Below are 55,324 nucleotides of genomic sequence, written 5' to 3'. Positions count from 1 at the left end.
GATGTCGCTCTCCAGCACGTAGCCCATGCCGCCGTGGAGCTGCATGCAGTCGTAGGCCACCCGCTGGGCCAGCTCGCAGGCGAACAGCTTCGCCATCGAGATCTCGCGCACCGCCGGCTCGCCCCGCGCCAGCAGGTCGGCCGCCCGGTAGGTGAGCCAGCGCGCCGCCTCGACCGCGGTGAGGTGATCCGCGAGCCGGTGCCGCCAGGCCTGGAACTTCGCGACGGGCCGGCCGAACGCGCTGCGCTCGCCGCCGTAGCGCATCGCGTCCTCCAGCATGAGCTGCATCCCGGCGACGGCCTGGACGGCCGCCACCAGCCGCTCGCCCTGGAAGTTCGCCATGACGTGGTAGAAGCCCTGATCCTGCTCGCCGAGCAGGTTCGCCGCCGGCACCCGGCACTCCTCGAAGAACAGCACCGCGGTGTCCGACGACGGCAGCCCCACCTTCTCCAGCGTGCGCGAGACCTGGAAGCCCTTCACGTCGGTGGGGAACAGCAGCAGCGAGAGCCCGCCGTGGCCGGCCTCGCCGGTGCGCACGGCCAGGGTGAGGAAGTCGGCCCGGGCGCCGTTCGTGATCCACATCTTCGAGCCGTTCACCACCAGGTCGGCGCCGTCGCGCCGGGCGGTGGTGCGGATGGCCGCCACGTCCGAGCCGGCGTCCGGCTCGGAGATCGCGAGCGCCGCCACCCGCTCGCCCCGGACGGCGGGCGCCAGGAACTCGCGGCGCTGCGCCTCGGTGCCGAGCTCCCCGATCACCGGGATGGCCATCTCCCCGTGCACCAGCATGGAGACGGCCAGGCCGGCGTTGCGGCAGCGCGCCAGCTCCTCGGCGTAGGCGACGACGTACCACCAGTCGAGCCCCGAGCCGCCCACCTCCGGCGGCTGCCGGATGCCGAACAGGCCCAGCTCGCCGAAGCGGCGGAACAGCGCGCGCGGGAAGCTCCCCGCCTCGTCCCACTCGCGCCCGTGTGGCGCGAGCTCCTGCTCCACGAACGCGCGGACCGTCCGGCGGAACGCCTGGTGGTCCTCGGTGAACGGCTCGAACGCGACCGCCGGCGCGCCCATGGCCGCCCCCGCTACTTCCCGAGCATGCGGCGCTTCAGGTCGTCGTCGGCCGGCTTCCGGCCGAGCCAGTTGCGGAAGAGCGCGTCGGCGAACGCCTTGCCCTCGACCGTGGCGGTGCCCTTCGGCCCGGTGACCACCGCCCCGGTGCCCGGCAGGTAGGTCACCGTGATCTCGCCGCCCTTCTTCACGTCGCCGATGGCCGGCGCGATCCGGTCGAGCTGCGGCACGAGCGCCGCCGCCTCGGCCCCGGAGTTCGCCTCGAAGCCGTCGCGGAACGCGCCCATGATCGACTTCTGGTCCACGTCGCGCCGGAAGACCATGCGCACGCGCCTCGGCTCGTCCGCCGCGAGGATGGCGTTCGCGTCCGAGGACGGCGTCGCGAGGTAGAGCGCGCCCACGTAGACCTCGATCCAGAGCTTCTTCCGGATGCCCGCCCCGTTCAGGCGGAGCTCCTTGCCCTCGACGGTCACGCTGTCGGGGAGCTCCACGCCCGCGACCTTGCGGGCCGCGGCGCCGAGCGGGAGGGCGAGGAGGAGGGCGGCGACGGCGGCGGCGGCCTTGCGCATGCTTGACTCCTGGTGATCGAGAGGTCTCGCCAATCTACCGCGCGCCGCGCGGCAAGGCAGCCGCCCGGCGCTGGCCCCGGGTGGGCCGCTGCCAGCCGACCGTCCGGGCGGGCCCCTCCCTGCGCAGGAGGCCGCCGGCGTGCGGTGCGAGGGCCTCGCGCCGGCGCGCGAGCGGGCGAGCGATCGCGGTCCCCTTCCGTGCGCGGCCGTGCGACGTCGGAATACACCGCCGGCGGCCCTCGTTTGCACCGCCGGAGGAATCCCAGCCCGCATGCTGCGCACCATCCGCTCCCGCCTGCTCCTGCTGGTGGGGCTCGCCTCGCTCGCGTTCGTCGCGCTCGGCGCGCTCGTCTCGGTCCGCTCGTTCCGCGCGCGCGCCGAGGCCGAGCAGCTCTCGAACCTGGAGGTGGCGCGGACCGCCGCGGCCGCGCTGCGCGCCCAGATCGACGGGGTGGCCCGCGCCAGCGCGGTGCTCGGGCACGCGCTCGACGGCGGCCGGATCCTGGGCGAGGACGCGGCGCACCTGCTCTCGGTGGCCGTGCAGGACTCCGGCGTGGTCCGCGATCTCTCCTGGGTGGCGCCGGACGGCCGGGTGGTCGCGTCCAGCGACGCGCGGCTGCACGAGGTGTCGTTCGCCGACCGCGCCGAGCTGCGCCGCCTGCTCGCCGGCGACGCGGTGGCGGTGGGGGACCTGGTGCGCAACCCGGCCGACGGCGCACCGGTGGTGGCGGTCGCGACCGCGGTGCGCGACGGCGCGGGGCGGCTCTCGGGCGCGCTCCTGGCCGCGGTCGATCCGGAGCGGCTGGCCGCCCGCGTCCTGCCGGCCCGCGAGGGCGAGGGCAGCGTGGGCATCGTGGATCGCGCGGGCCGGCTGGTCGCGCGCGTGCCGGCCATCCCGCTCGCCTGGGACGACCGCCTGGTGGCGGGGGCGCAGGACCTGGTGCGGGCGGCGCTGGCGGGCGCCGAGGCGACCGGCCCGATGCGCTCCGAGGGCGGCGGCCCGGCGCGGCTCGCCGCGGCGGTGCCGGTGCCGGAGCTGGCGTGGGCGGTGCGCGCGACGCAGCCGCGCGCGGCCATGCTCGCGCCCATGCGCCGCGAGCTGGCGATCGGCCTCCTCGGCGCGGGCCTGGTGGCGCTGGTCGCGCTGGGCGCGAGCTGGGCCGTGGGCGCGCACACCTCGCGCGCGCTGCGCCGGCTGGAGCGCCACGCCGCCGCGCTGGGGCGGGGCGAGGCGCCGGAGCCGCTCACCGGGCCGGACGAGGTGGTCCGCCTGGGCGCCGCGTACGCGCAGATGGCCCGGCACCTCGACGCGGTCCGCCGCCGCTTCGAGGCGGCGTTCGCCGAGGCGCCGGTCGGCGTGCTGATCCTGGATCCCGCCGAGCTGCGGGCGCGCTGGGCCAACCCGGCGTACCTCGCGTTCCTCGACGCGCCGTTCCGCAGCGAGGGCGTGCAGGGGCTGCGGCTGGAGGAGTTCCTGCCGCGCGCGCAGGAGGCCGGCCTGGTCGCGCTCCTGCGCGAGGTGGCGGCCGGCGACGTCGCGCACGAGGAGCAGGAGTACCGGTACGACGGGTTCGCCCGGGGCCCGACCTGGTGGCGCTGGTCGGTGCGCGCGGTCGAGTCCGGCGGCGGCCGGCGCGACCTCGTGGTCATGGTCTCCGAGGTGACCGAGCAGGTCCGCGGCCGCGAGCAGGTCGAGGCCGACCGGCGCCGGCTGGAGGCGGTGCTGCGCGTGCTGCCGGTGGGCGTGCTCATCGCCGACGCCGGCGGGCAGGTGGTCCAGGCGAACGACGCGGCCCGGCGGATCTGGGGCTCGCGCGCGCCGCTCCGTCCGGGCGCGCTCTACCGCGAGCAGCGCGCGCGCCGGGCCGACTCCGGCGCGCCGCTCGCCGCCGGCGACTGGGCGCTGCAGCGCGCGCTCCGCTCCGGCGAGGCGGTCGGCGGCGAGCTGGTCGAGATCGACCGCTTCGACGGGACGCAGGCGGTCGTCCTGAACGGCGCCGCGCCCATCCGCGACGGCGAGGGGCGCGTGGTCGGCGCCGTCACCACGCTGCTCGACGTGACCGAGCTGCGGCGCGCGGTGCGCAACCGCGACGAGGTCCTGCAGGTGGTCTCGCACGACCTGCGCACGCCGCTGTCCGCCGTGACGCTGGGCGCCGCCGCGCTGACCCGGCTGCCCGACGGCCCGGAGGCGGCCGCGCAGGCCCGGCGCGCCGCCGCGCGGCTCGCCGCCGCCGGCCGCCGCATGAACCGGCTCATCGACGACCTGCTCGACCTCGAGACGCTGGAGGAGGGCCGCCTGTCGATGCGGCCGGAGCCGTGCGACCCGGCCGATCTGCTCGGCGAGGCGGCCGACCAGCTCCGCGAGGCCGCGCGGGCGAAGGGGCTCGACCTGTGCCTGTCCGCCGCGCCCGGCCTGCCACCGGTCGCGTGCGATCGCGACCGCGTGCTGCAGGTGCTCGGGAACGTCGCGTCGAACGCGGTGAAGGCCACCGAGGAGGGCGCGGTCTGCCTCGCCGCCGAGGCGCAGGCGGACGGCGCGGTGATCTTCCGCGTCCGCGACACCGGCCCCGGCATCGCCGACGCGGACCTGCCGCACGTGTTCGACCGCTTCCAGCGCGGCAGCGCCGCGCGCTGGCGCGGCTCGGGCCTGGGGCTCGCCATCGCGCGCGGCCTGGTGGAGGCGCACGGCGGCCGGATCTGGGCGGAGAGCGCGCCCGGGGCCGGCACCACCGTGAGCTTCACCCTGCCCCCCGCGGCCGCGCCGGACGAGGCCGCCCACGCGGCGACCGCCTGATCAGGCGCCGCGCGCGCGGGGCCGGTGCCCGAGCACCGTGCCGTAGGCCACCCCGGCCACGCCCACCAGCATCCCCGCCATGCCCGCGGCGCTCACCCGCTCGCCGAGCAGGAGCGCCGCCAGCCCGTACTGCGCGAGCGGCGTGAGCTGCAGCCACACCGCGGCCTCGCCGATGGAGAGCGCGCCGTACGCCTCGGTCATCAGCACCTGGGCGGCGTAGGCGGCGAGCCCCATCCCCGCGGCGAGCGCCCAGGCGGTGAGGTCGGTCGGCCAGGCGCCGAGCGCGAACGGGAGCGCCACCGGCAGCCCGCCCAGGCAGAAGTAGAAGAAGATCGTCGGCGCGTTGTCGGTGGCCCGCATGGCGCGGATGACCACCGACGAGAACGCGGCGAACACCGCGGCCCCGACCGCGAGCGCCTCGCCCAGCCCCACGCCGAGCGCGAGCGACCCGTTCCCGAGCACCAGCACCACGCCGCCGGTAGCGACCAGCAGCGCCAGCACCAGGTGCACGGTGGGGCGCTCGCCGAACGCGCGGATGCTGAGGGCGGTCGCGATGACCGGGAACAGGTTGTAGAGCATGCCGGCCTCGCCGGCCGGGATGCGCGCGAGCGCGAGGAAGTACAGCACCACCACGATCCCGCCCGACACGCCGCGGGTCCACAGCAGGCGGAGGTCGTGCGGCCGGTACAGCCCGGGGCGGACGCGGAACGCGACCAGCGACACCGCCGCGCCCACCACGAACCGGATCACGGTGAGCTGGCCGGCCGAGAACGCCGCGCCGCCGCGCGAGAGCCGCCGCGCCAGCACCGCCATGAGCCCGAAGGAGAGCGCCGCCCCGAGCAGCTCGAGGCGCGCGAGCCAGCGCGGCTGGGGCCGCGGGGCCCCGGCGCTGCGCGCGGGGGCGGCGGGCACGGCGGCGGGCTGGGGCGTCACGGCTCCTCCGCCGGCAGGCCCTCGGCCATCCGCGCCTCGCGCGAGCGGGCCTCGCGCGGCGCGTGGCCGAGCAGGCTGCCGTACAGGATGCCGCCCAGGCCCAGCAGCACGCCGAGCACGGTCGCGAGCGAGAGCCGCTCGCCCAGCGAGAGCGCCCACAGGTAGCTGGCGATGGGCGTGAGCTGCTGCCAGAGCGCCGCCTCGGGCACCGAGAGCGCCCCGTAGGCCTCGGTCATGGAGAGCTGCGCCAGGAACGCGACCGCCCCGACCCCCAGCGCCGCCAGGTAGGCCCCCGGCGCCGACGGCCAGGCCTGGAGCGCGAACGGCAGCGACACGAGCAGGCCGCCCACCGAGAACGAGAAGAAGATGGTCGGGGCGTTGTCGGTGGGGCGGAGCGCGCGGATGGCGGTCACGGCCGCGCCGCCCAGCACGCCGGACACGATGCCGAGCCCCTCGCCCCAGCCCAGCCCGAGGCGGACGCTCCCGCCGCCCAGCACCAGCCACACCCCCGCGCTCGCCACCGCGAGCGCGATCCACAGGTGCACCGTGGGGCGCTCGTTCAGCACGAACAGCGAGAGCAGCACCGCCCAGATGGGGAAGGTGTTGTTGAGCAGCGTGGCCTCGCCCGCCGGGATGCGCTCGATGGCGAGGAAGTAGAGCAGCGCCGCCACCCCGCCGAAGAGGCCCCGCGCGAAGAGGAGGTCCTTGCGGTGCGGCCGGAACGTGCCGGGGCGCGCCCGGAACAGCGCCAGCACCGCGGCGAGCCCGATCGCGAACCGGACCAGCGTGGCCTGCCCTCCGGACATGCCCTGCCGCGCCGCCAGCTTCGCGAGCGCCGCCGAGGCCCCGAACAGCACCGCCGAGGCGAACAGGAGCGCGCGGGCCCGCCGGCGCAGCCGCCCGCGATCGGGCGAGCGCCCGCCGGCCACCCCACCCGCCGCCCGGGCGGGCGTCGCGTCGCGCGTCGCGAGCGCGCCGGCATGGATCTCGGGAGGGGCCATGGGCCAGTCGGTGCTATCACCTTCGCGGGAATCGCGGAAGGCGCGCCGCCGGCCGGCCAGCGGCGCTGGCCAATGTCGGAATCCTCCGTTAAGTAGACCGCTTCATGAGCGAGCCCGAGTTCATCACCGTCAAGGGGGCGCGCGAGCACAACCTGAAGTCGGTCACGTTCGAGATCCCCAAGAAGAAGCTGGTGGTCTTCACGGGCGTCTCCGGATCCGGCAAGTCCTCGCTCGCCTTCGACACCCTCTACGCGGAGGGTCAGCGCCGCTACGTCGAGTCGCTCTCCTCCTACGCCCGGCAGTTCCTCGGGCAGATGGAGAAGCCGAAGTACGACACCCTCCGCGGCCTCTCGCCGACCATCTCGATCGAGCAGAAGGCGGCCTCGAACAACCCGCGGTCCACCGTCGGCACCATCACCGAGGTGCACGACTACCTGCGCGTGCTCTACGCCTCCATCGGCGTGCAGCACTGCCCGGGCTGCGGCCGCGCGGTCGGCAAGCAGACCGCGCAGCAGATCGTGGACACGGTGCTGGGGATGCCGGAGGGCGCGCGCATCCTGGTGCTCGCGCCGCTGGTGCAGAACCGCAAGGGCGAGTACCGCGACCTGTTCGCCGATCTCGCCAAGCGCGGGTTCTCGCGCGTCCGCGTGGACGGGATGATCCACCAGCTCACCGACCGGCTCACGCTCGACAAGAAGCTGAAGCACGACATCGAGCTGGTGGTGGATCGCCTGGTGGTGAAGGACGGCATCCGCCCGCGCCTCACCGACTCGGTGGAGACCGCGCTCCGCGAGGGCAAGGGCACGCTGGTGGTGGCCGACGCCGACAAGGAGCAGAAGGTCGGGCCCGGCGATCCGGAGGAGTACAAGCGGCACGACCGCTTCTTCTCCGAGCTGAACGCCTGCCACGCCTGCGGCCTCAGCTTCGGCGAGCTCACGCCCCCCGGCTTCTCCTTCAACTCCCCGCTCGGCTTCTGCCCGGACTGCCAGGGCCTGGGCACGCGCCCGGAGATGGACCCGGACCTCATCGTCCCCGACCCGTCGCTCACCATCCGCGAAGGCGCGGTGGAGCCGTGGGCGAGCGGGATGGAGCGCGGCGAGGGCTGGACGTTCGAGTTCGTCGAGCACCTGTCCCGCGCGCTCAAGCTGGACCTCGACACGCCCTGGTCCAAGCTGCCGAAGAAGGACCGCGACGTCATCATGCTCGGGACCGAGGCCGCCGGGAACGGCCGCTACCGGCTCGAGTGGGAGGGCGTCGTCAACCAGCTCTACCGGCGCTTCAAGGCCACCGGCTCGGAGGCGATGCGGCGCTGGTACATGCGCTTCTTCTCCGACAAGCCGTGCCCGACCTGCAACGGCGAGCGGCTGAAGCCGGAGAGCCGCGCGGTGCGCATCCGCGGCCGCGGCATCGTGGAGCTGTCGCACCTCACCATCGCCGAGGCGCACGCGTGGCTCTCCGCGCTCGACCTCGGCGGCAACGAGGCGCGCATCGCCGACGAGCTGCTGAAGGAGATCCGCAACCGGCTCAAGTTCCTGCTCGACGTGGGGCTCGGCTACCTCACGCTCGACCGGCCCGGCCCGTCGCTCTCCGGCGGCGAGAGCCAGCGCATCCGGCTGGCCTCGCAGATGGGCTCCGAGCTCACCGGCGTCATCTACATCCTCGACGAGCCGTCCATCGGCCTGCACCAGCGCGACAACGGCAAGCTCCTCGCCACGCTCAAGCGGCTCCGCGACGTGGGCAACTCCGTCATCGTGGTGGAGCACGACGAGGAGACGATGGAGGAGGCCGACTGGATCGTGGACTTCGGGCCCGGCGCCGGCGCGCACGGCGGCGAGGTGGTGGCCGAGGGCACGCCCGAGCAGGTGAAGCGCAACCCGCGCTCGCTCACCGGCGCCTACCTGTCCGGCCGGGCGGAGATCCCGCTCCCCGAGCGGCGCCGCGCCGGCGACCACGGCGCCATCACCATCTTCGGCGCGCGCGAGCACAACCTGAAGGACGTGACCGCCACCTTCCCGCTGGGCCGCTTCGTGGCCGTGACCGGCGTGTCCGGCGCGGGCAAGTCCACCCTCGTCAACCGCATCCTGCGCCCCGCGCTCATGCGCCACCACTACGGCACGCGCGAGGCGCCCGGCGCGCACGAGCGGCTGGAGGGCGCGGCGCTGGTGGACAAGGTCATCGACATCAACCAGCAGCCCATCGGCCGCACCCCGCGGTCCAACCCGGCCACCTACACCAAGCTGTTCGACCACATCCGCGAGGTGTTCGCCCAGACGCCCGAGGCGCGCGCGTTCGGGTACCAGCCCGGGCGCTTCAGCTTCAACGTGAAGGGCGGGCGCTGCGAGGCGTGCCAGGGCGACGGCATGAAGCTCGTCGAGATGCACTTCCTCGCCGACGTGCTGGTGCCGTGCGAGGTGTGCGGCGGCAAGCGCTTCAACGACGCCACGCTCCGCGTCACGTTCAAGGGCAAGAACGTCGCCGAGGTGCTCGACCTGTCGGTCACCGAGGCGGGCGCGCTGTTCCAGAACCACAAGGAGATCGCCCGCATCCTGCGGACGCTCGAGGACGTCGGGCTCGGCTACCTGAAGCTGGGCCAGCCCTCGACCACCCTCTCCGGCGGCGAGGCGCAGCGCATCAAGCTGTCGCGCGAGCTGGCGCGGGTGGGCACCGGGCGGACGCTCTACGTGCTCGACGAGCCGACCACCGGCCTGCACTTCGAGGACGTGAAGCGGCTGCTCCACGTGCTCGATCGGCTGGTGGACGCCGGCAACAGCGTGGTGGTCATCGAGCACAACCTCGACGTCATCAAGTACGCGGACTGGGTCATGGACCTGGGGCCCGAGGGCGGCGACGAGGGCGGCCGGATCATCGCCGAGGGGACGCCGGAGGAGGTCGCGCGGGCGCGCGGCAGCTACACGGGCCAGCACCTCGCGAAGGTGCTCGCGGCCCACGCCGCCCGCCGGCGCACGGCGCCCCGCGCGGCCGAGCGCTCCGCGGCGGGGTAGCTACCCAAACACGTGATCGTACCCGCGCTCGATGACCTCGAGCGCGCCGGTGCGGATGTCCATCAGCGCGGCGTGCACCGGGATGTGGCGCGGGAGGAACGGCGACGCGCGGATGGCGCGCACCGTCTCGCGGGCGCCCTCGCGCACGTCCGGCACCAGGCCGAAGAACGCGCCGGGGTCCTGCGGGATGTCCGCGTCGGCCACGCCGCGGGCGCGCATCACGCGGCGCAGCTCGGTGCCGCCGACGCTCGCGACGCCGCAGTCGGTGTGCGGGATGACCAGGATCTCCTGGCAGTCGTTCACGTACACCGACGCGGCCAGCGCGCGCATCAGCTCGGAGCCGGGCGCGATGCGCGCGCCGGGCACGCGGAGCGCCACCGCGTGGCCGCGCTCGACGCCGAGCGCGCTGCCGAAGAAGTGCGTCAGCCGCGGATCCACGCAGGTGACGATGCACAGGTGCCGGTGGGCGATGTAGCTGCCGGGGTCCTTCCCCGGGCCCGCCACCTTCCGGTTGTCCTCCAGGATCTCGTCGAGCAGTGCCACGTGGCTCCTCTCTGGCCTCGCCCGGCCGGGGGCGGGCCGGACAGGTTAGAGCGCCTGCCCGCCGGCGACAACCCACCGGAACGCGAAGGGCCGCCCCGTCGCCGGGGCGGCCCGCCGATGCTGCGCTGCGGCGAAACCGCTCAGCTCTTCTTGGTGTCGTCCTTCTTCTCGGCGGCCTTCTTGGCGGCGCAGTGCGGGCACTGGCAGTTCGCGCCGCACTTGCATTCCTTGCCCTCGCCGGCGCACGGGCAGCCGGCCTTGGCGTCCTTCTTGTCGCTCTTGTCCGCCTGCGCGGACTTGTGCATCGGGCAGTTCTTGCAGCCGTCCTCGTCCGCGAGCGCCGGCTGCGCGGCGAAGACGGCGAACGCGGCGGCGGCCGCGAGGAGCATCCGGATCATGGTCGTCTCCATCGGTGGTGAGCGGCCGCGGACGGCCGGCGTGGAGCGCGAAGCCTAGGAACCGGTGCGCCAGGGTGTCAAGCGAAGGACCGTCGCAGCCGGGGCGGCCGGGGGACGTCGTGTGGACCCGCCCCGATCCGGCCGCTAGATTGCCCGGCGATGACGACCCTCGACCCCGACCGGCTGCTGGCCATGCTCCGCGACCCGAACGTGGAGAGCCAGGAGATCGCGGCGCTCGTCGGCGCCCCGCGCGAGGAGGTGGGCCGCGCCGCCCGGCTGGTGCTCGGGCTGGCCCGCGCGAAGCCGGAGGAGGTCGCGACGCTCCCGGCGCCGCTCGCGCTGGCCCTCTCGCGCGCCGCGCTCGCGGCGCCCCGCGCGGACGTGCTGGCCGCGCTCGCCGGCCACGCCTCCCGCGACGTCGCCAAGGAGGCGAAGCGCGGGCTGCACCTCCTGCGCATCCGCGGGGTCCAGGTCCCGGAGCCGCCGCGGCCCGCGCCGCCGGTCGCCGCGCCCGCGCCGGCCGAGCCGCCCCCGCCCGCCTACGCCTCGGCGGTGGACGGCCGCGGCGAGCGCGCGGTGTGGCTCTCGCGCGCCGTGCCGGGCAAGGGCATCGAGGTCGGCCAAGCGGTGATCTCCGACGAGCGCGGCCTGGTGGAGCTGCAGGTGGCGCTGCTCGGGCGCAAGGAGTGGCGCGCGTTCGCGCGGGGCATCCTCGACCGCGGCGCGGCCATGGGCGTCGGCGAGATCGAGCGCGCCCGCGCCCACGCGCTGGTGGCCGAGGCCCGCGCGCGCAACGAGGTGACCGGCCAGCGCGTGCCCGAGGGCAGCGACCTCTGGCTGGCGCAGCTCGGGCCGGCCGCGCCGCTCCCGGATCCGGCGGCGCGCTTCCCCGCGCTCCCGGACGCGGAGGAGGCCGCCGCCCTCGAGGCGTCCGGCGCGCTCCACGACCTGCCGCTCCTGCGCGGCTGGCTCGCCGACGAGGGCTACCTGCGCGAGGTCGCGGCGCGGCTCGACGAGGTGGCGGTGTCGCCGCTCTACCTCGACGAGCGGCAGCGCGCCGAGCAGATGGCGCGGGTCCTGGACGAGGCGGTGGTCCGCTACCTCGAGCCGCCGCGGCGCGCGCTGCTGGCGGGCCGCCTCTACTCGGTGGCCGAGCACCTCGACGCGGCCGGCGACGCCGCGAACGCCCGCGCCGCCGCCGCGGCCGCGCGGGCGCTGGTGGCGGGCAGGCCGGCGGGCGAGATCCCGTTCGCCCGGCGGCTCCTCGAGAAGGCGTTCCCCCCGGCCGCGCCGGCCGCCGCCGGGCCGGACGCCGGCGCGCCGCCGCCCGGCGAGGCGGGGTCGCCGCTCATCGTGGCGCCGCGGTGAACCGCCGCGCCGAACCGCCCGGCCCCCCTCGCGAATTGACCCACGGGGCGGCCTGCGCTACCTCTGCACCGTGCCGCCCCCCGCCGGTCCGTCGCCCACCGTGGACGTGGTGATCCTCCTGCCCGGGGACCGCGTGGTGATGGTGCGCCGCAAGTACCCGCCGCCCGGCTGGGCGCTGCCGGGCGGCTTCGTGGACGCCGGCGAGACGCTCGAGGCGGCCGCGGTCCGCGAGGCGCGCGAGGAGACCGGCCTCGAGGTGACGCTCGAGGACCTCGTCTACGTGTACTCGGACCCGCGCCGCGATCCCCGCCGCCACACGCTCTCGGCGGTGTTCATCGGGCGCGCCGCCGGCGAGCCGGCCGGCGCCGACGACGCGGAGGAGGCGCGCGCCTTCGCCTGGGACGCGCTGCCCTCGCCCATCGCCTTCGACCACGGCGAGATCCTCGCCGACGCGCGGCGCCTGCTGCTCACCGGCGCCCGGCGCCGCCCATGACCCCGCTCTCCGCCACCGACCGCGCCGCCCTGCTCGGCATCGCGCGCGGCGCGATCCTCGCCCACCTCGGCCTGACCCCGCCGCGCCCGCTGCCGGAGGAGGGCGCGCTGGGCGAGCGGCGCGGCGCGTTCGTCACGCTCGAGGTGGACGGCGAGCTGCGCGGGTGCATCGGCACGTTCCAGCCCGCCGGCAGCCTCGCCGCCACCGTGGCCGCGATGGCGGTCGCCGCCGCGCACGAGGACCCGCGCTTCCCGCCGCTCGCGGCGGAGGAGATCGCGCGGCTCACGCTGTCCGTGTCGGCGCTCGGCCAGCCCCGGCGCATGGCGGGCCCCGGCGAGCTGCAGGTCGGGCGGCACGGCCTCCTGGTGAAGCAGGGCTGGCACCGCGGCGCGCTCCTCCCCAGAGTGGCGGTCGAGCACGGCTGGGACGCGGCCACCTTCCTGAAGCACGTGTGCCTGAAGGCCGGCCTCCCCGCGCGCGCCTGGCAGGAGCCGGACGCCGAGGTCGAGGTGTTCGAGGCCGACGAGTTCGGCGAGGAGCCCAAGCATTGACGACCGCCGTCGCCGTGATCGCCGCCGTCCTGGCGGTGTCGCTGCTCATCGTGGTGCACGAGGCCGGGCACTACCTCGCCGCCCGCCGCTCCGGCATGCGCGTCGAGCGCTTCAGCGTCGGGTTCGGCCCGGTGGTGCTCTCCTTCCGCCGCGGCGAGACCGAGTTCGCGATCTCCGCGCTGCCGCTCGGCGGCTACGTGCGCATCGCCGGCATGGCGCCGGGCGAGGACGTGGACCCGGCCGACCGCGGCGCGTACGCGAACCAGCCGGCCTGGCGGCGGTTCGGGGTGATCCTGGCCGGCCCGGCCATGAACTACCTGGCCGCGGTGCTCATCGCGGCCGCGCTGCTCGCGAGCGTGGGGCTGCGCACCCCCGACGCCTCGGCGCGGGTGGGCGCGCTGGTGCCGGGGAAGCCAGCCGAGGTGGCCGGGCTGCGCCCCGGCGACCGGATCGCCGCGGTGGACGGGCAGCCGGTCGAGCGCTGGACCGACCTCGTCGGCCAGCTCCAGCGCCACCCCGGCCGGCGCATCGTGCTCGACGTGGAGCGCGGCGAGGGCGCGGCGGCGCAGCGGCTCGCGCTGCCCATCACGCCGGAGGACGACGACGGGGTGGGCCGGGTCGGCTTCCGGCAGCACGACGTGCTGGTCCGGCGCGGCGCGCTCGGCGCGCTCGCCGACGGGTTCGCGCGCACCAACGCGCAGCTCGGCGGCCAGCTGGCCGCGTTCGGCCAGGCGTTCTCCGGCCGGCAGAAGGCGGAGCTGTCCGGGCCGGTGGGCATCGCGCAGGAGCTGGTGCGCGGCGCGCACGAGGGCGTGGAGCGCTTCTTCACGCTGGTCTGGACCATCTCGGTGGCGCTGGCCCTGCTGAACCTCTTCCCCATCCCGGCGCTCGACGGCGGGCGCCTGGTGTTCCTGGGCTACGAGATCGTCACGCGGCGGCGGGTGAACGCGCGGGTGGAGAACGCGCTGCACCTCATCGGCTTCGTGGCGCTCGTCGGGCTCCTCCTCGCGGTCACCGTCTTCGGCGACCTGGCCCGCCTGCGCGGGCGCTGAACCGGGCCGCCCGGCGCGCTACGCTCCCCCCATGCCCGTCCACGTCCTCTACTTCGCCGGCGCCCGCGACGCGGCCGGCACCTCGCGCGAGACGCTCGCCGAGATCCCCGCCACCGTCGCCGATCTGCGGCGCGTCCTCGCCGCGGCCCACCCGGCGCTCGCGCGCATCCTGCCGCGCTGCCGCATCTCGGTGGACCAGGCGTTCGCCGACGACGGCGACGCCATCCGCGACGGCGCCGAGGTGGCGCTCATCCCGCCGGTGGCGGGCGGCGCGCCGCTCTTCAAGGTGGTGGATCGCCCGCTGGCGCTCGCCGAGGTGGTGGACGCGGTGTCCGGGCCGGGGCTGGGCGGGATCGTGACGTTCACCGGCACGGTGCGCGACGCGACCCGCGGCCGCCGCGTGCTGCGGCTCGAGTACGAGGCCTACCCGGCCATGGCGGAGCGGACGCTCGCCGCCATCGGCGAGGCGGTCGGCCGCGAGCACGGGGTGCAGGTCGCCATCGTGCACCGGGTGGGCGTGCTCGCGCCCGGCGAGGCGGCGGTGGTGATCGCCTGCGCCGCCCCGCACCGCACCCCGGCGTTCCGGGCCTGCGAGGCGTGCATCGAGCGGCTGAAGCAGGACGTCCCCATCTGGAAGCGCGAGGTGTACGAGGACGGGTCGGAGTGGGTGGGCCTGGGCCCGTGACGCGCGCGCCGGGCGCCCGCCGGCGCCCCGGCGGCGCCGGGGCGGCGTGCTATCCTCCGCGCTCCAGGGGCGGCGCGTGAAGGTCCTCATCGCAGACGACGACCGGCTGGTCCGGACCATGGTCGCCGACCTGCTCGCCGAGCTCGGCCACGAGGTGGTCGCGGCCGGGAGCGGGCCGGAGGCGGTGGAGCTGGCGGCCCGCGAGGCGCCCGACCTGCTCGTCCTCGACTTCCTCATGCCGCGGCTCTCCGGGCTGGACGCGCTCCGCGCCATCCGCGAGGCCGGCTCGCGCGCCCCGGCGGTCCTCCTGACCGCCATCAGCGGCCGCAGCGTCCGCGGGGTGGAGGGCGCCGACGCCGCCGAGGTGGTGCTCGAGAAGCCGGTGACGCGCAAGGCGCTGGCGCGCGCGCTGGAGCGGGCGGTGCGGGCGCGATGAGGGTGTTCCGGACGCTGTTCCTCTCGATGCTGGCGGCGAGCGCGCTGCCCACCGCGGTCCTGGCGGTGGTCCTGGTGCAGGACCGGGGCGGGCTGGGCGCGGCGCCGGCCGCGGCGGTGCTCGGGTCGGCGGCGCTCTCGGCGGTCCTCTCGGCCCTCGTGGCGCGCCGGTTCACCGAGCCGATCCGCGCCAGCGTGCAGGGCGCGCTCGAGATCGCGCGCGGCCGCTTCGGCCGGCAGCTCGCGGTGCGCAGCCGCGACGAGCTGGGCGACCTCGCGCACGCGTTCAACCACATGTCGCGCGAGCTGGCGGGCTACGACGCGGAGAACCGCCGCCTGGTGGCGGCGCTGGAGCGCGGCTACCTCGACACGATCCGCAGCCTGGCCTCGGCCATCGACGCGAAGGACCCGTACACGCGCGGCCACTCGCAGCGGGTGGCCGAGCTGGCCGTCGAGATCGGCCGCGAGCTGGGGCTCGGCCCGCAGGCGCTGCTCGCGCTCGAGTACGGCGGCGTGCTGCACGACGTGGGCAAGATCGGCATCCCCGACCACGTGCTCGCGAAGCCGGTGCCGCTCACCGCCGAGGAGATGGCGCTCATGCGCGAGCACCCGCGCATCGGCGCGGAGATCGTGGGCGGCGTCGCGTTCCTGCGCGAGGCCCTCCCCGCCATCCGCTGCCACCACGAGCGCTGGGACGGCGCCGGCTACCCCGACCGGCTGGCGGGCGGCGACATCCCGCTCGCCGCGCGCATCGTGAACGCCGCCGACACCTGGGACGCCTGCACCTCCGACCGGCCCTACCAGGCGGCGCTCGCGCCCGGGGCGGCGGCCGGCGTGCTGGCGGAGCTTCGCGGGGCGCAGCTCGATCCCGCGGTGCACGACGCGCTGCTCGCGGTGCTCCGCCGTCGCGGCGCGCTCCCGCCCGACGGCCGCGCCGAGAGCGCCGCGTGAGCGCGGGGCGGGTGTAGACTCGCCGCCGCCATGCCGCGCCTCGCCATCCTCGATCTCGACGGCACGCTGGTCGACTCGCTCGACGACCTCGCCGCCTCGGTGAACCACGCGCTCGCCACGGTGGGCCTGCCGCCGCGCACGACGGACGAGATCCGCGGCTTCGTGGGCGAGGGCGCGCGGGTGCTCCTCGAGCGCGCGCTCGGCCCGCACCCGGAGCGGCTCGAGCCGGCGCTCGCGGCCTGGCGCGCGCACTACGAGGTCCACTGCCTCGACGCCACCCGCACGTACCCCGGGCTCGCCGCGGCGCTCGCCGGGGCCGGCCGCACGCTGGCCGTGCACACCAACAAGCCCGGCGCGATGGCCCGCCGCATCCTCGACGGGCTCGGGCTGCTGGGCCGCTTCGCGGTGGTGGTGGGCGGGGACGAGGCGCCGCGCAAGCCGGACCCGGAGGGCGTCCGCATCATCCAGTCGCGGGTGGGCGCCACCGACGCCGACACGGTGTTCGTGGGGGACAGCCCGGTGGACGTCGCGACGGCCCGCGCCGCGGGCGTGCAGATGGTCGCGGTGGGCTGGGGCCTGCGCAGCCGCGCCGCGCTCCTCGACGCGGGCGCGACGGTGCTGGTCGAGAGCGCCGCGGAGCTGGTCCCGTGGCTCGCGTGAGGGCGGCGGCGCGGGCGCGCGGCGGCGCCGCCCGGACCGCGCGGCGGGGCTCCGAAAACTCGCCGCGACCGCGCGGCCGTGCTACCCGGAGTCCCATGCTGAAGCTCCTGCTGAAGCTCGCCGTCGCCGGCGCCGCGCTGGCCGCGGTGTGGGCGTTCGTGCCGTTCGGCGGGCGCACGCTGGGCGACCGCTGGAAGGCCGCCCGGACCCCGTCGGAGTTCGTGGACCGGACCTGGGCCGAGATGAAGGGCACCGCGCCCGCGAAGGCGCCGCCCGCGCGGCCGCCCGCGCAGGCCCGGCAGCAGCCCGGACGCGGCGGGGCCCCGGCCCGGCCGACCGAGGGCCACACCGAGGCGGACCGCCGGGCGCTCGACCGCATCGTGGCCGAGCACCTCGACGGACGCTGACCTCCCCTCCCCCGCCGCCCGCGCGAGCGTCGCACCGGGCGACCCGCCGCCCGTCCGCCCGGCGCTGGCCCGGGTCCGCGCCCTGACACGCGGGTGCGCCTTCTTGCGCACCTCGTCGCCGCCGCCCCACCTTGGATCGGGAGCTCGCGCCTGCGCGGGCGGAGGTGGCCATGTCGGGCTGGACGGTGCTGCTGGCGGCGGTGCAGCTGGTCGCGGGCCCCGCGCCCGGCGCGGGCGGGGCGGCCCCCGCAGCCCCCGCGGCGGCGGCTTCACCCGTGGCGGCGTCCGCCGGGGCGAGCGCGCGCGGCGCGCTCTACACCGAGGCCGCGCGGGCCCCCGCGCCGCCGCCGCAGGCGATGGCGGGGCTCCCGGACCTCTCCCGGCTCGCCGAGGCGGCCATCCCGGCGGTGGTCGGGGTGGTGACGCTCCAGCCCGAGCCGCCGCAGGGGCAGGGCAGCGACGACGGCCTGCGGGAGCTGTTCGACAAGCTGCACGACGGGCCGCGGCGGGGGATCGGCTCGGGCTTCGTGATCCAGCGCGACGGCTGGGTGCTCACCAACGCCCACGTGGTGGAGGGCGCCGACCGCGTCGAGGTGGACCTGGGGGGCGGCGTCCCCCGGCTGGCCGCGCGCGTGGTGGGGCTCGACGGGGAGTCCGACGTGGCGCTCCTCAAGGTGGACGCGCCGCGGCCGCTGCCGGTGGTGCCGCTGGGCGACTCCGACCGGATCACCGTGGCGGAGTGGGTGATGGTCATCGGGAGCCCGTTCGGCCTCGACCACTCCGTCACGCTCGGCATCATCAGCCACACCGGCCGCAACGACATCTCGCCGGTGGGACGGCCCGGCACCTACGACTTCATCCAGACCGACGCGTCCATCAACCCCGGGAACTCCGGCGGCCCGCTCCTCAACCTGCGCGGCGAGGTGGTCGGGATCGCCACCGCCGTCAACGCCACCGGCCAGGGCATCGGCTTCGCCATCCCCATCAACATGGCGAAGGAGATCGTCGGCCAGCTCCGCGATCGCGGGCGGGTGGTGCGGAGCTGGATGGGCGTCTCGGTCCGCGAGCTCACCCCGCAGCAGGGCGTCCCGCCCGGCGGCGTGGAGATCACCGAGGTGGCGGCCGGCGGCCCGGCCGCCGCGGCGGGCCTGCGCCCGGGGGACGTGATCACCTCGATCCAGGGGCACGCGGTGCACACCCCGTCGCGCCTGCGCTGGTACGTCTCGACCGCCGGCGTGGGGCGCGAGGTGGAGCTGCGCCTCCGGCGCGCCGGCAACCCGGAGCGGACGCAGAAGGTGCTGCTCGCGGAGGTGCCGGTGCACGAGCAGGCCCGGGCCGAGGCGCGGCAGGTCCTGGGCGAGTGATCCGGGCCGGCCGCGGCCCTCGCGCTGTTGCGCTCCGGCCGCGGGTCTGGTAACCACCGCCCCTCTATGGCCGAGACGACCACGAAGACCAAGAAGAAGGCCCCCGCCGCGAAGGGCGGCGGCAAGAAGAGCTGCACCATCGCCGGCTGCAAGCGCGCGTACCGTGCGAAGGGCCTCTGCTTCTTCCACTACAAGAAGTTCCGCCGCGGCGAGCTCGAGGCGAAGCCGGCCCGCTGGATCGCCTGCTCCAAGCCGGAGTGCAAGAAGAAGGTGTTCCAGCACGGCCTCTGCGAGGAGCACTTCACCGCGTGGAAGAAGTCGCGGAAGAAGAACCAGGGCGCCGAGGCGGCTCCCGCGGCCTAGGCCGTTCCGTCGCCGCGCGGCGGCAGCCGCAGCACGCGATCCAGCGATCGCAGCGCCCCGAGGAGCAGCTCGACCTCGCGCTGCGTTGGGTCGGCGCGCGCGAGCAGCCGCCGGAAGTCCGCCAGGATGTGCTCCGGGTTCTGCGGGTTCAGGTACCCCGCGGCGCCGAGGACCGCCTGCGCGCGCGCCCACAGCGCCTCCACGGTCTCGATGCGGGCCGGCGCGTCGCCGCCGCGGCCGGGCGGCGCCTCCGCGGGCGCCGCGCCGGGCGGCGGCGCCGCGCGCGCCACCTCGTACGCGACCACCGCCACCGCCTGCGCCAGGTTCATCGAGTCGTAGGCGGCGGCCGTGGGGATGGTGCAGACGGCCTGGCACAGCTCCAGCTCGGCGTCGGACAGGCCGCGGCGCTCCTCGCCGAACACCACCGCCACCTCGCCGTCCGCCGAGCGCCGGACCAGCTCGGCGGCCAGGCCGCGCGGCTCGAGCCAGGGCCGCCCCTCCACCGCCCGGGAGGTCGTGCCGCACACCCAGGTGGCCGGCCCGATGGCCGAGCGGAGGTCGGGGTGGATCTCGGCCCCGTCGAGCAGGTCCGAGGCCTTCCGGGCCATCCGCCGCGCGCGGGCGAGCACGTCGTCGCGGGCGGTGATCGCGCCCGTTCCGGGGGTCCGCGGCGGCCCGCCCCAGGCCGCCGGGGCCACCACCACCAGGCGGGACAGGCCGAAGTTCTTCATCACCCGGGCGGCGGCGCCGACGTTGTCGGCGCTCTGCGGCCGGTGGAGCACGAGGCGGATTTTTCCCGGGTGCATGTGCGCCCGCCACGTATAACATCCCGCCCATGATCCCCGACGACAAGCTGCGGGCCCAGCTCCCGCACACCCTCCAGCAGCTCGACCTCCCCGGTCTCGGCGAGCTGTACCGGGGGAAGGTCCGCGACAACTACAGCCGCGGCGACCGGATCGTCATGGTCACGACCGACCGGATCTCGGCCTTCGACCACGTGCTCGGCACCATCCCGTTCAAGGGCGAGGTGCTGTCGCGGCTCACCGCGTTCTGGTTCGACAAGGTGAAGGACATCGCGCCGACGCACATCGTCGAGGTGCCGGATCCGAGCGTGATGGTGGTGAAGCGCGCGAAGGCGCTGCCCATCGAGATCGTCATCCGCGGCTACATCACCGGCTCGCTCTGGCGCGACTACCAGGCCGGCAAGGCCGACTACGGCATCTCCTGGCCGGCCGGGCTGCGCAAGGACCAGCGGTTCGACCAGCCCATCATCACGCCCTCGACCAAGGCCGAGTACGGCAAGCACGACGAGCCCATCGGCGAGGCCGAGATCCTGAGGCAGGGGCTGGTGACGCCGGACGTCTGGAAGGAGGCCACCGCCGTCGCGCGGCGGCTGTTCCAGCGCGGCCAGGAGTGGGCGCGGACGCGCGGCCTCATCCTCGTGGACACGAAGTACGAGATGGGGATCGCCGACGGCAAGCTCGTGGTCATCGACGAGATCCACACCCCGGACAGCTCGCGCTACTGGGTGGCCGACGGCTACGAGGAGCGCTTCGCGCGGGGCGAGGACCAGGAGATGCTGGACAAGGAGAACATCCGGCAGTGGCTCATCAAGGAGCACGGGTTCTCCGGGCACGGCACGCCGCCCCCGCTCACCGACGACGTGCGGGTGATGCTGGCGCGCAAGTACATCGAGGTCTTCGAGAAGCTCACCGGCGAGACGTTCGCGTCGGAGGTCGGCTCGGTCGCCGCCCGCATCGAGCGGAACCTCCGCGCCACGGGTCACCTCGCCTGAGCCTCGCCGGGGCCGGCGGCCCCTCCCCGGCCCGCCGCCCCGCAGCGGAGCGGCGCCGGGCCCGCGCCCGCGCGCCTGGAGGCGCTCCGCCGCCCGCCCCGTGACGAGGCGACCGGCGGGGTGCCCCGGGATCACGCCGGACCCCGATTGCCCGGCCAGCGCGCGCGGCACCGGCCCGCGCGCCGGGCTACAGGTGCTGCGATGCGCGCAGGGCTCCAGGGCCGGGCGCACGCGCCCCTCCTCAACGCCGCGACCCCGGGACACCCGTCGCGCACCGGGCAGCTCCAGGCCATCACCGCCGCGCTCTCGCGCGCCGTCACCCGCGGCGACGTGGCGCGCGCCCTGGTCGAGCGGACGCTCGACGCGGTGGCGGCTCAGGAGGGCGCGCTGTGGCTGGTCGAGGGCGCCGCCGGGGTGGCGCGCCTCGTCCACGCGGCCGGCCTCCCCGAGGAGGAGCGGGCGCGCCTGGAGGTCCTGCCGCTGGAGCGCGGCGCGGGGCCGGTGTCCGGGAGCATGGTGGCGTGCGAGGCGCAGTACCTGGGCAGCCGCCGGGAGCTGGCCGAGCGGTTCCCGCGCGCCCGCATGGACCGGGTCCCGGAGCTGGCGCTGGCGGCGGTGCCGCTCGAGGCGGAGGGGCGCTGCCTCGGGGCGCTCGCGCTCGTGTTCCACGCGCGGCGGCACTTCGACGAGGAGGAGCGGATCTTCCTGGCGGTGCTGGCGCGGGTGGCGGCCCAGGCGCTGGCGCGGGCGCGGCTCTACGAGTCGGAGCGGGCCGCGCGCGCGGAGGCGGAGGGCGCGCACCGGCGGGCGGCGTTCCTGGGCGAGGCGAGCGCGCTGCTCGCGTCGTCGCTCGACTGGGAGGAGACGCTCGCCTCGGTGGCGCGGCTGGCGGTGGCGGGCGTGGCCGACTGGTGCTGGGTGGAGCTGCCCGAGGGGCTCGCCGGCGGCGCGCCGCCGGTGGTGGTCGCCCACGTGGACCCGGCGCGCGCGGAGCTGTCCGCGGCCTGGCGCCGGCGCTTCCCCCCCGAGCCGGACGCGCCCTCCGGGGCGCCGGCGGTGATGCGGACCGGGCGCTCCGAGCTGTACCCGGAGCTGCCCGCCTCGCTGCTCGACGCGCTCGGGCGCGACTCCGAGGCGCTCGCCGCCGACCGCGCGCTCGAGACCTGCTCGGCGATGGTGGTGCCGCTCTCGGCCCGCGGCCGCACGCTCGGCACGATCACGCTGGTGGCCAGCCGCGTCGACCGGCGCTACGGCCCGGAGGACCTCGCCATGGCGGAGGAGCTGGGGCGCCGCGCCGGCGTGGCCATGGACAACGCGCGGCTCTACGACGAGGCGCAGCGGGCCATCCGCGCGCGCGACGACGTCCTCGCGATCGTCTCGCACGACCTGAAGAACCCGCTGGAGGCGATCTACCTCTCCTCGGCGCTGCTGCTGCGGAGCGGCGCCGCGCCCCGCCTGCGGCGGCACGCCGAGACCATCCAGCGCTCCGCCGCCCGGATGGACCGGCTCATCCGCGAGCTGCTCGACCTGTCCAGCATCGAGGCCGGCCGGCTCGTGGTGGAGCCCCGGCCCGAGCCGCTCGACGCGGTGGTCGAGGAGGCGCTGGCCGGGCTCTCGCCGCTGGCCCTGGAGCGGGGCATCGCGCTCGGCGCCGACACGGGCGGCGCGCGGGAGCCGGTGCCGTGCGACCGCGAGCGGATCCTGCAGGTGCTGTCGAACCTGGTCGGGAACGCGCTCCAGTTCACCCCGCGCGGCGGGCACGTCACCGTGCGCGCCACGCTGGCGCCCGCCGAGGCGCGGGTGGAGGTGCGCGACGACGGGCCCGGCATCGCCCCGGCGCAGCTCCGGCGCGTCTTCGACCGCTACTGGAAGAGCGGCTCGCGCCGCGGCAGCGGGCTGGGCCTGTCCATCGCGAAGGGGCTCGTGGAGGCGCACGGCGGGCGCATCGAGGTCGAGAGCCGGCTCGGCGCGGGGAGCACGTTCCGGTTCACGTTGCCGCGGCGCTGAGGCCGGGCGCTGAGGCCGGGCGCTCAGGCGAGCCGGTCGGCGAGCGCGCGGCGCAGCGGCTCGAGGTCGTCCTCCGGCGGCAGCCAGGCGGTCACCGCCAGCGGCTCGCCCGCGCCCACCGGCCGCAGCACGATCCGCCTCAGGTGATCGTGCGTGCCCGGCGTGCTGCGCGGGGCGAGCCAGCTCGGGAGCTCCGCGCCGGCGCGCGCGGCGTAGCCGCGCGCCAGCGCCTCGGCGCGGCGGCGGCGCGCGTCCGCCACGGTCTCCACCTCCGCGGCGCCGTACCCGGCGAGCGGGCGCGTCACGGCCGCCGCGAACGGCGCCGCCGGGCGCACCGAGACGAGCCCGCCGGCGACGCGGGCCCGGACCGCCCGCCCGCCCAGGACCACCAGCAGCGCCGCCGCGGCCGCCAGCGCGCCCGCGAGCAGCGGGAGCGCGGCGCGCGCCGCCCAGGCTGCGGCGAGCAGCACGGCCGCGAGCACGGCCAGCGCGCGCGGCCGCGCCAGCCGCGAGGTCACGTGGAGCGCGCCGACCGACTCCTCCAGGCGGAGCATGCGCGGGCCCTCCCCGGCGCGGCGCGGCTCAGGCCTCGCCGAACACCCGGCGGAAGATGGTGTCCACGTGCTTCAGGTGGTAGTCGAGCGCGAAGCAGGCGTCGATCTCGTCGGCCGTGAGCAGCCGGCTCACGTCGGGGTCGCGCTTCAGCGCGGTCCGGAAGTCCACCTTCTCCTCCCAGACCTTCATGGCGTTGCGCTGCACGAACACGTAGCCCTGCTGGCGGGCCACGCCCTTGCCGACCAGCGCCAGCAGCACGCGCTGCGCCTCGTACAGCCCGCCGGTGAGGTCCAGGTTCTCGCGCATGCGCTCGGGGTACACGCGCAGGTTCTCGATCATCCCCGCGAAGCGGTGCAGCGCGAAGTCGAGCGCGATGGTCGCGTCCGGCCCGATCACCCGCTCCACCGAGGAGTGGCTGATGTCGCGCTCGTGCCAGAGCGCCACGTCCTCCATGGCGGCGAGCGCGTAGCCGCGCAGCAGCCGGGCCAGGCCGGTGAGGTTCTCGGAGAGGATGGGGTTGCGCTTGTGCGGCATGGCCGAGGAGCCCTTCTGCCCGGCGGTGAACGGCTCCTCCGCCTCGCGGACCTCGGTGCGCTGCAGGTGCCGGACCTCGACCGCCTGCTGCTCCAGCGTGGCGCCGCAGAGCGCCAGGGCGGTGAACAGCTCGGCGTGCCGGTCGCGGTTCACGACCTGCGTGGCCGCGCCCTCGCCGCCGGCGAGGCCGACCTTCTCCATCACGAACGCCTCCACCCGCGGGTCCACGTTCGCGAACGTGCCCACCGCGCCGGAGATCTTGCCGACCGCCACCACCTCGGCGGCGCGGGCCAGGGCGGCGCGGCGGCGGGTCCAGGCGTCGTACCAGCCGGCGAGCTTCAGCCCGAACGTGATCGGCTCGGCGTGGATGCCGTGGCTCCGGCCCACCATCGGCGTGCGCCGGTGCTCGAAGGCCCGCTTGCGGACCGCGGCGAGCACCCGGTCCACGCCGGCGAGCAGCAGCCGGCTCGCGTCGCGGAGCTGCACCGCGAGCGTCGTGTCGAGCACGTCCGACGAGGTCATGCCCTTGTGCAGGTGGCGCGCGGCCGGGCCGCCCTTCTCCTCCACGAACGTGAGGAAGGCGATCACGTCGTGCTTCACGGTCCGCTCGATCTCGTCGATGCGGGCCACGTCGGCGGCGGTGAACTCGAAGCCGGCGAACGCCTTGCGGAGCGCCTCGAAGTCCTCCGGCGGCACCTCGCCCAGGCGCACCATCGCCTCGCACGCGGCCAGCTCCACGTCGAGCCAGATGCGGAAGCGGTGCTCGGAAGTCCAGATGCGGCCCATGTCGGGCCGGGTGTAGCGCGGGATCATGGCGTCCTCCGTGAGGCTACTGGCCGGTCGAGCCGAAGCCGCCGGCGCCTCGGTCGCTGTCGCTCAGCGCGTCCACCAGCTCGAGCTCGGCCCGGACCACGGGCGCGATCACGAGCTGGGCGATGCGATCGCCGCGGGCGAACGCCACCGGCGCCTGCCCGTGGTTCACCAGGATGACCCCCACCTCGCCGCGGTAGTCCGCGTCGATGGTGCCCGGCGCGTTCACCATGCCGACGCCGTGGCGCGCGGCCAGGCCGGAGCGCGGCCGCACCTGGCCCTCGTGGCCGGGCGGCAGCTCCAGCGCGAGGCCGGTCGGGACCACCCGCCGCTCGCCCGGGGCGAGCGTGAACGGCTCGTCGGCGCGCAGGTCGAGGCCTGCGGCGCCGGCGGACTCGTAGCGGGGGAGATCGAGCGGGGGGCCGCGATGGCCGACGCGGCGGACTCGGACGGTCACGGGCATCGGCGTCCTCGCGGCCCCTCGCGGCCTACTTGGCCGGCTCGCCCTTCGGCGGCTCGGTGCCCTCGGACTTCTTGGCGCTGTCGGCGAGGGCCTCCTTGCGCGAGAGGCGGATCTTGCCGGAGCGGTCCACCGAGATGACCTTCACCATCACCTCCTCGCCCTCGGAGAGGACGTCGGAGACGCTCTTCACGCGCTTGTCGGAGAGCTCGGAGATGTGGATGAGGCCGTCGGTGCCCGGGAAGATCTCCACGAAGGCGCCGAACTCGGCGATCTTGCGGACCGTGCCGAGGTAGATGCGGCCGACCTCCGCCTCCTGGGTGAGGCCGCGGATCATCTTGATCGCCTCCTCCACCTTGTCCTGGTTCGGGGACGCGATGGAGACCGAGCCGTCGTCCTCGATGTTGATCGAGGTGCCGGTGCGGGCGGTGATGTCCTTGATGGTCTTGCCGCCGGGGCCGATGATGTCCTTGATGCGCTCCGGCCGGATCTTGATGGTCGTGATGCGCGGCGCGTAGGCGCTGATGCTGCCGCGCGGCGCGGAGAGCGCCTTCGCCATCTCGCCCAGGATGTGCTTGCGGCCCTCGGCGGCCTGCGCGAGCGCCTGCTCGAGGATGTCGCGGGTCACGCCGCCGATCTTGATGTCCATCTGGATCGAGGTGATGCCCGCGGCGGTGCCGCAGACCTTGAAGTCCATGTCGCCGAGGTGGTCCTCGTCCCCGAGGATGTCGGAGAGGATGGCGATCTTCTCGCCCTCCTTGATGAGGCCCATGGCGATGCCGGCCACCGGCGCCTTGATCGGCACGCCGGCGTCCATCAGCGAGAGGCAGCCGCCGCACACCGAGGCCATCGACGACGAGCCGTTCGACTCCATGATGTCGGAGACGACGCGGACCGTGTAGGGGAACTGGTCCTCGGGCGGCATCACCGCGCGGAGCGCGCGCTCGGCCAGCGCGCCGTGGCCGATCTCGCGGCGGCCCGGGCTGCGCAGGAACTTCACCTCGCCGACGGAGAACGGCGGGAAGTTGTAGTGCAGCATGAACTTCTTGAAGACCATGCCGGTGAGCATCTCGACGCGCTGCTCGTCCTCGGCGGTGCCGAGCGTGGTGGCCACGAGCGCCTGCGTCTCGCCGCGGGTGAACAGCGACGAGCCGTGCACGCGCGGGAGCAGCCCCACCTCGCAGGTGATCTTGCGGATGTCGGCCATGCCGCGGCCGCCGATGCGGCGGCGCTCATCCGTGATCATCTTGCGCATGTAGTCGTACTTCACGTCCTCGTAGTAGCCCTTGATCTCCTTCTCGCGGAGGGCGATGGTCGCGAGCTTCGCCGCGTCGCCGGCCGCCTCGTCCTTGAGGGCCTGGAGGAGCTCCTTCTTGATCTCCGAGAGCCGGCCGTAGCGGTCGTGCTTCTCGTTGCGGCCGTAGGCCTCCTTCACCTTCTCCCAGGTGAGGGCCTTCACCTTGGCGCGCAGCTCGACGTCGTTCTTGGGCGGGTCGAACGAGCGGCGCGCCTTGTTGCCGGTCGCCGCGCGGAGCGCGTCCTGGGCGTCGAGGAGCGGCTGGACCGCGGCCTGCCCGAACAGCAGCGCCTCGATCATCACCGCCTCGGACACCTCCTGCGCGCCGCCCTCCACCATCACGATGGCGTCGCGGGAGGCGGCCATCACCACGTCGAGGTCGGCCTCGGCGCGCTGGGCCAGCGTCGGGTTCGCGACGAGCTGGCCGCCCACGCGGGCGACGCGGACGCCGGCGATCGGGCCGCCGAACGGGATGTCCGAGATGTGGAGCGCCGCGGACGCGCCGGTGAGCGCGAGCACGTCGGTGTCGTTCTCCTGGTCGAAGGAGATGACGGTCGCGATGACCTGCGTTTCGTTGGAGTAGCCCTCCGCGAACAGCGGCCGGCAGGACCGGTCCACCAGGCGCGAGGTCAGCGTCTCCTTCTCGGTGGGGCGGCCCTCGCGGCGGAAGAAGCTGCCGGGGACGCGGCCCGCGGCGAACAGCTTCTCCTGGTAGTCCACCGTCAGCGGGAAGAAGTCGATGCCTTCCTTCTTCTCCGCGGCGGACACCGCGGTGACGAGCACGATCGAGTCGCCGAGGCGGACCCAGACCGAGCCGTGCGCCTGCTTCGCGACCTTGCCGGTCTCGAGCAGGATGTCCTTGCCGCCGACCGTGGCGGTCTTCTGGATGGGCGTCATGTGCACCTTCCTCGGGACGCGCCGGCCGCGCTGCGGCCGCGTTCGTCCCGCTGGTCCCGCGGGGCCGGTTCGCCCTCGGGCCTTCGAAGGTGCCTCTGTTCCTCACTCCGCCGCCTCTCGTGGAGAGGCGGCCCAGTCGGAAACGGAAGCGCCCTCGGCGTCCCTCGCGCGGCCCGGTCCTGCGGGCGCGTTCACTGCACACTGCGAATGCGCTCCCTTGCCCGGAAGCGCCAGCGCCCCGGCCGTTCGACCGGGGCGCCGTCCCGACCGCCGCTACTTGCGGATGCCGAGCTGGTCGATGAGCGTCTTGTATCGACCCTGATCGATGGTCCGGAGGTAGTCGAGCAGGCGCCGGCGCTGGCCGACCAGCTTCAGCAGGCCGCGGCGGCTGTGGTGGTCCTTCTTGTGCGTCTTGAAGTGCTCGGTCAGGTAGGCGATCCGCTCGCTGAGCAGCGCCACCTGCACCTCGGGAGAGCCCGTGTCCTTCTCGTGCCGCTTGTACTTCTGCACGAGCTCCTGCTTCTTCTCCTGGACGAGCGCCATAGCCGTTCCTTTCGTCTGTATCGCTCACCGCCGCGGGGGCGAAGGCGCGCGCCTCGGGCCGCAGTGAGCGTCGTGAATGCGCGGTCTTAAGCGATCGCGGCGGGGGAGTCAACGATTCTGGGCGGGGCCCGCCCGGAGGTCGGAGGGGCCCAGGAACACGCGCAGGGTCCGCAGGCGCCCCTCCCCCGGCGCGCACACGGCGACCAGGCGGCCGTCCGGCGCCAGCGCGCGCACCACCCCGGGGGTCCCGGGCGGCCGGGGCACCGGGCGCCCGTGCACGAGATCCCACGCCTCGCGCTCTCCCAGCCGGATGGCGCCGAGCGCGCCCAGCGCGTCCGCCATGGGAACGATCCGCTCCGCCAGCGCCTCGCGCCCGTGCTCGCGCGCGAGCGCCTCCGCGTCCTCCAGGCCGATGGCGCGCGACAGGTCGAACCCGCTCGCCATGGTGCGGCGCAGGGCCGCGAGGTGCGCGGGCACGCCGAGCGCCCGGCCCAGGTCGGCCGCGAGCGTGCGGACGTAGGTGCCCTTCCCGCAGCGCACCGCCACCCGGGCGCGCCGCAGGCCGTCCGGCCCGGGCGCGGCGTCGAGCGCGCCCAGCTCGAGCGCGTGCACGCGCACCCGCCGCGGCGTGCGGTCCACCGTCTCCCCGGCGCGGGCCGCCTCGTGCAGGCGCCGCCCGCCCACCCGGACCGCCGAGTACATCGGGGGGACCTGCTCGATGTCGCCGGTGAGCCCGGCGAGCGCGGCGCGCAGCGCGTCCTCGGTCAGCGCCGAGGCGTCGCCGCGCGCGATCACCTCGCCGTCCGCGTCCTCGGTGCTCGTCGCGGCCCCGAACGCCACGGCGGCGTCGTAGGCCTTGTCGCCGTCGGACAAGAACTGCTGCAGCTTGACGCCGTCCTCGACGCAGACCGCCAGCACGCCGGTGGCGGCCGGGTCGAGCGTGCCGGCGTGGCCCGCCCGCGCCGCGCCGAGCGCGCGCCGGATCCGGCGCACCACCTCGAAGCTGGTGGGGCCGGCGGGCTTGTCCACCACGAGCACGCCCGGGCGCACGCGGCGGCTACTCCTCTGCCTCGTCGTCCGGCGCCGCGCCCGGGGCGGGCTCGACGTCCGCGGCCGGCGCCTGCCCCTGCGTGCGCGCCTCGCGCAGCAGCCGCTCGATGCGGTCGCCGCGCGCGACGGACTCGTCGTACACGAAGCGCAGGTGCGGGGTGTTGCGCAGCCGCAGCGCCCGCGACACCTCGCGCTGCAGGAAGCCGGCGGCCGCCTGCAGCCCGGCGAAGGTGTCCTTGCGCACGCGCTCGTCGCCGTGGATGGACACGTACACCGTGGCCTCCTTCAGGTCGGGCGACATCTTCGACCCGGTCACGGTCACGAACCCGGTGATGCGCGGGTCCTTCAGGCCACGCGCCAGGATCGCGGAGAGCTCGTGCCGGAACTCCTCGGCCACGCGGGCGGGGCGGTTGTGGGTGGTCACGGCTCGTCGTCTCCCTCGTCCTGGTGCTCGTCTTCCTCGCGCGGCCGCGGCCGCGGCCTCGGGAAGCGCGGCTCCTGCTCGCGGGCGTCCTCGTCGCCCCACGACGGCGCGCCCTCGGCCTCCGCCAGCGTGCGCATGGCGCCCTCGCCGATGCCGTCGCCGTACGGGACGATCTCGATGTCGCGCGCGGTGACCAGGATCTGCCCGCCGTGCATCGAGCCGACGAAGTCGGCCACCTTGTCGAGCACCTCGTTCACGAAGCCGTGCTCGTTCCCGACCGCGGCCACGCCCACCACGCTCCGCTGCCACAGGTCGTTCTCGGCGACCTCCGAGATCGACACGTTGAACTTGGCGCGCACCCGGTCGAGGGCGGAGCGGATCAGGTGCCGCTTCGACTTCAGCGAGCCGGGCTCCGGGAGGTGCAGCGTCAGCCTGAGGACTCCGACGAACATCTCGCCTCCGGCGCGTGCCCTGGCCCGGGCGCGGGGGGCCGGGGCGCGCGGCCGTCCTGGCGCGCGCGGTCCCGGCGCGGTGACGCGGGGCGGCGCCCTGAGGCCCCGCCCCGCGACGGCCTAGTCGAGCGACGGGCGGATCTCCTCGAGCTCGTAGACCTCGAGGATGTCGCCCTGCTTCACGTCGGAGAAGCCGTCCACGCCGATGCCGCACTCGAACCCCTGCGCGACCTCGCGGACGTCGTCCTTCACCCGCTTCAGCGAGCCGATCTTCCCGGTGAAGATCACCTTGCGGTCGCGGACCACGCGGACGTGGCCGGCGCGCTTCACCACGCCCTCGGTGACCGCGGAGCCGGCGATCTGGCCCACGCGCGGGATGTTGAAGACCTGGCGGACCTCGGCCTTCCCCAGCGGCTTCTCCTTGATGATCGGCTCGAGCAGGCCGGCCATCTCCTCGCGGATCCGGTCCACCGCCTCGTAGATGATGCCGAACATCAGGATCTTCACGCCCTGCTGGCTGGCGATGTTCTCGATCTCGCTCTCGGGCTTGGTGTTGAAGCCCACGATGACCGCGTTGCCGGCGGCCGCGGTGAGCACGTCGGACTTGGTGATCGCGCCCACGGCGGACTCGAGGATCTTGACGCCCACCTTCTTGGTGGCCGCCTTCTCCAGCGCCTGGCTGACGGCCTCCGAGGAGCCCTGGACGTCCGCCTTGACCACCAGGTTGAGCACCTTCTGGCCGGAGGTCTTGGCCTTCGCGAACAGGTCCTCGAGCGTGGCCTTCTTGACGCCGCCGAGCTCCTTCTGGCGCTGCTTGGTGGCGCGGTGCTGGGCGACCTCCTTGGCCGCCTTCTCGTCCTCGACCACGTCGAACTCGTCGCCCGCGACCGGCACGCCGGACAGGCCGAGCACCTCGACCGGATAGCCCGGGCCGACGTTGTCCACCTGCTCGCCGCGCTCGTTCATCATGGCGCGGACGCGGCCGAAGTGGACCCCGGTGACGAGCGCGTCGCCGACGCGGAGGGTGCCCTCCTCGACGAGCACCGTGGCGACCGGGCCGCGGCCCTTCTCCAGCTTGGCCTCGATGACGCGGCCGGCGGCGAGCTTGTCCGGGTTCGCCTTGAGCTCGAGCACCTCGGACTGCAGCGCGATGTACTCGAGCAGCTCGGGGATGCCCTGCTTGGTGCGGGCCGACACCGGCAGCATGATGGTCGTGCCGCCCCACTGCTCGGCGACCAGCTCGTACTCGGTGAGCTGCTGCATGACGCGCTCGGGCGCCGCCTGTGGCTTGTCGACCTTGTTGATGGCCACCAGGATGGTGACCCCGGCCGCCTTGGCCGCCTTGATCGACTCGACGGTCTGCGGCATCACGCCGTCGTCCGCGGCCACCACCAGCACCACCAGGTCGGTCACCTGCGCGCCGCGCTGGCGCATCGCGGTGAAGGCCTCGTGGCCGGGGGTGTCGAGGAACGTGATGGGGCCCTGCGGCGTGTTCACCGAGTAGGCGCCGATGTGCTGCGTGATGCCGCCGGCCTCGCCGGCGGCCACGTCGGCCTGGCGGATGGCGTCGAGCAGCGACGTCTTGCCGTGGTCCACGTGGCCCATCACCGTCACCACCGGCGGCCGGATGACGAGCTTCGACTCGTCCACCTCGACCTCGGGGATGAACTCCTCGACCTCGAAGCCCTTCTTCTCGACGGTGTAGCCGTGCTCGAGCGCCAGGATCGCGGCCGTGTCGGCGTCGATCTGCGCGTTGATGGTGACCATCTTCCCCATCTGCATCAGCTTGCGGATGAGGTCGGACGCCTTCACGCCCATCACCTGGGAGAGCTCGGAGACCGAGATCGACTCCTCGATGCGGATGACCTTCTTGTGCTCGGCCTTCTCGGTGATCTGCGTCTTGGCTCCCTTCTTGGTCGGCTTCTTCTTCTTGCCGCGGATCGGGATGTAGGCGCGGTCACTGATGGCGGCCTGGAGCAGCTCCTTGCCGCTGAGGCTCTTGGCCTGCTCCTCGGAGATGGGCCGGCCGGGCTGGCGGCCGCGGCGCTTGTCGCGCGAGACGTCGATGAACTCGCGCTCGCGGCCGAGCGAGCCGGGGACCACCTTCAGCTCGCGGACCTCGCCGAGCGCGCGGGGGCCGGGGGCCACCGGGAACTGCTGGCGCGCGGAGGTGGGCGGCGTCACGCGGCGCACCGGCACGAGCGGCCGCGAGATGACGACGGCCTGCGTGGAGGTGGGGCGGAGCGTGCGCGGATCCACCGGCGGCCGCGGCGGCTGGGCCGCGGCGCCGGGCTGCGCGGGCGCCCCCGGAGCGGCGGACATGGGCGGGCGCGCGCCGGGCGGCGGCGCCGGGCGGTAGCCAGCGGGCGGCGGGCGCGACGGCATCGGCGGCTGCGGCGGCCGGGGCTGCGCGGCGGCCGGCTGCGGCGCGGACGGCTGCGCGGAGGGCGCGGGCGGGGCGACCGGGGCCGCCGGCTGCGCGGGCTGCGCCTGCGGCGCGGCGGGCGCCGCGGCCTCGGCGCCGGGCGACGGCGCGGCCTGGGCGGCGAGCGGCGCGGCCTCGGCGGGCTGCTCCGGCGCGGCGACCGGCTCGGGCGCGGCCTCGGGCTGCGCCTCCTGCGGCTCGGGCTCGTAGGCCTGCTCCGCCTGCGGCGGCTCCGCGTACTCGGGCTCGGCGGGCGGCGGCGCCGCGGGCGCGGTGACGGTGGGCGGCTCGACGTGGGCGCGCTTGCGCACCACGAAGCCCGGGCCCGACGGGCGCACCGGCGCCGGCTTCGGCTTCCGCTCGGCGAGGATCTTCTCGTAGGCCGCGTGGGCCTGATCGTCCTCGAGGGACGAGGAGTGGCTCTTCACTTCCAGATAACCCAGCGCATGGAGCTTCTCGACGAGCTCCTGGTTGGAGAGCTCGATGCCCTGCTCCTTCAGCTGCTTCCCGAGCTCGTGGACCCGCTTCTTGGACATTGCGTAGACTCCTAATCCTTACGGGCACTTCCCGTCAACTCGACCCGGAGCGTCTCGGCGTCCGCGCGGACGCCATCGGCCCTGAGCGCCCGGGCGAACGCGCGCCGCTTCGCCGCCCGCTCGAGGCAGGGAGGAGCGGCGTGGAGCCAGGCTCCCCGTCCGCCACGCTTCTCGCGATCCACCGTCACGCGATCTCCCATCACCTTGAGCCGCACCAGCTCGCGCTGGGGCGCCCGCGCGCCGCAGCCGATGCAGGTGCGGACGGGCTCGGTCAAGCGCCCGCGCCCTCCGCGCCGGACTGCCGGGCCTTCTCCGCGTCGAGCTCGGCGCGGAGCTTGGCCTCCTCCTCCAGGTACACGCCCACCGCGTGCTTGATCTGGCGGGCCTTCTTGATGCCGAGCCCGGTGGAGTCGGCGAAGCGGTTCACGTCCGCCTCGTTGTGCACCGTCTCGACCGTGGGGTAGCCGGCCAGCTTCATCTGCTCGATGGTCTTCTCGCCCACCCCGCGGACGCGCGCGAAGCGCTCCTCCTGCGTGAGCGAGTCGGGGTGGCGCCGCGCCTCGGCGATGCGGGCCGCCTCGCGCTCCTGCTCGAGCCGCATCTCCTTCTCGGCGTCCTCGATGGACTGCTCCCGCGCCCGCTTCTGCAGGTCGGGGATCATGTCCATGGTGAAGCCGGGGAACTGCGTGAGCATCTCGGGGGCCGCGTTCGCCACGTCCTGCGCCTTCCGGAACCCGTGCGCGTACAGCATCTCCTGGGTCTGCTCGGGGATGCCGATGGCGCCGAAGCTCTCGGTCGCGAACTCGCGCATCTCCTTCACGCGCGACTCGGAGTTGATGTCGAGCTTCCAGCCGGTCACCTGCGACGCGAGCCGCACGTTCTGGCCGCGGCGGCCGATCGCGAGCGAGAGCTGGTCGTCGGGGACGATGATCTCCATGGCGCGGTTCTGCTCGTCGAGCAGCACGCGGGAGACCTCGGCGGGCGCCAGGGCGTTGCACACGAAGCGGGCCGGATCCTCGTCCCAGGGGACGATGTCGATCTTCTCGCCGCGGAGCTCCTGGACCACCGCCTGGACGCGGCTCCCCTTCATGCCCACGCAGGCGCCCACCGGATCCACGTCGGAGTCGCGCGAGCTGACCGCGATCTTGGCGCGGCCGCCCGGCTCGCGGGCGGCGGCCTCGATCACCACCACGCCCTCGGCGATCTCCGGGACCTCCATCTCGAACAGCTTCTTCAGCAGCTCCACCGAGGCGCGGGACAGGATGATCTGCGGCCCCTTCGACTCGCGCAGCACGTCCATCACGAACGCCTGGATGCGGTCGCCCGCGCGGTAGCTCTCGCGCGGCACCTGCTCGCGCACCGGCAGCACCGCCTCGGCGCGGCCCAGGTCCACGATGACGTTGCCGCGCTCGAAGCGGCGGACGATGCCGGTGATGACCTCGCCCTTGCGGTCCTTGTACTCGTTGAAGACGTTCTCGCGCTCGGCGTTGCGGGTGCCCTGGATCATCACCTGCTTCGCGGTCTGCGCGGCGATGCGGCCGAACGACCGGCGGTACGTCTTCAGCTTGAGCAGGTCGCCCCACTGCTCGTCCTGCGCGCGGGCCTCGGCCTCGTCCTCGACGCGGTAGTAGATGGGGAAGTCGAGCTCGTCGCCCGGCTCCACGTCGATCCCCTTCTCGTGCGCCACCGCGACCGGGACCATGTTCACCGGATCGGCGAGCGGCGCCTCCTCGGTGGGATCGGGCACGATGGTGAGGACCTGGAACAGATCCACCTGCCCCTTCTCCTCGTCGTAGCGGGCCTTGAGGTTGCGCTCCAGGCCGAAGTGGCGCTTGGCGGCGCTGCCGATGGCCTCCTCGAGGATCTCGATCAGCTTGGCGCGATCGATCCCCTTGTCCTTGGCGACCTGGTCGAGGATGAGGTTCAGGTTGACGTTCTGCTGCATGGATCAGTCCTTCCTTCGGAGGTCGCCCTCGACGTCGTACTCGAGGTTGGCCTTCGCGATCTGGTCGTGCGGGACGCGGTGCAGCACGCCGTCCACGTCGAGCTCGACGGCGCCGTCGCGGAAGCCCTTCAGCACGCCGGTCCAGTGCTTCCGGGCGGGCGCGCCGGGCGCGGTCCCGGCGACGGGGCCGTACGCCTTCACGTGGACGCGCTGGCCCGCGTAGCGGTCGAAGTCCCGGGGCTTGCGCAGGGGGCGGTCGAGCCCGGGCGAGGAGACCTCGAGGTCGTAGGCCGGCTCGATGACGTCGGCCACGTCGAGGATCGGCTCCACCGTCTTGGAGACGGCCTGGCAGTCGTCGATCCCGACGCCGCCGGCCTTGTCGATGAACACCCGGAGCGTCCACCGGCCGGCGAGCCGCGCCCACTCCACCTCGACGAGCTCGTAGCCGTCGCGCTCCAGCACCGGCTCGAGCAGGCTCCGCACCTGCTCCGCGATGGACTGTTCTCCGATGCCCGTCATGGACCCCTGAAAAAAGAAAAAGTGGGCGACCGCGGCCCACTTTCGGAACCCGGCGGAACCCGGGCGCGAAAATGTCGGCGTGTAGGTAGCAGAAGGAACGCGAAGCGTCAAGGCGCGACGGGGCCGGCGCAGCCCTGGAACGCCTGCGCGGCAGGCCGCTCGCGCGGGGCCCCGGCGGAGCGTCGCGCGCCGGAGCGCAGCCCCGCCGAGGCGGTGGGCGGGTCACGGCAGGCGCAGCACCAGCAGCCACTCGCGGTTGCCCGCGGGCCCCTCGATGGGCGACTCGGCGTGCCCCAGCACCTCGAACCCGAGGCCGGCCGCCGCGGCGGCGATCCCGTCCAGCGCGGCGCGCCGCTTGGCGTCGTCGCGCACCACGCCGCCCTTCCCCACCTCGCCCTTGCCCACCTCGAACTGGGGCTTCACGAGCAGCACCGCCCGGCCGCCCGGGAGGAGGATCGCCTTCACCGCCGGGAGGATGAGGCGCAGCGAGATGAACGACAGATCCCCGACCACCAGCTCGACCCGCTCGCCCAGGGCCTCGGACGTGAGCTGCCGCGCGTTCTCGCGCTCCCGCACCACCACGCGCGGATCGGCGCGCAGCCGCGGGTGGAGCTGCCCGTAGCCCACGTCGATCGCGTACACCTTCGCGGCGCCGCGCTGGAGCAGCAGGTCGGTGAAGCCGCCGGTGGACGCGCCCAGGTCGGCGCAGGTCCGGCCGCGCGGATCGACCGCCGGGAACACCTCGAGCGCCTTCTCGAGCTTGAGCGCGCCGCGCGAGACGTAGCGCTGCGGCGCGGCCCCGTCCTTCAGCCGGATGGGCGCCTCGGGGTCCACGAGCTGCCCGGGCTTGTCCACCCGCGCCTCGCCGACGACCACCGCGCCGGCCATCACCAGCGCCTGCGCGCGGGTGCGCGACTCGGCCAGGCCGCGCGCGACCAGCAGCACGTCTATCCGTTCCCGCTTCCTCACGGGGCTGCGCCCCGCCGCCTACGCCACCCCGCGCGCCTTGCGGTCGCCCACCAGGGCGCGGCAGGCCGCGGCGATCGCGTCGGCGTCGATGCCCACCCAGGCGCGCTGCTTCGCCTGCTCGGCGTGGGTGATGAACTCGTCGGGGATGCCGAGGCGCCGCACGCCCAGGCCGGCCTCGAGCAGCCCGCGGCGCTCGAACGCCTCCAGGCAGGCGGTGCCGAAGCCGCCGGCGAGGCACCCCTCCTCCACCGTGACCACCCGCTTCGCGCGGGCCGCCTCGGCGCAGATCAGCTCCTCGTCGAGCGGCTTCACGAACCGCGGGTCGACGACCGTGGCCGCCACGCCCTCGGCGGCGAGCGCCTCGGCGGCGGCGAGCGCGGCCTTCAGCGTGGTGCCCGCCGCGACCACGCACACGTCCGGCTTGCCCGGCACGTTCCGCACCAGCCGCCCCTTGCCGATCTCCAGCACGCGCGCGGGCTCGAGCGCCACCCCCTCGCCGGCGCCGCGCGGGTAGCGGAGGGCCGCCGGGCCCTCGTGCTGCAGCGAGGTGTGCAGCATGTGGCGCAGCTCGTTCTCGTCCGACGGGGCCATCACCACCAGCCCCGGCACGCAGCGCAGGTAGGCGAGGTCGAACGCGCCCTGGTGCGTCTTGCCGTCGGCGCCGACCAGGCCGCCGCGGTCGAGCGCGAACGTCACCGGCAGCTTCTGCAGCGCCACGTCGTGGATGATCTGGTCGTAGGCGCGCTGCAGGAACGTCGAGTAGATGGCCACCACCGGCCGGATCCCCTCGCACGCCAGGCCCGCCGCGAACGTCACCGCGTGCTGCTCGGCGATGCCGACGTCGTAGGTGCGGTCCGGGAAGCGCTGCTTCGCCTTGATGAGCCCGGTGCCCTCCAGCATCGCCGCGGTGATGGCCACGACCCTGGGATCGTGCTCCATCTCCTCGCAGAGCGCCTCGGCGAACAGGTCGGTGTAGGCCTTCGCCCCGGGCGACTTCTTCACCGGCTTGCCGGTGGCCACGTCGAAGAAGGACAGGCCGTGGCCGCGGGTGGCCTTGTCCGACTCGGCCGGGTGGTAGCCCTTGCCCTTGGTGGTGATGGCGTGCAGCAGCACCGGGCCGTCGAAGATGGCGAGCTTCTGGAACGTCTCCACCAGCCCCTTCACGTCGTGCCCGTCCACCGGGCCCACGTAGTGGAAGCCGAGCCCCTCGAACAGGATGCCGGGCGTGACGAGCGCCTTGGTGGCGTTGATGCCGTGGCGGATGATCTCGATCGCCTCCGGCCCCTTGGGCACGCTCTCCAGGAACTCCTTCACCTGGCGGCGCCAGCGGTTGTACGTGCGCGAGGCGAACTTCTTCGAGAACCACTCCGAGAGCGCGCCCACGTTGGGCGAGATCGACATCTCGTTGTCGTTCAGCACCACCAGCAGGTTGCGGCCGAGGTAGCCGGCCTGGTTCAGGCCCTCGAACGCCACGCCGCCGGTCATGGCGCCGTCGCCCACCACCGCCACCACCTTGCCCGGCTCGCCGGTGACGCGCTTCGCCTCGATCATGCCGAGCGCGGCGCTGATCGCGGTGGAGGCGTGCCCCACGCCGAACGCGTCGTGCGCCGACTCGTGCCGCTCGGGGAAGCCCGCCAGGCCACCCTCGGTGCGGATGGTCCGGAACGCCTCGCGCCGGCCGGTGAGCAGCTTGTGCGCGTACGCCTGGTGCCCCACGTCCCAGACCAGCTTGTCCTGCGGCGAGGAGAACACGTGGTGCAGCGCGACGTTGATCTCGACCGCGCCGAGCGACGAGCCGAGGTGGCCGCCGTTCCGGGCGCAGGTCTGGATGATCTGCTCGCGGATCTCCTGACAGAGCGCGGGGAGCTGCTCGACCGGCACCTTCTTCAGGTCGGTCGGCGAGTCGATCGTGTCCAGCAGGCGGCCCATGGGCTCTCCTTCCGTTCCGTCACTTCTTGCGGGCGAGGACGAAGCGCGCCAGCGCGCGCAGCGCCTCGCCGCGGGGCCCGAGCGGCTCGATGGCCGCGAGCGCCTCGGCGAGCAGCGCCTCGGCGCGGCGGCGGGCCTCCTCCACCCCGACCACCGCGTGCAGCGTGGACTTCCCGGCGGCGGCGTCCTTGCCGGCGCGCTTGCCCAGGGTGGCCGCGTCGGCGGTGAGGTCGAGCAGGTCGTCGGCGATCTGGAACGCGAGCCCGAGCTTCAGGCCCACCGGGTACACCGCCTCGACCGGGACCCCGGCGCAGCGCGCGCCGCCCGCGACGGCGGCCGCGAGCAGCGCGCCGGTCTTGGTCCGCATCAGCTCCATGACCTCGGCCTCACCGAGGCGCGCGTGCTCGCCGGCCATGTCGCGGGCCTGGCCCTCGACCATGAGCTGCGCGTTCTCGGCGAGCAGGCGGGCGAGCGGCGCCGCGGCGGGGTCGGGCGAGGCGAGGAGGTGCGCGAACGCGAGCGACTGCAGCCCGTCGCCCACCAGCACCGCCGTCGGCTCGTCGTACGCCTTGTGCACGGTGGGCCGGCCGCGGCGCAGGTCGTCGTCGTCCATGGCGGGCAGGTCGTCGTGGACGAGCGAGTAGGTGTGGATGGCCTCGAGCGCCACCGCGAAGCGCATCGCCAGCGAGGCGTCCGACGCGTCGCCGCCGTGCGCCTCGCAGGCGGCGAGCACCAGCGCCGGCCGCATGCGCTTGCCGCCGCCCAGCAGCGCGTAGCGCATCGCCTCCACCAGCCGCGGCGGGCCGCCCGGCGCGCGGGCGTCGGCCAGCGCGGCCAGGCGCGGCTCGACGCGCTCCGCCACGCTGCGCAGGTACGCCTCGATCGGGAACGGGGTCGTCAAGGTGACGGACCTTTTAGCACAAGCGGCGCGGACGGATCGCCCGCCGGCGCCCGCGAGCGGGGCGCGGCGGGGTGGCCTAGGCCGGCGTCGGAACGGCGCCGGCGCGCTGATCGAGGATCTCGCGGATCCGGGCCACCAGCCGGTCCATGTCGAGGGGCTTGGGGAAGTAGTCCACCGCGCCCGCCTCGATCCCGGCGCGCTCGTCGTCGGCGCTCTTGCGCGCCGAGATGAAGATCACCGGGATGTCCCCGAACGTCGGGTTCTTCTTGATGGCGCGGCACAGCTCGAAGCCGTCGATCCACGACATCATCACGTCGAGCAGGATCACGTCCGGCCGGTCCACGTGCATGGCGGAGATGAGCCGCAGGCCGTTCGCCGCCTGGCCCACGTCGAACCCCTCCAGCTCCAGCGCGAGCGTCAGCATCTCGCGCGTGTCGCGGTCGTCGTCGACGATGATGACCTTGGGCTTGCGCATGCGTGGCTCGGCCGTCATCGGGTCACGGGCCCCGGCCGCCCTCGGGCTCGAACGGAACCGCCTCGTCGTCGCCGTCCGCGCCGCGCACCAGGAGCTCCACCCGGCGCTCGGCGTCGTCCAGCTTCCGCGACGCCTCCTTCGCCAGCCGTACGCCCTCCGCGAACCGCTCGATGGACTGCTCCAGCGTGAGCTGCCCGGACTCCAGCTCGCCGACGACGCGCTCCAGGCGCGCCACGAGCGCATCGTAGGGCTCTGCGGCTCCGGCCGCCTCGGTGTCCGATCGACGCTCGCTCGCCTCGCTCACGCTTCCTCCGCGATTTCCTTACTTAACGACGCCGCAAAGGGGGGTCAACGGCCTCCCCGCCGTGGCCGGGCCTTTCGGGTTCCCCCGCGGGCCCGGAGCGCCCCGGCAACGGGTCCTCGCCGGCATCCCGCCCGGTGATGCGAGCATCGAGCCAGCCCTCCGCGAGGGCCACCCGCACCGCGTCGCCCACCTGCGCGTCGGCGCTGCGCAGGAGCAGGTGCCCGTCGCGCAGGGCGAGCGCGAACCCGCGCGCCAGCAGCTTCGCCACGTTGGCCGGCTCGAGGCGCGCCCCCAGCCGCTCGAGGCGCATCGCCTCCCGCCGGAAGGTGGCCGCCTGCCAGCCCCCCAGGCGGCGCGTCGCCGACTCCATGCGTGCCCGGAGCGCGCGCACCCGTGCCCGGGGCTCGAGCCGGGTCAGCCGGCCGCGCAGGGCGTCCAGGGCCGCCCGCTCGCGGCGCCGCGGCCCGCGCACCGCCGCCTCGCCCCGGTGGGCGAGGTCGTCGAGCCGGTGGCGCTCGCGCGAGAGCAGGTGCTTCGGGTCGGCCAGCTCGGCCCGCAGCGCGCGCAGGGTGCGGCGCCGGCCCTCGACGGCGCCGGCCTGTGCCCGCGCCAGCCGCGCGCGGAGCGCGGCCACCCGCTCGACCAGCTCGTCCCGCACCGGCACCACCAGCTGCGCGGCGTGGGTGGGGGTGGCGGCGCGCACGTCGGCCACGAGGTCGGCGACGGTGACGTCCACCTCGTGCCCGACCGCCGACACCACCGGCACCGGGCAGGCGGCGATGGCGCGCGCCAGCCGCTCGTCGTTGAACGCCCACAGGTCCTCCTGCGAGCCGCCGCCGCGCGTGACCACGACCACGTCCACCCCGGCGCGGCAGAGCGCGCGCACCGCCGAGATCACCGTCGCGGCCGCGCCCTCGCCCTGCACGCGGCAGGGCGCGATCAGCACCGGCGCGCCGGGGAACCGGGCGTGGAGCACGCGCAGGAGGTCGCGGAGCGCCGCGCCGGTCGGGCTGGTGGCCACGCCGACGCGCGCCGGGAGGAACGGCAGCGGGCGCTTGCGGGCCGGATCGAGCAGCCCCTCGGCCTGGAGCCGCTCCTTGAGCTGCTGGAGCTGGAGCGCCTGGGCCCCGGCCCCGCGCGGCTCCAGCTCCTGGACCACGAGCTGGTACTTGCCGTGCGGCGGGTAGATCTCGACGAAGCCGCGGGCCAGCACCTCCAGCCCCTCCCCGGGCGCGAAGGCCAGCCGGCGCGCCTGCGAGGCCCACATGACCGCGCCGATCACCGCGTCGTCGTCCTTGAGCGAGAAGTAGACGTGCCCGCTCGCCTGCCGCCGCAGGTTCGCCACCTCGCCCGCCACCCAGACGTCGCGGAACCGCGGCTCGATCGCGCTCTTCAGCGCGCGCGTCAGCTCGCGGACGGTGTACGGGCGCGGCAGCGCCTTCTCGACGGCGGCGCGCTCGCGCTCGGCGGCGGCGGGCCGGGACGGCTCGGCCTCGCGCCCGGCCGCGGCGCGCCCGGCGTCGGACCGCTCGGGATCGGGGCGCTCCGCGGCGGGGGGCTCCGCGCGGACGCGCTCCGCGGCGGCGCGCTCGGCGGCGCGCGCGAACAGGTCGCCGGTGGCGCCGGCGCCGGGCGGCTTCGGCCGGCTCACCGCGCCCGCCCCGCCGCGCGCCGCGGCCGCGCCCCGGCGCGCGCCTCCACCAGCCGCTCCAGCAGCGCGTCCACGTCCTCCTGCGCGCGCAGGCACCAGGGCGCGAGCGTGCGCCCGCTGCCCACGTGCACGCCGAACACGAGCGGCTCGCCCACCGCGAACGCGTCCTCGTCGGTGACGTCGTCGCCGGCGTAGAGCGCCGCCTCGCAGCCGAGCCGCGCGAGCAGCGCGCGCACCGCGTCGCCCTTCGACGGGAAGTCGTGCGGGAGCACGTTCAGCACCTTCTTGCCCGGGATGAGGCGGGTGCCGGCGAGCTGGTTCGCGGCCTCGTACACCGCGTGCTCGGAGCGGCGCCAGGCCCGCGTGAGCCCGTAGTGGATGGCGAGCGTGGAGCGCTTGTCCTCGAAGTGGACGCCCGGCACCCCCTCCAGCGCCGCCTCGAGCTGCCGCCGCCAGCCGCGCACCGTCCGCAGCACGCGCGCCGGGACCGGGACCGGGTGCCCGAGCTCGAACCCGTGGTTGCCCACCACCGTCGGGACGACGTCGCCCACGAACCGGTGGGTGTCGCGCCAGGCGCGACCGGAGACCACCGCCACCGGGTAGAGCCCGGCCACCCGCGCCAGGAGCGTGCGGGTGGCGGGGCGCATGCGGGCGCCGGCGGGATCCTTGACGATCGGGGCGAGGACGCCGTCGTAGTCGAAGGCGAGCAGGACGGGGCGGCGCGCCCCCTCGCCGAGGAAGCGGTCGAGCGCGGCGCGGTGGCGGGGGTGGAGGAGATCCTTCATGGCGCGGGGCCGTGGAGTCTAGCATTCCCGCGCGTCGGCCCGCGCGGTGCGGCCGGGGATCTTCGTCTCGCCGGGGAAGGCACGTACAATCGGCGCGTGCCACGCATCCTGGTCGCCGAGGGACACCCGGCCACGCGCGAGTTCGTCGCCCGGAGCCTCGCCGACGCCGGCCTGGAGGCGATCGCCCCCGAGGACCCTCAGCAGGTGTTCGAGCTGTACGCGGCGCAGCGCCCCGACGCGGTGGTGCTCGCGGCCGACCTCGCCGCCGGGCCGGCCGGCCCGCTCGCACAGCGGCTCCGCGCCGCCGATCCCCGCGCGCTCCTGGTGGTCGCCGACAAGGAGCACCTGGGCAAGGCGCGCGGGCTCGCCGCGGTGCTCCCGCTGAAGCCGAACGCGTACGTGGCCGACCCCACCCGCCGCGAGCTGGTGGACAAGGTGCAGCAGCTCGTGGCGCAGGCCGCGGCGGCGGCGCGCGCCCGGCTGCGAGGCTCGGCGCTGGTGCTGTCGCGGGCGCCGGCGGCGCTCGGCGAGGTGCGGCCCGGCGTGGTGGCGCGGCTGCTGCACCAGATCTGGCGCTCGGCGGCCGAGGGGGTGCTGGTGCTGGAGGAGCCGGCCGGGCCGGCGCGGCGCATGTTCTTCCAGCGCGGCGCGCCGGTGGCGCTCCAGTCCGACGACCCCGCCGACGCGCTGGTGCGCTGGCTGCGCGACGCCGGGCGGCTCGACGCCGCGGCGCAGCGCGCCGCGGTGGAGGGGATGGCGAGCGGCCTCAGCCCCGGCGCCGCGCTGGTGGCGGCGGGCGTGCTCGAGCCCGGCGAGCCGCTCTCGGCGGCGCTGCGCGCGCACCTCGAGGCGCTGGTGGCGCGCACCGTCGGCGCGCGCGAGGGCCGGTGGCGCTTCCACCCGGGCGGCGAGTTCGCCGCGGAGATCCACGCCACGCCCGTGCTCCCGCTGCGCGCCATCCTCGAGGGCGCCCGCGGCGGCATCCCGGCGCGGCACTTCTCCGAGGCGCTGCGCGCCGTCACCGACGCCTACCCGGTCCGGACCGGCGACTTCCAGCAGATCCTCCCCGCCGCCGGCCTCTCCAGCGCCGACCTGCGCCTGGCGGTCTCCATCGACGGGCGGACGCGCATGCGCGACTGGCTCGAGGCCCGGCGCACCGAGCTGCGCGAGGCGCTGACGCTGCTGTGGTTCCTGTCGATGGTCGGTGCGGTGGCGTTCCACGAGGCGCCCGAGGCCGGCGACGCCGTGTACGGCAAGGCGCCCGCCCCGCCCCGTCGCCGCCCCCTCCCCGCCGACCGCGCCGAGGCGGTGCGCCAGGCCGCGCTGCAGATCCTGCCCGGCAGCTACTTCCGCGCGCTCGGGGTCGACATCTCGGCCGGGCCCCCGGAGATCGAGGCCGCGTACCGCGAGGTCGCCGGGCGCTTCCACCCCGACGCGTTCGCGCAGTTCGAGGTCGGCGACCTCGAGGACCTGCTCGCGGCGGTGCAGGACAAGGTGACCGCCGCGTACAAGGTGCTGTCCACGCCGGAGAAGCGCGAGGCGTACCTGTCGTTCCTGATGCTGCGCTACGAGCTGTCCGGCGTGCGCCGCCCCGGGATCGACGTGGCGGCCGAGATCGCGCTGAAGCGCGGGGAGCGCGCGCTGCGGGCGCGGCGCATCTCCGACGCGCTGGCCGCGTTCCGCGAGGCGGTGGAGCGGAACCCGCGCGAGCCCGAGTACCTCGCCATGCTCGGGTTCGCCGCGCTGCACGACCCCGCGCTCCCGCCCGGCGAGCGCGCCCAGGAGGCACGGCGGCAGGCGAGGAAGGCGCTCTCGCTCGCCCCCGACGGCGGCCGCGCCGCCGCGGTGCTGGCGCTCGCCGAGGCCGCGCTGGGCGAGGTGGCCGAGGCGCGCCGCGTGACGCTCACCGCGTTGAAGGCGCAGCCCGACCGCGAGCTGCTGAAGCAGGTGCTGCACCGGCTGAACGCGGCCGCGTGAACGAGGGCGGAGGCGGGACCGGGCGGCGCCTCAGGACGACCGCGCATGCCGTGGGGCGTACCCGTCCATCAGCGCGTCACCGAGGATCTCCCGCGCCGCCTCGAGATTGTGCCCCTTGCAGCGGATGCGAAGGTTCTCGACGGAGGAGGCCCCGCCCCGCGCGAGCGGCACGATGTGGTCGAGCTCGAGCCGGTGCGTGGCCCCGCAACGTTCCCCCGAGGCGAGCACCGCCGTGCAGCACCCGCCATCGCGCTTCCAGACGTCCCTGCGGACGTGGGCCGGGACGTGGTCCGGCTTCGAGGAGCGGACCGTCTTCTGCGGCTTCGCCGTGAGCCCCTTGCGCCGCGCGCGCTCGGCGAGGAGCACGTCGAGCGCCGCCTCGAGGACGTTCTCGCGGGAGGCGCCCGGCCTGGCGTGGGACAGCGCATCGCGGGCCGCGTCGAGCTTCCTCAGGAACGCCCTGGAGACGGTGAGGTGCATCCGCGCCTGGTCTCCGTCGAGCCAGTCCACCGAGCTCGGCTTCGCTGTGGGCCCCCCCGCTCGCAGCCCGACAGGGTGACTGCGAGCGGATTCCGAATGACCCAGTGCCCGGCCGGGCACAGGCGTTTCATGCGCATGAAATAAAACGACCCGTTCGGGTTCCGACGAAGCAGCGTCACGCGCGGCCGCCGTCGGAACCGTCGGAAACGTCGGACCCGTCGGAACCGTCGGAACCGCCGGAACCACAGCGGCCCGGCTCGGCACGACGACCTCGCGACGCGGCGGGTGCTCGACCGGCCGGATCGAGGCAGCCACCTGCGCCGCATCCCGGCTCGACAGCCCGTAGAACCGCGGCAGGATCTCGCCGCAGTTCTCGGTGGTCACCACCTTCGCCAGCTCGCAGACGGACGACAGGCACAGCTTGCCCTCCCGCAGCGCGCCCTCGACGGCGGGGTGACGCTGGATGAGCTCGGCGGCCGTCTTGCGAAGCTGGGCCGAGCCCGCCGAGAGCCTCAGCTCCCGATGAAGAAACGAGAAGAGCGAGGTGTGCCCCCGGTCCCGCCACAGCCCCCGGCGGTCGAACTCCGCCAGCGCGACCAGGAACTCGGCCATGGCGTGGCGCTCGGAGCGGAGCAGCGAGACGAGACGGTTCGTGAGCTCGAGTGCGGTGTCCATGCACGAAGCATCGCACGCGATTTTCGCGCTCCGTGAAACGCGCCAGGATGCCCCAGGACGCACGAACGCGAGCACGGCTCCGCGACCCCTCGGCCCACGAACGCACGGCGCACCGCCGGCCTGCGCGTGCCCAGAAACCCTGCGCGCCAGCGTGTTCGTACGCCGGAGCCGCCCCGAGCCCGGAGCCCGTCAAGCATTCACCATGAGACAGACGGGTGCCGCCGCGCTCCCCGGCTTCGCCGCACCGACCTCGCGCAGCCCCGCGCCCCGCGTCCCGCCCCGCGCGCTTCTCGTGAGCCGATCCCGCAGCCCCGGTTCCGGCCACGCGCAACCGCCCCCGAGCGCCTTCGCCCCGTCAAAGCCCGACCAGCCCCGCCTCCAACCGCCCCCTGCCACCGCAGGACCCTCAAAGCCCAATCTCCGGAGCCGGCCCCTACGCCGCCACCGTCCGCGCCGCCTTCTCTCCCTCGCGCACCACGTCCGCGAGCGCGGCGATGAAGTCGGGCCGGACCCCGAGCGCGGGCACGCGCAGGTACGCCGCCGCGCCGGCCTTCTCCGCGGCCTCCTTCGCGAGGATGTCCATGTCGTAGAGCGTCTCGAGGTGCTCCGAGACGAACGCGATGGGCACCGCGACGACGGCGAGGTCCTTCGCGCTGGCCTCGAGGTACTTCACGGTGTCCGGGCCGAGCCACTTCGCCGGGCCGACGCGGCTCTGGTACGTGAGCTGCCAGTCGGCGGCTCCGGCCCGGCGCGCGGTCTCGCGGGCGGAGTGCTCCACGTAGCCGGGGTACGGGTCGCCCTTGCGCACCTGGCTCATGGGCAGGCCGTGCGCGCTGAACACCACGCGCGTGCGCCCGCGCAGCGCGGCAGGGACCCGCTCCAGCGTCTCGCGCAGCGCGGCGGCCGAGGCCTCCAGGTAGCCCTCGTGATCGTGCCAGGTGCAGACCTCGGCGAGCGGACGATCCTTCGGCCAGAGGCGGCGCAGCTCCAGGAGCGAGCTGAGGGTGGTGGCGTTCGCGTACTGCGGGTACAGCGGCAGCGCCACCGCGCGGGTGGCCCCGGCGGCGAGCGCCTCGCGGACGCCCTCCTCGGTGTTGGGGTGCCCGCAGCGCATCGCCAGGTGGCACGAGTACCCGGGGCCGAGCGCGGCCTGGAGCGCGCGCGCCTGGGCCTCGGTGCCCTCCACCAGCGGCGACTTCCCTCCGATGAGCTGGTACTTCTCCGCCGAGGACGGCGCGCGCGTGCGCGAGATGAGCTTCGCGATCGCCTTGCGGAACGGGCCGAACGGCGCCGTGATCACCAGCGGGTCGGAGAACAGCTCGTAGAGGTACGGCTCGACCTCGGCGAGGTTCCTCGGCCCGCCGAGGTTCATGAGGAAGACGGCGGTGTGGCTCATGCGGCTCCCCGGCGGCGGCGCGCCCGCGGCTACACCGTGCGCGAGAACTGCTTCTTGCCGCCTTCCTTCTTCAGGTAGGCGTCGAACAGCATGGCCACGTTGCGGACCAGGAGCTGGCCGAGCGGCGTCACCTTCAGCACGTCGCCGTCGAAGGTGACCAGCCCGTCCTCCTCCAGCTCCTTCACGCCCGCGCGCAGGTCGGCCTCGATGGCCGCCCGGCCCTCCGGCCCGAACTTCTCCGCGATCTCGCGGAGGTCGAGGCGGAGCAGGCACATGACGCGGTTGATGGTGAACCGCCGCATCACGTCGTCCGCGGACATGGAGGCGCCGCGGTCCACCGGGATGATCCCGGCCTCGACCTTCGCCTCCCAGTCCTTGAGCTTGTGCGCGTTCTGCGCGTACGCGCCGCCGATGTCCGAGATGGAGGTCATCCCGAACGCCACCGTGTCCTCGGCCGGGCGGACGGTGTAGCCCTGGAAGTTGCGGTACAGGTAGCCGCCGCTCTGCGCCACCGCCAGCTCGTCCGACTCCAGCGCGAAGTGGTCGAGGCCGATGAGCCGGTACCCGGCGCCGGTGAACGCCTCCACCGCCGACAGGAACAGCTCCACGCGCTGCTCGGTCTTCGGCAGCGCCTCCTGCGGCAGCAGGCGCTGGTGCGGCTTCGACCACGGCACGTAGGCGAAGCCGAACACCGCCATGCGGTCCGGGTGGATCGCGAGGATGCGCTCGAGCGTCTTCTTCCAGGTGTCCGGCGTCTGGTAGGGCAGCCCGTAGATCAGGTCGAGGTTGACGCCCTTGAAGCCGTTGTCGCGGGCGGCCTGCACCAGGTCGGCGGTCTCCTTCTCGCCCTGGATGCGCCCGACCACCTCCTGCACCCTCGCGTCGAAGTCCTGCACGCCCATCGAGATGCGGTTGAACCCGAGCTTCGCCAGCACCTCGATCTGCGAGCGGGTGGTGATGGCCGGGTCGATCTCGATCGCCTTCTCGACGTCGGACGTGAACGTGAAGTGGCGCGCCAGGATGTCGTGGCAGCGCACCAGCTGCTTCTCGTCGAGGAAGGTGGGCGTCCCGCCGCCCCAGTGGAGCTGCGAGGCCGCGCGCCGGTCGGGCAGCTTCGCCGCCACCAGCGCGACCTCCTTCTCGAGCACGTCGAGGTAGGCGTCGGCGCGGGTGCGGTCGTGCGTCGCCACCACGTTGCAGCCGCAGAAGCGGCACATCTCCCGGCAGAACGGGAGGTGCACGTAGATGGAGAGCGGCCCGCCCTGCTGGTTCGCGCGCGCCAGGTGCTCGACGTACTGCGCCGGACCGAACGCCTCGGTCCACTCCGGCGCGGTCGGGTAGCTGGTGTAGCGCGGCCCGGGACGGTCGTACTTCTTGATGAGCTGCGTGGACGGGATCTGGATCACGCCGATCGCCTCACTTCCAGCCGAAGGCGTGGACCGCGTCCACCACCGCCTTCACGTTCTCGGTCGGGGTGCCCACCTGGATCCCGTGGCCGAGGTTGAAGATGTAACCCGGGGTCGGCCCGGCCGCCCGGAGCAGCTGCTGCGCCCGCGCCACCGCGACGTCGCGCGGCCCGAGGAGCAGCGTCGAGTCGTAGTTGCCCTGCACCGCCACGCCCGGCAGCCGGGCGCGCGCCTCGTCGATGGGGATGCGCCAGTCCACCGAGACGACGTCGTAGCCGAGCTTCGCCATCGGCTCGAGGTGCGCGGTGGTGCCGGTGGAGAACAGGATCGACGGGACGCCGGTCTTGCGCACCGCCTCGGCGATGCGGGCGAGGTACGGGAAGCTGAACTCCTCGAGGTCCTCGCGGGCCAGCTCGCCCAGCCAGCTCTCGAAGATCTGGGCCGCGTGCGCGCCGGCCGCCACCTGCTCCTCGATCTGCACGATCGCGGCCTGGGTGAGCTTCTCGAACAGCGCGTGCGCGGTCGCCGGCTCGGCGTACAGCATGGTCTTCAGCCGGGTGAAGCCCTGGCTCCCGCCCTCGACGGCGTAGCTCGCCACCGTGAACGGGCCGCCCACGAAGCCGATGAGCGGCACGCGGTCGGCGAGGGCGGCGCGGATGGCGCGCACGCCGTCGAGCACGTACGGCAGGTCCTTCTTCGGGACCGGCACGCGCAGCGCGTCCACGTCGGCGCGGGTGCGCACCGGGTTGGCGATCTTCGGCCCGCCGTCGCCCTTGCCCTTCTCGCCCTTCTCGAACGAGAGGTCGAGGCCCATGGCCGGCAGGTGGACCAGGATGTCGGAGAACAGGATGGCGGCGTCGAAGCCGAACTCGTCGATGGGCGCGACCGTCACCTGGGCGATGAGCTCCGGCGAGCGGCACAGCTCCAGGAAGCTCACCTTCTGGCGGACGGCGCGGTAGGACGGCTGGTAGCGGCCGGCCTGGCGCATCATCCAGACGGGAACGCGGTCGACGGGCTCACGGCGGCACGCGGCGAGGAATCGGTGGGTCATGGGGGCCGCCATCTTAGTCCAGGTCCCCCCGAAACACACACCGTTCGGGTCGATGTTCCGTTGACCCGCGCGCGGGACCCTCCCGCCCTGCGGGACGCCCGCCGCCCCGGTCGCCGGCCGGACGGGCGGCGCGCCTCAGGACGCCAGGGCGGCGACCGCGGCCGCGGCGGTGATCCCCGCCACGCGGACCGTCTTGCGCCGCCCGGTCTCGCCGCGGAGGAGCGCCACGTCGGCCCGCCGGACCCCCAGCGCCACCGCCAGGAACTCCACCAGGGCGGCGTTGGCGGCCCCGTCCACCGGCGGCGCCGCGAGCTGGATCTTGAGCCGGCCGTCGTGCTCGCCCACGGCGCGGGTGCGGGAGGCGCGCGGCTGGACCAGGAGCTCCAGCACCGCCGCGCCGCCCTCGTCGCGCGCCCAGGCCATCAGCGCAGCCCGAGCAGCACGATCTTCGCCTTGTCGGCGAGCTCGACCATGCGCGGGAGGTCCATGACCAGCGTGGCCCCCGCCTCGACCGCCAGCAGCCGGCCGCGCGCCTCGCGCAGCGACACCACCGTGTCGGGCCCGACCGCGGGCAGGTCGAAGCGGCGATCCTGGTGCGGCTTCACCGCCTTCGCCACCACGAAGCCGCCGGACTTCGCCAGCTCGCCGCCGCGCCGGATGCAGGCGTCGGTGCCCTCCAGCGCCTCGACCGCCAGCGCCACCCGGTCCTTCACCACCACCGTCTGCCCCAGGTCGAGGCGGCCGATGCCGCGCGCCAGCTCCAGCCCGTAGCGCGCGTCCTCCAGCTCCTCGGGCGTGGGCTGGTGGCGGCCCAGCACGCCCTCCGGCGCCAGCCGGTCGGTGAGGAACGGGGTCGGGTCGGTGATGGCGACGCCCTCCTCCTCGAGGAAGCGCGCCATGGCCCGGAGCAGGTTGTCGTCGGAGCGGACCGCCACCCGCGCCAGCACGCGCACGCCGGTGGCGTCGAGCATCGCGTCGGCGAAGAAGCGCTTCTTGGTGATGGAGCCGAGCATGACGCACTCGGTGGCCCCGCCGGCGCGCAGCCCCTCCAGCAGGTGGCCGATCTGGCCCAGCTTCACCCAGGTGATCGCGTCCACCTGCTTCGCCAGCTCGGGGTCGGTCTCGGACTTGTGCGCGACCGCCACCACGCGGTGGCCGGCGCGGCGCGCGCTCTCCGCGAACAGGAGCGGGAACCGCCCGCCGCCGGCGATGAGGCCGATGGTCGCCACGGCTAGCGGGTGATGCCGCGCTGCGAGCCCTTCAGGAACGCGATGAAGTGGTCGGTCTCGGGGTGACCGGCGAGCTCCGCCTCGAGCTGCGCGATGGCCTCGGCCAGGCCGAGGCTCGACCGGAACACGATCTTGTACGCCTGCTTCACGCGGCCGATCTGCTCCTCGGTCAATCCCGCGCGCTGCATGCCGATGGCGTTCAGGCCGGCCAGCTCGCCGCGCGCGCCCGCCACGGTGCAGTACGGCGCGACGTCCATGGCGACGCCGGTCATGCCGCCCACGAACGCGAGCCGCCCCACCCGGCAGAACTGGTGCGAGGCGGACAGGCCGCCGAAGTGCACGTGGTCCTCGATGAGGACGTGGCCGGCGATGGCGACCGAGTTCGCGATGATGGCGCCGTCGCCGACCTGGCAGTCGTGGCCGATGTGGCTGCTCGCCATGAACAGGCCGCCGGAGCCGATGCGGGTCACCCCGCCGCCGCCCGCGGTCCCGAGGTTCACGGTGGCGAACTCGCGGAAGGTGTTGCGGTCGCCGATGACGAGCGCGGTGTCCTCGCCGCGGTACTTCAGGTCCTGCGGGATGCCGCCGATGACCGCGTGGGGGAAGATCCGGTTCGACGCGCCCAGCGTGGTCCGGCCGGTGACGACCGCGTGCGGGCCGACCGAGTTGCCGGGGCCCATGCGCACCAGCGGGCCGATCACGGCGAAGGGGCCGATCTCGCAGGAGGGATCGACCTGCGCGCCGGCCTCGACGATGGCGGTGGGGTGGATGGCCATGATGACGCCCGTGCTCCTCGAACTCCGCTACCGCTCGCGATCGGCGAGCATCGCCATGAACTCGGCCTCGGCGACCACCTGGCCGTCGACGCGCGCGACGCCGGTCTGCTTCCAGACGGCGCCCTTCTGCTTCGTGACCTCGACCTCGAGCTCGAGCCGGTCGCCCGGCACCACCGGGCGCCGGAAGCGCGCCGCGTCGATGCCCATGAGGTAGGTGATCTTGTCGTTCACCTCCTCGGGCTTCATCGACAGGGTGGCGAGCAGCGCGGCGGCCTGGGCCAGCGCCTCCAGGATGAGCACGCCCGGCATCACGGGCTGCGCCGGGAAGTGTCCCTGGAAGAACGGCTCGTTCATGGTGACGCCCTTCAGCGCCACCACCCGCTTGTTCGGCTCGAACTCCACCACCCGGTCCACCAGCAGGAACGGCGGCCGGTGCGGCAGCAGCTTCTGGATGCCGACCACGTCCAGGATGGGCTTGCGCTCCGCGGTCTCGCTCATGGCTCGTCCTCGCCGGCGTCCGCCCGCAGCCGCTCGACCTCGCGGCGCAGCTCGCGCAGCTCCTTGCGCATGTCGTGCAGGTGCTCGAGCGAGGCCATGGCCTTCAGCCAGCCGCCGTGCGGCACGGCCGGCGAGCCGGACACGGTCTCGCCCGCCTGGACGTCGGCCATCACGCCGGACTGCGCGCCGATCCGCACGCCGTCGCCGATCTCGAGGTGGCCGACGATGCCCGCCTGCCCGCCCGCCACCACGCCCATGCCGAGCTTGGTGGAGCCGGCGACGCCCACCTGCGACACGAGCAGGCTGAGCGGGCCGACCTGCACGTTGTGGGCGATCTGCACCAGGTTGTCGATCTTGGCGCCGCGGCCGATGCGCGTCGTGCCGAGCGTGGCGCGGTCGACGCAGGTGTTCGCGCCCAGCTCCACGTCGTCCTCGACGACCACGTTCCCGACCTGCGGGACCTTGTAGTGGCGGGGCCCCTTGCCCTCGCCCTCCGGGTCGAACGCGAACCCGAAGCCGTCGGAGCCGATGACGCAGCCGGGCTGCAGGATGACGCGGTTGCCCACGGCGCAGCGCTCGCGCACCACCACGTTGTGGTACAGCACGCAGTCCTCGCCCACCCGCGCCCCGTCGGCCACGTGCACGCCCGGGAACAGGATGCTGCGGGCGCCCACCTGCGCGTCGGGCCCGACGCACGCGAGCGGCATCACCTGCGCGCTCGGGTGGACCCGGGCGGTCGGGTGGATCACCGCGGTCGGCGCCACCTCCGGCACCGCCTCGCGGGGCGGGTGGAACAGCGTCGAGATCTTCGCGAACGCGAGGTAGGCGTTCGCGACGCGCAGCACCGTGCGGCCGGCCGGGACCTGCTCGCGCGGCTCGACCACCACCGCGCCGGCGCGCGACGCCTCGAACGCCTTGCGGTACTTGCGGTTCGAGAAGAACGAGATCTCGGACGCGGAGGCCTCCTCGAGCGGCGCGATGCCGTCGAGCCGCAGGCTCCCGTCGCCCTCCACCGCGCCGCCGACGCGGGCGGCGAGCTCCGCGAGCGTGTAGGACGCCACGGCCGCGCCTACTTCTTCCCGGCGGCCGGCTTGGCCGGCTCGGCCTTCTTCGCCTGGCCGGCGGCCTTGCTCCCGGCGCCGAAGCGGGCGTTGTACTTGCGCACCAGCTCGTTGGTGAGGTCGAGCGACTGCGGCGCGTAGACGATGCCCGCGTCGTTGCGCTCGAAGACCATGGTGAACCCGTCCGCCTCGGCGATCTCGCGGATGACGCCGGTCATCTTGTCCACGATGCCGCGCATCACCTCGCCCTCGCGCTGCGACAGGTCCTTCTGGAGCTGCACGAACAGCTGCTGCAGCTCCATCGCCTTCCGGTCGAGCTCGGACGCCTTGTCCTTCTTCGCCTGGTCGGCCATCACGACCGCCTGCTTGTCGAACTCGGCCTTGAGCTTGTCGAACTCGGCCTTCTTCTGGTCGATGACCTTCTGCTTCTCGTCGAAGTCCTTCTTCAGCACGGCCGTGGCGGACTTGCCCTCGTCCACCTCGCGGATGGCGCGCTGCAGGTCCACGAAGCCGAACTTGGCCTCGGCGGCGCGGGCGGCGGTGGCGGAGAGGAGGAGGGCGAGCAGGGAGAGGCGAGCGAGAGTGCGCATGGCGGGTCCTTCGGTGGATCAGAAGAAGTTGCCGATGGTGAACTGGAAGTCGAGCGCCTGATCGACGTATTCGCCGGTCAGCTTGTCCTTGCGGCGATTCAGCGGGATGCCCCACTCGAAGCGGAGCGGGCCGATGGGGCTGAACCACCGGAAGCCGAACCCGACCGACTTGTAGAGCGACAGCGGCACGTCGGGATCGGAGTACTTGCCGCGGGCGAACGCGTTGCCCATGTCGCTGAACAGCACCCCGCGCACGCCCACCTTCTCGACGATGGGGAACTCGAGCTCGAGGTTCAGGACGAGCTGCTTGTCGCCGCCGACCGCCAGCGGGTAGAGCGCGGACGACGGGTTGCGCGAGCGGCCCACGTCCTCGGCCGGCGCGATGGAGAGGTACCGGTAGCCGCGCAGCGAGTTGATGCCGCCCACGTAGTACAGCTCGGAGATGGGCACCTGGTGCGAGGCGTCCCAGTTCCGGATGTAGCCGAGCGTGAGCTTGGCGCGGGCGATGAGTCCGAGGAACACCGGCCGGTACCAGCGCGCGTCGAGCGCGTACCGGGTGAACAGGTTCACGTTCTGGCCGAACGCCCACTGCGGCGCCATGAACGGCGGGGCGGCCTCGGCGCTGCCGGACACGAACCAGCCGCGCGACGGGAACAGGCGGTTGTCGCGCTTGTCCCACTGGAGCGAGAGGCGCAGCGCGCTGGTGGTGCCGGACTTGAACTGGTTCGCGTAGAGCAGGCCGGAGTCGGAGGCCGACACCGACACGTACTCGTTCGTGTAGGTGGCGAACAGGCGCAGATCGTCGAGCTTCCGCGCGAAGTCCCACCACGGGTACAGGCCGGAGAGCTCGTAGCCCCAGGTCATCGAGCCGCCGATGGCCCGGCGGGTGAACGTCGTGTAGTAGCCCTCGGTCGCGTACAGGTCGAAGGCGAAGGTCCAGCGCGTGTCCAGGAAGTACGGCTCGACGAACTGGATCTGCCCGAGCTGGCGGATCGACGACCACTGCACCTGCAGCGAGAGCGTCTGGCCCCAGCCGAAGAAGTTGTTCTGCGAGATCTGGCCGGTGAGGATGAAGTTCTCGTAGGACGAGAAGCCGGCGCCCACCTGGAACGTGCCGGTCGCCTTCTCCTTCACCTCCACCGTGGCGACGATGGTGTCGTCCTTGCTGCCCTTCTTGGTGGTGATCTCGACCGTCTCGAAGAAGCCCAGCGCGGTGATGCGCTGCTTCGACGCCTTGATCCCGGTGCCGCTGTAGAGCTCGCCCTCGTAGATCCGCAGCTCGCGGCGGATCACCTTGTCGCGCGTCTTGTCGTTGCCGATGATCTCGATGCGCTCGAAGTGGACCTTCGGGCCGGGCTGCACCTCGAAGTTGATGTCCACGATGCGGCGCTTCGGATCGGTGTTCGTGAGCGGGGTGACGTTCGCGTAGGCGTACCCCATGTCCTTGTAGAGGTCGCCGATGGCGAAGATGTCGGCGCCCACCTTCGAGCGCATGAACAGGTCGCCGGTCTTGGTGCGGACCATGCGCTTCAGCACCGGCTCGCGGTCGAGGAGCTGGCCGCTGAACTCGATCTTGCCGATGTCGTACTTCTCGCCCTCCTCCACCGGGATGGTGATGAAGAGGAACCGGCGGTCCGGCGAGAGCGCGACGGACGGCTTCCCGACCTTCACCGTCACGTAGCCCTTGTCCATGTAGACGGCCTGGATGGACTGGAGGTCGTGCTGGAACGCCTCCTCCTTGTACGTGCCGGTGGAGTTCAGGAACGACAGGAGGTTCCCCTCCTGCGTCTGCATGAAGGGGGTGATGTCGTCCTTCGGGACGTGATCGTTCCCGAGGAAGCGGATCTCCTTCACCTGGACCTTGGCCTTCTCGTCCACGGTGTAGATCACGTCCGCCTGGTTGTCGGGGAGGTCCACGACCTTCCAGGTCACGTCGGCGAGGTAGTACCCCTTCTCGACGTACTTCTCCTGGATCTTCTTCACGTCCTTGCGGACGACGGCCAGGTCGAGCACCGCGTACGGCTTCAGCTCGACGGTGTCCTTGAGGTCGTCCTTGGAGAGCGCCTCGTTCCCGACGATCTTCGCCTCGTGGACGGTGGGCCGCTCCACCACCTTGAAGATCAGGGCGGGCGAGGCCTCCGGCCCCTCCAGCTCGGCGGTCGCGTCCGCGAACAGGCCCAGGCGCATGATGCCGCGCAGGTCCTGGTCCACCTTCTTGGGGTCGAGCGGCTCGCCCCTCTTGCTGGAGATGGTCGCGCGGATCGCGTCCACCTCGACGCGGCGGTTGCCCT

Annotated in this window: 53 protein-coding genes (2 of these 53 only partly in view); 16 read left to right on the top strand and 37 right to left on the bottom strand. The window is 74.4% G+C overall.

Annotated features, from left to right (window positions below):
* Together ANAEK_RS05940 and ANAEK_RS05935 are read right to left on the bottom strand one after the other, a co-directional pair.
* On the bottom strand, positions 1–1,065 hold the 5' portion of the coding sequence (locus ANAEK_RS05940) for an acyl-CoA dehydrogenase family protein (RefSeq protein ID WP_012525250.1). The gene continues 93 nt to the left of window position 1, outside the view; only the first 1,065 of its 1,158 coding nucleotides appear in the window; its start codon is at positions 1,063–1,065; its stop codon lies off the left edge, out of view.
* Positions 1,066–1,076: 11 nt separating this feature from the next.
* Entirely contained in the window at positions 1,077–1,631 is a 555-nt protein-coding gene (locus ANAEK_RS05935; protein WP_012525249.1) for a chalcone isomerase family protein, read from the bottom strand.
* A 271-nt stretch (positions 1,632–1,902) separates the two neighbouring features.
* Between ANAEK_RS05935 and ANAEK_RS05930 the strand changes: the two genes are divergently transcribed.
* Positions 1,903–4,425 (top strand): ATP-binding protein, encoded by a 2,523-nt coding sequence (locus ANAEK_RS05930; RefSeq protein ID WP_157376680.1) that lies wholly within the window; start codon positions 1,903–1,905, stop codon positions 4,423–4,425.
* Here ANAEK_RS05930 and ANAEK_RS05925 read toward each other — a convergent pair whose 3' ends face one another.
* Both ANAEK_RS05925 and ANAEK_RS05920 read right to left on the bottom strand, forming a co-directional pair.
* Positions 4,426–5,358: a DMT family transporter gene (locus ANAEK_RS05925; protein WP_012525247.1), complete on the bottom strand. Its 933-nt coding sequence runs from the start codon at positions 5,356–5,358 to the stop codon at positions 4,426–4,428.
* Positions 5,355–6,359 carry a DMT family transporter gene (locus ANAEK_RS05920; RefSeq protein ID WP_041454034.1) on the bottom strand — a complete coding sequence of 335 codons (1,005 nt, stop codon included), beginning with the start codon at positions 6,357–6,359 and terminating at the stop codon, positions 5,355–5,357. Before ANAEK_RS05920 ends, ANAEK_RS05925 begins: the two co-directional genes overlap by 4 nt.
* 104 nt (positions 6,360–6,463) lie before the next feature.
* On the opposite strand from ANAEK_RS05920, the gene uvrA reads away from it, so the two are divergent.
* Positions 6,464–9,361, top strand: coding sequence for an excinuclease ABC subunit UvrA (uvrA, locus tag ANAEK_RS05915; RefSeq protein ID WP_012525245.1), 2,898 nt, complete (start codon positions 6,464–6,466; stop codon positions 9,359–9,361).
* On the opposite strand, the gene ANAEK_RS05910 is transcribed toward uvrA, so the two are convergent.
* Together ANAEK_RS05910 and ANAEK_RS05905 are read right to left on the bottom strand one after the other, a co-directional pair.
* Positions 9,362–9,904 (bottom strand): carbonic anhydrase, encoded by a 543-nt coding sequence (locus ANAEK_RS05910; RefSeq protein WP_012525244.1) that lies wholly within the window; start codon positions 9,902–9,904, stop codon positions 9,362–9,364. It lies immediately after the preceding gene.
* Between the two features lie 140 nt (positions 9,905–10,044).
* The gene (locus ANAEK_RS05905) at positions 10,045–10,302 is read right to left on the bottom strand and encodes a hypothetical protein (RefSeq protein WP_012525243.1); all 258 of its coding nucleotides are present in this window, start codon (positions 10,300–10,302) and stop codon (positions 10,045–10,047) included.
* Positions 10,303–10,461: 159 nt separating this feature from the next.
* On the opposite strand from ANAEK_RS05905, the gene ANAEK_RS05900 reads away from it, so the two are divergent.
* The 11 genes from ANAEK_RS05900 (at position 10,462) to ANAEK_RS05850 (ending at position 18,631) form a co-directional block, all read left to right on the top strand.
* A complete protein-coding gene (locus tag ANAEK_RS05900) occupies positions 10,462–11,670 on the top strand; it encodes a hypothetical protein (protein ID WP_012525242.1) in 1,209 nt (402 codons plus the stop codon).
* Between the two features lie 70 nt (positions 11,671–11,740).
* Positions 11,741–12,163 carry an NUDIX hydrolase gene (locus tag ANAEK_RS05895; protein WP_041454033.1) on the top strand — a complete coding sequence of 141 codons (423 nt, stop codon included), beginning with the start codon at positions 11,741–11,743 and terminating at the stop codon, positions 12,161–12,163.
* Positions 12,160–12,714, top strand: coding sequence for an AmmeMemoRadiSam system protein A (gene amrA / locus ANAEK_RS05890; protein ID WP_012525240.1), 555 nt, complete (start codon positions 12,160–12,162; stop codon positions 12,712–12,714). Before ANAEK_RS05895 ends, amrA begins: the two co-directional genes overlap by 4 nt.
* A complete protein-coding gene (locus ANAEK_RS05885) occupies positions 12,711–13,766 on the top strand; it encodes an RIP metalloprotease (RefSeq protein ID WP_012525239.1) in 1,056 nt (351 codons plus the stop codon). Before amrA ends, ANAEK_RS05885 begins: the two co-directional genes overlap by 4 nt.
* A gap of 31 nt (positions 13,767–13,797) precedes the next feature.
* Complete coding sequence (locus ANAEK_RS05880) at positions 13,798–14,451, top strand: molybdenum cofactor biosynthesis protein MoaE (protein WP_012525238.1); 654 nt, start codon at positions 13,798–13,800, stop codon at positions 14,449–14,451.
* Between the two features lie 76 nt (positions 14,452–14,527).
* Positions 14,528–14,887 carry a response regulator gene (locus ANAEK_RS05875; RefSeq protein WP_012525237.1) on the top strand — a complete coding sequence of 120 codons (360 nt, stop codon included), beginning with the start codon at positions 14,528–14,530 and terminating at the stop codon, positions 14,885–14,887.
* On the top strand, positions 14,884–15,837 hold the full coding sequence (locus tag ANAEK_RS05870; RefSeq protein WP_012525236.1) for an HD-GYP domain-containing protein: 954 nt from the start codon (positions 14,884–14,886) through the stop codon (positions 15,835–15,837). The genes ANAEK_RS05875 and ANAEK_RS05870 overlap by 4 nt, the downstream gene beginning before the upstream one ends.
* A 30-nt stretch (positions 15,838–15,867) precedes the next feature.
* On the top strand, positions 15,868–16,497 hold the full coding sequence (locus ANAEK_RS05865) for an HAD family hydrolase (protein WP_012525235.1): 630 nt from the start codon (positions 15,868–15,870) through the stop codon (positions 16,495–16,497).
* Between the two features lie 95 nt (positions 16,498–16,592).
* Entirely contained in the window at positions 16,593–16,904 is a 312-nt protein-coding gene (locus ANAEK_RS05860) for a hypothetical protein (protein WP_012525234.1), read from the top strand.
* Between the two features lie 170 nt (positions 16,905–17,074).
* On the top strand, positions 17,075–18,268 hold the full coding sequence (locus ANAEK_RS05855) for a S1C family serine protease (protein WP_012525233.1): 1,194 nt from the start codon (positions 17,075–17,077) through the stop codon (positions 18,266–18,268).
* A gap of 66 nt (positions 18,269–18,334) precedes the next feature.
* Entirely contained in the window at positions 18,335–18,631 is a 297-nt protein-coding gene (locus ANAEK_RS05850; protein ID WP_012525232.1) for a hypothetical protein, read from the top strand.
* Here ANAEK_RS05850 and ANAEK_RS05845 read toward each other — a convergent pair.
* A complete protein-coding gene (locus tag ANAEK_RS05845; protein WP_012525231.1) occupies positions 18,628–19,437 on the bottom strand; it encodes an RNA methyltransferase in 810 nt (269 codons plus the stop codon). The two genes, ANAEK_RS05850 and ANAEK_RS05845, sit on opposite strands and share 4 nt — an antisense overlap.
* Before the next feature lie 29 nt (positions 19,438–19,466).
* Between ANAEK_RS05845 and ANAEK_RS05840 the strand changes: the two genes are divergently transcribed.
* Together ANAEK_RS05840 and ANAEK_RS05835 are read left to right on the top strand one after the other, a co-directional pair.
* Positions 19,467–20,426, top strand: a complete 960-nt coding sequence (locus ANAEK_RS05840; RefSeq protein WP_012525230.1) for a phosphoribosylaminoimidazolesuccinocarboxamide synthase — start codon at positions 19,467–19,469, stop codon at positions 20,424–20,426.
* Positions 20,427–20,627: 201 nt separating this feature from the next.
* Positions 20,628–22,433, top strand: a complete 1,806-nt coding sequence (locus ANAEK_RS05835; RefSeq protein ID WP_012525229.1) for an ATP-binding protein — start codon at positions 20,628–20,630, stop codon at positions 22,431–22,433.
* A gap of 23 nt (positions 22,434–22,456) precedes the next feature.
* Here ANAEK_RS05835 and ANAEK_RS05830 read toward each other — a convergent pair whose 3' ends face one another.
* From ANAEK_RS05830 to otsB, 19 genes are all read right to left on the bottom strand, one after another.
* Positions 22,457–22,987 carry a hypothetical protein gene (locus ANAEK_RS05830; RefSeq protein ID WP_012525228.1) on the bottom strand — a complete coding sequence of 177 codons (531 nt, stop codon included), beginning with the start codon at positions 22,985–22,987 and terminating at the stop codon, positions 22,457–22,459.
* Between the two features lie 28 nt (positions 22,988–23,015).
* Positions 23,016–24,335, bottom strand: a complete 1,320-nt coding sequence (gene purB / locus ANAEK_RS05825; protein ID WP_012525227.1) for an adenylosuccinate lyase — start codon at positions 24,333–24,335, stop codon at positions 23,016–23,018.
* A 16-nt stretch (positions 24,336–24,351) separates the two neighbouring features.
* Complete coding sequence (gene dut, locus ANAEK_RS05820) at positions 24,352–24,795, bottom strand: dUTP diphosphatase (RefSeq protein ID WP_012525226.1); 444 nt, start codon at positions 24,793–24,795, stop codon at positions 24,352–24,354.
* Between the two features lie 25 nt (positions 24,796–24,820).
* On the bottom strand, positions 24,821–26,986 hold the full coding sequence (gene pnp, locus ANAEK_RS05815) for a polyribonucleotide nucleotidyltransferase (RefSeq protein ID WP_012525225.1): 2,166 nt from the start codon (positions 26,984–26,986) through the stop codon (positions 24,821–24,823).
* A gap of 273 nt (positions 26,987–27,259) precedes the next feature.
* Positions 27,260–27,529: a 30S ribosomal protein S15 gene (rpsO, locus tag ANAEK_RS05810; RefSeq protein WP_011420164.1), complete on the bottom strand. Its 270-nt coding sequence runs from the start codon at positions 27,527–27,529 to the stop codon at positions 27,260–27,262.
* Between the two features lie 108 nt (positions 27,530–27,637).
* Positions 27,638–28,579: a tRNA pseudouridine(55) synthase TruB gene (truB, locus tag ANAEK_RS05805; protein WP_012525224.1), complete on the bottom strand. Its 942-nt coding sequence runs from the start codon at positions 28,577–28,579 to the stop codon at positions 27,638–27,640.
* Between the two features lie 7 nt (positions 28,580–28,586).
* Entirely contained in the window at positions 28,587–29,003 is a 417-nt protein-coding gene (rbfA, locus tag ANAEK_RS05800; RefSeq protein WP_012525223.1) for a 30S ribosome-binding factor RbfA, read from the bottom strand.
* The gene (locus ANAEK_RS05795; RefSeq protein WP_012525222.1) at positions 29,000–29,455 is read right to left on the bottom strand and encodes a DUF503 domain-containing protein; all 456 of its coding nucleotides are present in this window, start codon (positions 29,453–29,455) and stop codon (positions 29,000–29,002) included. The genes rbfA and ANAEK_RS05795 overlap by 4 nt, the downstream gene beginning before the upstream one ends.
* 120 nt (positions 29,456–29,575) lie before the next feature.
* A complete protein-coding gene (gene infB / locus ANAEK_RS05790) occupies positions 29,576–32,416 on the bottom strand; it encodes a translation initiation factor IF-2 (protein WP_012525221.1) in 2,841 nt (946 codons plus the stop codon).
* Between the two features lie 11 nt (positions 32,417–32,427).
* Positions 32,428–32,691, bottom strand: coding sequence for a YlxR family protein (locus ANAEK_RS05785; RefSeq protein WP_012525220.1), 264 nt, complete (start codon positions 32,689–32,691; stop codon positions 32,428–32,430).
* A complete protein-coding gene (gene nusA / locus ANAEK_RS05780) occupies positions 32,688–34,361 on the bottom strand; it encodes a transcription termination factor NusA (protein ID WP_012525219.1) in 1,674 nt (557 codons plus the stop codon). Before nusA ends, ANAEK_RS05785 begins: the two co-directional genes overlap by 4 nt.
* A 3-nt stretch (positions 34,362–34,364) precedes the next feature.
* Positions 34,365–34,880, bottom strand: a complete 516-nt coding sequence (gene rimP / locus ANAEK_RS05775; RefSeq protein WP_012525218.1) for a ribosome maturation factor RimP — start codon at positions 34,878–34,880, stop codon at positions 34,365–34,367.
* A gap of 222 nt (positions 34,881–35,102) precedes the next feature.
* Positions 35,103–35,849, bottom strand: a complete 747-nt coding sequence (locus ANAEK_RS05770; RefSeq protein ID WP_041454032.1) for a TlyA family RNA methyltransferase — start codon at positions 35,847–35,849, stop codon at positions 35,103–35,105.
* A gap of 18 nt (positions 35,850–35,867) precedes the next feature.
* Positions 35,868–37,778, bottom strand: coding sequence for a 1-deoxy-D-xylulose-5-phosphate synthase (dxs, locus tag ANAEK_RS05765; RefSeq protein WP_012525216.1), 1,911 nt, complete (start codon positions 37,776–37,778; stop codon positions 35,868–35,870).
* 19 nt (positions 37,779–37,797) lie between these two features.
* Positions 37,798–38,679 (bottom strand): polyprenyl synthetase family protein, encoded by an 882-nt coding sequence (locus ANAEK_RS05760; protein ID WP_012525215.1) that lies wholly within the window; start codon positions 38,677–38,679, stop codon positions 37,798–37,800.
* 76 nt (positions 38,680–38,755) lie between these two features.
* A complete protein-coding gene (locus tag ANAEK_RS05755) occupies positions 38,756–39,154 on the bottom strand; it encodes a response regulator transcription factor (protein WP_012525214.1) in 399 nt (132 codons plus the stop codon).
* 22 nt (positions 39,155–39,176) lie between these two features.
* Complete coding sequence (gene xseB, locus ANAEK_RS05750; protein ID WP_012525213.1) at positions 39,177–39,458, bottom strand: exodeoxyribonuclease VII small subunit; 282 nt, start codon at positions 39,456–39,458, stop codon at positions 39,177–39,179.
* 22 nt (positions 39,459–39,480) lie between these two features.
* Entirely contained in the window at positions 39,481–41,109 is a 1,629-nt protein-coding gene (gene xseA / locus ANAEK_RS05745) for an exodeoxyribonuclease VII large subunit (RefSeq protein WP_012525212.1), read from the bottom strand.
* On the bottom strand, positions 41,106–41,894 hold the full coding sequence (otsB, locus tag ANAEK_RS05740; RefSeq protein WP_012525211.1) for a trehalose-phosphatase: 789 nt from the start codon (positions 41,892–41,894) through the stop codon (positions 41,106–41,108). The genes xseA and otsB overlap by 4 nt, the downstream gene beginning before the upstream one ends.
* 96 nt (positions 41,895–41,990) lie before the next feature.
* Here otsB and ANAEK_RS05735 point away from each other — a divergent pair, with 96 nt between their 5' ends.
* Positions 41,991–43,871 (top strand): DnaJ domain-containing protein, encoded by a 1,881-nt coding sequence (locus ANAEK_RS05735; RefSeq protein ID WP_012525210.1) that lies wholly within the window; start codon positions 41,991–41,993, stop codon positions 43,869–43,871.
* 30 nt (positions 43,872–43,901) lie between these two features.
* Here the strand turns inward: ANAEK_RS05735 and ANAEK_RS05730 are convergent, their stop codons facing one another.
* The 11 genes from ANAEK_RS05730 to bamA all read right to left on the bottom strand — a co-directional run.
* A complete protein-coding gene (locus tag ANAEK_RS05730) occupies positions 43,902–45,026 on the bottom strand; it encodes an HNH endonuclease signature motif containing protein (protein ID WP_012525209.1) in 1,125 nt (374 codons plus the stop codon).
* A 433-nt stretch (positions 45,027–45,459) separates the two neighbouring features.
* Complete coding sequence (gene hemH / locus ANAEK_RS05725) at positions 45,460–46,422, bottom strand: ferrochelatase (RefSeq protein WP_012525208.1); 963 nt, start codon at positions 46,420–46,422, stop codon at positions 45,460–45,462.
* A 29-nt stretch (positions 46,423–46,451) separates the two neighbouring features.
* Positions 46,452–47,828: an oxygen-independent coproporphyrinogen III oxidase gene (gene hemN / locus ANAEK_RS05720; protein ID WP_012525207.1), complete on the bottom strand. Its 1,377-nt coding sequence runs from the start codon at positions 47,826–47,828 to the stop codon at positions 46,452–46,454.
* Between the two features lie 10 nt (positions 47,829–47,838).
* The gene (hemE, locus tag ANAEK_RS05715) at positions 47,839–48,879 is read right to left on the bottom strand and encodes a uroporphyrinogen decarboxylase (protein WP_232288378.1); all 1,041 of its coding nucleotides are present in this window, start codon (positions 48,877–48,879) and stop codon (positions 47,839–47,841) included.
* A gap of 135 nt (positions 48,880–49,014) precedes the next feature.
* Positions 49,015–49,302, bottom strand: coding sequence for a DUF167 family protein (locus ANAEK_RS05710; RefSeq protein ID WP_012525205.1), 288 nt, complete (start codon positions 49,300–49,302; stop codon positions 49,015–49,017).
* Positions 49,302–50,108, bottom strand: a complete 807-nt coding sequence (locus tag ANAEK_RS05705) for an LpxI family protein (protein ID WP_012525204.1) — start codon at positions 50,106–50,108, stop codon at positions 49,302–49,304. The genes ANAEK_RS05710 and ANAEK_RS05705 overlap by 1 nt, the downstream gene beginning before the upstream one ends.
* 2 nt (positions 50,109–50,110) lie before the next feature.
* On the bottom strand, positions 50,111–50,884 hold the full coding sequence (gene lpxA, locus ANAEK_RS05700; protein ID WP_012525203.1) for an acyl-ACP--UDP-N-acetylglucosamine O-acyltransferase: 774 nt from the start codon (positions 50,882–50,884) through the stop codon (positions 50,111–50,113).
* Positions 50,885–50,911: 27 nt separating this feature from the next.
* On the bottom strand, positions 50,912–51,382 hold the full coding sequence (gene fabZ, locus ANAEK_RS05695) for a 3-hydroxyacyl-ACP dehydratase FabZ (RefSeq protein WP_012525202.1): 471 nt from the start codon (positions 51,380–51,382) through the stop codon (positions 50,912–50,914).
* On the bottom strand, positions 51,379–52,443 hold the full coding sequence (lpxD, locus tag ANAEK_RS05690; RefSeq protein ID WP_012525201.1) for a UDP-3-O-(3-hydroxymyristoyl)glucosamine N-acyltransferase: 1,065 nt from the start codon (positions 52,441–52,443) through the stop codon (positions 51,379–51,381). The genes fabZ and lpxD overlap by 4 nt, the downstream gene beginning before the upstream one ends.
* 8 nt (positions 52,444–52,451) lie before the next feature.
* Entirely contained in the window at positions 52,452–53,033 is a 582-nt protein-coding gene (locus ANAEK_RS05685) for an OmpH family outer membrane protein (protein ID WP_012525200.1), read from the bottom strand.
* A gap of 18 nt (positions 53,034–53,051) precedes the next feature.
* Positions 53,052–55,324, bottom strand: partial view of an outer membrane protein assembly factor BamA gene (gene bamA / locus ANAEK_RS05680; protein ID WP_012525199.1) — the 3' portion only. It continues 109 nt past the right edge of the window; the window shows 2,273 of its 2,382 coding nt (coding positions 110–2,382); its start codon lies beyond the right edge, outside the window; the stop codon is at positions 53,052–53,054.

Source organism: Anaeromyxobacter sp. K, assembly GCF_000020805.1.
GTDB classification, from domain to species: domain Bacteria; phylum Myxococcota; class Myxococcia; order Myxococcales; family Anaeromyxobacteraceae; genus Anaeromyxobacter; species Anaeromyxobacter dehalogenans.
The sequence above is the reverse complement of the archived record's forward strand: the minus strand, read 5'-3'. Positions and strand labels throughout refer to the sequence as shown.

What these genes read in the sequence shown, in the direction of transcription:
- uvrA (WP_012525245.1), top strand. Translation starts at nt 6,464, where the DNA reads ATGAGCGAGCCCGAGTTCATCACCGTCAAGGGGGCGCGCGAGCACAAC.
- ANAEK_RS05905 (WP_012525243.1), bottom strand. Translation starts at nt 10,302, where the DNA reads ATGATCCGGATGCTCCTCGCGGCCGCCGCCGCGTTCGCCGTCTTCGCC.
- hemH (WP_012525208.1), bottom strand. Translation starts at nt 46,422, where the DNA reads ATGAGCCACACCGCCGTCTTCCTCATGAACCTCGGCGGGCCGAGGAAC.
- purB (WP_012525227.1), bottom strand. Translation starts at nt 24,335, where the DNA reads ATGATCCCGCGCTACACCCGGCCCGACATGGGCCGCATCTGGACTTCC.
- ANAEK_RS05835 (WP_012525229.1), top strand. Translation starts at nt 20,628, where the DNA reads ATGCGCGCAGGGCTCCAGGGCCGGGCGCACGCGCCCCTCCTCAACGCC.
- dxs (WP_012525216.1), bottom strand. Translation starts at nt 37,778, where the DNA reads ATGGGCCGCCTGCTGGACACGATCGACTCGCCGACCGACCTGAAGAAG.
- ANAEK_RS05935 (WP_012525249.1), bottom strand. Translation starts at nt 1,631, where the DNA reads ATGCGCAAGGCCGCCGCCGCCGTCGCCGCCCTCCTCCTCGCCCTCCCG.
- ANAEK_RS05730 (WP_012525209.1), bottom strand. Translation starts at nt 45,026, where the DNA reads ATGGACACCGCACTCGAGCTCACGAACCGTCTCGTCTCGCTGCTCCGC.
- otsB (WP_012525211.1), bottom strand. Translation starts at nt 41,894, where the DNA reads ATGAAGGATCTCCTCCACCCCCGCCACCGCGCCGCGCTCGACCGCTTC.
- ANAEK_RS05830 (WP_012525228.1), bottom strand. Translation starts at nt 22,987, where the DNA reads ATGCTCCGCCTGGAGGAGTCGGTCGGCGCGCTCCACGTGACCTCGCGG.
- ANAEK_RS05795 (WP_012525222.1), bottom strand. Translation starts at nt 29,455, where the DNA reads ATGTTCGTCGGAGTCCTCAGGCTGACGCTGCACCTCCCGGAGCCCGGC.
- infB (WP_012525221.1), bottom strand. Translation starts at nt 32,416, where the DNA reads ATGTCCAAGAAGCGGGTCCACGAGCTCGGGAAGCAGCTGAAGGAGCAG.
- ANAEK_RS05855 (WP_012525233.1), top strand. Translation starts at nt 17,075, where the DNA reads ATGTCGGGCTGGACGGTGCTGCTGGCGGCGGTGCAGCTGGTCGCGGGC.
- ANAEK_RS05870 (WP_012525236.1), top strand. Translation starts at nt 14,884, where the DNA reads ATGAGGGTGTTCCGGACGCTGTTCCTCTCGATGCTGGCGGCGAGCGCG.
- rpsO (WP_011420164.1), bottom strand. Translation starts at nt 27,529, where the DNA reads ATGGCGCTCGTCCAGGAGAAGAAGCAGGAGCTCGTGCAGAAGTACAAG.
- lpxA (WP_012525203.1), bottom strand. Translation starts at nt 50,884, where the DNA reads ATGGCCATCCACCCCACCGCCATCGTCGAGGCCGGCGCGCAGGTCGAT.
- ANAEK_RS05755 (WP_012525214.1), bottom strand. Translation starts at nt 39,154, where the DNA reads ATGCGCAAGCCCAAGGTCATCATCGTCGACGACGACCGCGACACGCGC.
- pnp (WP_012525225.1), bottom strand. Translation starts at nt 26,986, where the DNA reads ATGACGCCCATCCAGAAGACCGCCACGGTCGGCGGCAAGGACATCCTG.
- dut (WP_012525226.1), bottom strand. Translation starts at nt 24,795, where the DNA reads ATGCCCGTGACCGTCCGAGTCCGCCGCGTCGGCCATCGCGGCCCCCCG.
- ANAEK_RS05685 (WP_012525200.1), bottom strand. Translation starts at nt 53,033, where the DNA reads ATGCGCACTCTCGCTCGCCTCTCCCTGCTCGCCCTCCTCCTCTCCGCC.
- ANAEK_RS05930 (WP_157376680.1), top strand. Translation starts at nt 1,903, where the DNA reads ATGCTGCGCACCATCCGCTCCCGCCTGCTCCTGCTGGTGGGGCTCGCC.
- ANAEK_RS05860 (WP_012525234.1), top strand. Translation starts at nt 16,593, where the DNA reads ATGCTGAAGCTCCTGCTGAAGCTCGCCGTCGCCGGCGCCGCGCTGGCC.
- ANAEK_RS05845 (WP_012525231.1), bottom strand. Translation starts at nt 19,437, where the DNA reads ATGCACCCGGGAAAAATCCGCCTCGTGCTCCACCGGCCGCAGAGCGCC.
- rimP (WP_012525218.1), bottom strand. Translation starts at nt 34,880, where the DNA reads ATGACGGGCATCGGAGAACAGTCCATCGCGGAGCAGGTGCGGAGCCTG.
- ANAEK_RS05880 (WP_012525238.1), top strand. Translation starts at nt 13,798, where the DNA reads ATGCCCGTCCACGTCCTCTACTTCGCCGGCGCCCGCGACGCGGCCGGC.
- ANAEK_RS05900 (WP_012525242.1), top strand. Translation starts at nt 10,462, where the DNA reads ATGACGACCCTCGACCCCGACCGGCTGCTGGCCATGCTCCGCGACCCG.
- ANAEK_RS05920 (WP_041454034.1), bottom strand. Translation starts at nt 6,359, where the DNA reads ATGGCCCCTCCCGAGATCCATGCCGGCGCGCTCGCGACGCGCGACGCG.
- amrA (WP_012525240.1), top strand. Translation starts at nt 12,160, where the DNA reads ATGACCCCGCTCTCCGCCACCGACCGCGCCGCCCTGCTCGGCATCGCG.
- ANAEK_RS05850 (WP_012525232.1), top strand. Translation starts at nt 18,335, where the DNA reads ATGGCCGAGACGACCACGAAGACCAAGAAGAAGGCCCCCGCCGCGAAG.
- ANAEK_RS05865 (WP_012525235.1), top strand. Translation starts at nt 15,868, where the DNA reads ATGCCGCGCCTCGCCATCCTCGATCTCGACGGCACGCTGGTCGACTCG.
- fabZ (WP_012525202.1), bottom strand. Translation starts at nt 51,382, where the DNA reads ATGAGCGAGACCGCGGAGCGCAAGCCCATCCTGGACGTGGTCGGCATC.
- ANAEK_RS05710 (WP_012525205.1), bottom strand. Translation starts at nt 49,302, where the DNA reads ATGGCCTGGGCGCGCGACGAGGGCGGCGCGGCGGTGCTGGAGCTCCTG.
- nusA (WP_012525219.1), bottom strand. Translation starts at nt 34,361, where the DNA reads ATGCAGCAGAACGTCAACCTGAACCTCATCCTCGACCAGGTCGCCAAG.
- ANAEK_RS05840 (WP_012525230.1), top strand. Translation starts at nt 19,467, where the DNA reads ATGATCCCCGACGACAAGCTGCGGGCCCAGCTCCCGCACACCCTCCAG.
- hemE (WP_232288378.1), bottom strand. Translation starts at nt 48,879, where the DNA reads ATGACCCACCGATTCCTCGCCGCGTGCCGCCGTGAGCCCGTCGACCGC.